The 47312-nt window shown below is 71.2% G+C and carries 43 protein-coding genes and 1 pseudogene; 18 read left to right on the top strand and 26 right to left on the bottom strand.

The genetic code is table 11. The features are described 5' to 3' along the window. The 5 genes and pseudogenes from AB1460_RS20165 to AB1460_RS20145 form a co-directional block, all read left to right on the top strand. Window positions 1-352 (top strand): annotated as a pseudogene (locus tag AB1460_RS20165) (hypothetical protein); the annotation flags it as partial. 10 nt (window positions 353-362) lie between these two features. Then, window positions 363-1004 (top strand): methyltransferase family protein, encoded by a 642-nt coding sequence (locus AB1460_RS20160; RefSeq protein WP_368963247.1) that lies wholly within the window; start codon window positions 363-365, stop codon window positions 1002-1004. A 5-nt stretch (window positions 1005-1009) separates the two neighbouring features. Next, on the top strand, window positions 1010-3757 hold the full coding sequence (locus AB1460_RS20155) for a PEP/pyruvate-binding domain-containing protein (protein ID WP_368963245.1): 2748 nt from the start codon (window positions 1010-1012) through the stop codon (window positions 3755-3757). Further along, window positions 3754-4791 carry a hypothetical protein gene (locus tag AB1460_RS20150; protein WP_368963243.1) on the top strand — a complete coding sequence of 346 codons (1038 nt, stop codon included), beginning with the start codon at window positions 3754-3756 and terminating at the stop codon, window positions 4789-4791. Before AB1460_RS20155 ends, AB1460_RS20150 begins: the two co-directional genes overlap by 4 nt. A 34-nt stretch (window positions 4792-4825) precedes the next feature. Then, a complete protein-coding gene (locus AB1460_RS20145; protein WP_368963242.1) occupies window positions 4826-5776 on the top strand; it encodes an NAD-dependent epimerase/dehydratase family protein in 951 nt (316 codons plus the stop codon). Between the two features lie 21 nt (window positions 5777-5797). On the opposite strand, the gene AB1460_RS20140 is transcribed toward AB1460_RS20145, so the two are convergent. The 5 genes from AB1460_RS20140 to AB1460_RS20120 all read right to left on the bottom strand — a co-directional run bounded on the left by AB1460_RS20140 (window position 5798) and on the right by AB1460_RS20120 (window position 10750). Next, a complete protein-coding gene (locus AB1460_RS20140) occupies window positions 5798-6208 on the bottom strand; it encodes a hypothetical protein (protein WP_368963240.1) in 411 nt (136 codons plus the stop codon). Between the two features lie 171 nt (window positions 6209-6379). Beyond that, a complete protein-coding gene (locus tag AB1460_RS20135) occupies window positions 6380-7606 on the bottom strand; it encodes a CaiB/BaiF CoA transferase family protein (protein WP_368963239.1) in 1227 nt (408 codons plus the stop codon). A gap of 185 nt (window positions 7607-7791) precedes the next feature. Next, on the bottom strand, window positions 7792-8583 hold the full coding sequence (locus tag AB1460_RS20130) for an enoyl-CoA hydratase (RefSeq protein ID WP_368963237.1): 792 nt from the start codon (window positions 8581-8583) through the stop codon (window positions 7792-7794). 9 nt (window positions 8584-8592) lie between these two features. Continuing rightward, on the bottom strand, window positions 8593-9768 hold the full coding sequence (locus AB1460_RS20125) for an acyl-CoA dehydrogenase family protein (protein WP_368963236.1): 1176 nt from the start codon (window positions 9766-9768) through the stop codon (window positions 8593-8595). Further along, entirely contained in the window at window positions 9752-10750 is a 999-nt protein-coding gene (locus AB1460_RS20120; protein ID WP_368963235.1) for an acyl-CoA dehydrogenase family protein, read from the bottom strand. The genes AB1460_RS20125 and AB1460_RS20120 overlap by 17 nt, the downstream gene beginning before the upstream one ends. A 312-nt stretch (window positions 10751-11062) precedes the next feature. Here AB1460_RS20120 and AB1460_RS20115 point away from each other — a divergent pair, with 312 nt between their 5' ends. After that, complete coding sequence (locus AB1460_RS20115) at window positions 11063-11794, top strand: TetR/AcrR family transcriptional regulator (protein ID WP_368963250.1); 732 nt, start codon at window positions 11063-11065, stop codon at window positions 11792-11794. On the opposite strand, the gene meaB is transcribed toward AB1460_RS20115, so the two are convergent. After that, a complete protein-coding gene (gene meaB / locus AB1460_RS20110) occupies window positions 11772-12644 on the bottom strand; it encodes a methylmalonyl Co-A mutase-associated GTPase MeaB (protein ID WP_368963234.1) in 873 nt (290 codons plus the stop codon). The two genes, AB1460_RS20115 and meaB, sit on opposite strands and share 23 nt — an antisense overlap. A gap of 203 nt (window positions 12645-12847) precedes the next feature. Here meaB and AB1460_RS20105 point away from each other — a divergent pair, with 203 nt between their 5' ends. Further along, a complete protein-coding gene (locus tag AB1460_RS20105; protein ID WP_368963233.1) occupies window positions 12848-13612 on the top strand; it encodes an SDR family NAD(P)-dependent oxidoreductase in 765 nt (254 codons plus the stop codon). 95 nt (window positions 13613-13707) lie between these two features. Here AB1460_RS20105 and AB1460_RS20100 read toward each other — a convergent pair whose 3' ends face one another. Genes AB1460_RS20100 through AB1460_RS20090 form a run of 3 tightly spaced genes read right to left on the bottom strand, consistent with a single transcriptional unit; the run spans window position 13708 to window position 17102 of the window. After that, on the bottom strand, window positions 13708-14796 hold the full coding sequence (locus tag AB1460_RS20100) for an acyl-CoA dehydrogenase family protein (protein WP_368963232.1): 1089 nt from the start codon (window positions 14794-14796) through the stop codon (window positions 13708-13710). After that, on the bottom strand, window positions 14783-15718 hold the full coding sequence (locus AB1460_RS20095; protein ID WP_368963231.1) for an acyl-CoA dehydrogenase family protein: 936 nt from the start codon (window positions 15716-15718) through the stop codon (window positions 14783-14785). Before AB1460_RS20095 ends, AB1460_RS20100 begins: the two co-directional genes overlap by 14 nt. Continuing rightward, entirely contained in the window at window positions 15696-17102 is a 1407-nt protein-coding gene (locus tag AB1460_RS20090; protein ID WP_368963230.1) for a class I adenylate-forming enzyme family protein, read from the bottom strand. The genes AB1460_RS20095 and AB1460_RS20090 overlap by 23 nt, the downstream gene beginning before the upstream one ends. Window positions 17103-17248: 146 nt before the next feature. Between AB1460_RS20090 and AB1460_RS20085 the strand changes: the two genes are divergently transcribed. Both AB1460_RS20085 and AB1460_RS20080 read left to right on the top strand, forming a co-directional pair. After that, window positions 17249-18280, top strand: a complete 1032-nt coding sequence (locus tag AB1460_RS20085) for a 2Fe-2S iron-sulfur cluster-binding protein (protein WP_368963228.1) — start codon at window positions 17249-17251, stop codon at window positions 18278-18280. A gap of 79 nt (window positions 18281-18359) precedes the next feature. Continuing rightward, a complete protein-coding gene (locus AB1460_RS20080; protein ID WP_368963227.1) occupies window positions 18360-18902 on the top strand; it encodes an AAA family ATPase in 543 nt (180 codons plus the stop codon). A gap of 36 nt (window positions 18903-18938) precedes the next feature. Here AB1460_RS20080 and AB1460_RS20075 read toward each other — a convergent pair whose 3' ends face one another. The 9 genes from AB1460_RS20075 to AB1460_RS20035 all read right to left on the bottom strand — a co-directional run bounded on the left by AB1460_RS20075 (window position 18939) and on the right by AB1460_RS20035 (window position 28135). Then, entirely contained in the window at window positions 18939-19274 is a 336-nt protein-coding gene (locus AB1460_RS20075; RefSeq protein WP_368963225.1) for a helix-turn-helix domain-containing protein, read from the bottom strand. After that, a complete protein-coding gene (locus AB1460_RS20070) occupies window positions 19271-19567 on the bottom strand; it encodes an addiction module toxin RelE (protein ID WP_368963224.1) in 297 nt (98 codons plus the stop codon). The genes AB1460_RS20075 and AB1460_RS20070 overlap by 4 nt, the downstream gene beginning before the upstream one ends. Before the next feature lie 171 nt (window positions 19568-19738). Next, window positions 19739-20791, bottom strand: coding sequence for a CaiB/BaiF CoA transferase family protein (locus tag AB1460_RS20065; protein WP_368963223.1), 1053 nt, complete (start codon window positions 20789-20791; stop codon window positions 19739-19741). Further along, window positions 20788-21744 (bottom strand): LLM class F420-dependent oxidoreductase, encoded by a 957-nt coding sequence (locus AB1460_RS20060; protein ID WP_368963221.1) that lies wholly within the window; start codon window positions 21742-21744, stop codon window positions 20788-20790. The genes AB1460_RS20065 and AB1460_RS20060 overlap by 4 nt, the downstream gene beginning before the upstream one ends. Before the next feature lie 67 nt (window positions 21745-21811). Further along, window positions 21812-22213: a cobalamin B12-binding domain-containing protein gene (locus AB1460_RS20055; RefSeq protein ID WP_368963220.1), complete on the bottom strand. Its 402-nt coding sequence runs from the start codon at window positions 22211-22213 to the stop codon at window positions 21812-21814. Then, on the bottom strand, window positions 22213-23790 hold the full coding sequence (locus AB1460_RS20050; RefSeq protein WP_368963218.1) for a methylmalonyl-CoA mutase family protein: 1578 nt from the start codon (window positions 23788-23790) through the stop codon (window positions 22213-22215). The genes AB1460_RS20055 and AB1460_RS20050 overlap by 1 nt, the downstream gene beginning before the upstream one ends. Before the next feature lie 108 nt (window positions 23791-23898). Beyond that, window positions 23899-25332 carry a FadD3 family acyl-CoA ligase gene (locus tag AB1460_RS20045; protein WP_368963217.1) on the bottom strand — a complete coding sequence of 478 codons (1434 nt, stop codon included), beginning with the start codon at window positions 25330-25332 and terminating at the stop codon, window positions 23899-23901. Continuing rightward, window positions 25329-26507 (bottom strand): amidohydrolase family protein, encoded by a 1179-nt coding sequence (locus AB1460_RS20040; protein ID WP_368963215.1) that lies wholly within the window; start codon window positions 26505-26507, stop codon window positions 25329-25331. The genes AB1460_RS20045 and AB1460_RS20040 overlap by 4 nt, the downstream gene beginning before the upstream one ends. A gap of 95 nt (window positions 26508-26602) precedes the next feature. Then, complete coding sequence (locus AB1460_RS20035; protein ID WP_368963214.1) at window positions 26603-28135, bottom strand: AMP-binding protein; 1533 nt, start codon at window positions 28133-28135, stop codon at window positions 26603-26605. 268 nt (window positions 28136-28403) lie between these two features. Between AB1460_RS20035 and AB1460_RS20030 the strand changes: the two genes are divergently transcribed. Further along, a complete protein-coding gene (locus AB1460_RS20030) occupies window positions 28404-29135 on the top strand; it encodes an enoyl-CoA hydratase/isomerase family protein (protein ID WP_368963213.1) in 732 nt (243 codons plus the stop codon). Between the two features lie 63 nt (window positions 29136-29198). Here the strand turns inward: AB1460_RS20030 and AB1460_RS20025 are convergent, their stop codons facing one another. Both AB1460_RS20025 and AB1460_RS20020 read right to left on the bottom strand, forming a co-directional pair. Continuing rightward, the gene (locus AB1460_RS20025; protein ID WP_368963211.1) at window positions 29199-30407 is read right to left on the bottom strand and encodes a CaiB/BaiF CoA transferase family protein; all 1209 of its coding nucleotides are present in this window, start codon (window positions 30405-30407) and stop codon (window positions 29199-29201) included. Between the two features lie 302 nt (window positions 30408-30709). Continuing rightward, window positions 30710-31753: a dihydrodipicolinate reductase gene (locus tag AB1460_RS20020; protein ID WP_368963209.1), complete on the bottom strand. Its 1044-nt coding sequence runs from the start codon at window positions 31751-31753 to the stop codon at window positions 30710-30712. Window positions 31754-32251: 498 nt separating this feature from the next. Between AB1460_RS20020 and AB1460_RS20015 the strand changes: the two genes are divergently transcribed. The 6 genes from AB1460_RS20015 to AB1460_RS19990 all read left to right on the top strand — a co-directional run bounded on the left by AB1460_RS20015 (window position 32252) and on the right by AB1460_RS19990 (window position 39236). After that, window positions 32252-33016, top strand: a complete 765-nt coding sequence (locus AB1460_RS20015; RefSeq protein WP_368963208.1) for an SDR family NAD(P)-dependent oxidoreductase — start codon at window positions 32252-32254, stop codon at window positions 33014-33016. Between the two features lie 328 nt (window positions 33017-33344). Further along, complete coding sequence (locus tag AB1460_RS20010; RefSeq protein WP_368963206.1) at window positions 33345-34562, top strand: CaiB/BaiF CoA transferase family protein; 1218 nt, start codon at window positions 33345-33347, stop codon at window positions 34560-34562. A gap of 32 nt (window positions 34563-34594) precedes the next feature. Further along, complete coding sequence (locus AB1460_RS20005) at window positions 34595-35422, top strand: SDR family oxidoreductase (RefSeq protein ID WP_368963205.1); 828 nt, start codon at window positions 34595-34597, stop codon at window positions 35420-35422. An 88-nt stretch (window positions 35423-35510) separates the two neighbouring features. Continuing rightward, window positions 35511-36302 carry a PaaI family thioesterase gene (locus AB1460_RS20000; protein ID WP_368963204.1) on the top strand — a complete coding sequence of 264 codons (792 nt, stop codon included), beginning with the start codon at window positions 35511-35513 and terminating at the stop codon, window positions 36300-36302. 98 nt (window positions 36303-36400) lie between these two features. Further along, complete coding sequence (locus AB1460_RS19995) at window positions 36401-38029, top strand: thiolase C-terminal domain-containing protein (protein ID WP_368963203.1); 1629 nt, start codon at window positions 36401-36403, stop codon at window positions 38027-38029. 19 nt (window positions 38030-38048) lie between these two features. After that, window positions 38049-39236, top strand: a complete 1188-nt coding sequence (locus tag AB1460_RS19990) for a cytochrome P450 (protein ID WP_368963201.1) — start codon at window positions 38049-38051, stop codon at window positions 39234-39236. Between the two features lie 25 nt (window positions 39237-39261). Here AB1460_RS19990 and AB1460_RS19985 read toward each other — a convergent pair whose 3' ends face one another. Both AB1460_RS19985 and AB1460_RS19980 read right to left on the bottom strand, forming a co-directional pair. Beyond that, complete coding sequence (locus tag AB1460_RS19985; protein WP_368963200.1) at window positions 39262-40155, bottom strand: SDR family NAD(P)-dependent oxidoreductase; 894 nt, start codon at window positions 40153-40155, stop codon at window positions 39262-39264. 73 nt (window positions 40156-40228) lie between these two features. After that, the gene (locus AB1460_RS19980) at window positions 40229-41134 is read right to left on the bottom strand and encodes an LLM class F420-dependent oxidoreductase (protein ID WP_368963199.1); all 906 of its coding nucleotides are present in this window, start codon (window positions 41132-41134) and stop codon (window positions 40229-40231) included. 296 nt (window positions 41135-41430) lie between these two features. Here AB1460_RS19980 and AB1460_RS19975 point away from each other — a divergent pair, with 296 nt between their 5' ends. Then, the gene (locus tag AB1460_RS19975; protein WP_368963198.1) at window positions 41431-42324 is read left to right on the top strand and encodes a hypothetical protein; all 894 of its coding nucleotides are present in this window, start codon (window positions 41431-41433) and stop codon (window positions 42322-42324) included. Between the two features lie 82 nt (window positions 42325-42406). On the opposite strand, the gene AB1460_RS19970 is transcribed toward AB1460_RS19975, so the two are convergent. The 3 genes from AB1460_RS19970 to AB1460_RS19960 all read right to left on the bottom strand — a co-directional run bounded on the left by AB1460_RS19970 (window position 42407) and on the right by AB1460_RS19960 (window position 44140). After that, a complete protein-coding gene (locus AB1460_RS19970; protein WP_368963196.1) occupies window positions 42407-42982 on the bottom strand; it encodes a sigma-70 family RNA polymerase sigma factor in 576 nt (191 codons plus the stop codon). 13 nt (window positions 42983-42995) lie between these two features. After that, complete coding sequence (locus AB1460_RS19965; RefSeq protein ID WP_368963195.1) at window positions 42996-43193, bottom strand: hypothetical protein; 198 nt, start codon at window positions 43191-43193, stop codon at window positions 42996-42998. A 236-nt stretch (window positions 43194-43429) separates the two neighbouring features. After that, entirely contained in the window at window positions 43430-44140 is a 711-nt protein-coding gene (locus AB1460_RS19960) for a response regulator (RefSeq protein ID WP_368963193.1), read from the bottom strand. A 154-nt stretch (window positions 44141-44294) separates the two neighbouring features. On the opposite strand from AB1460_RS19960, the gene AB1460_RS19955 reads away from it, so the two are divergent. Continuing rightward, window positions 44295-45605, top strand: a complete 1311-nt coding sequence (locus AB1460_RS19955; RefSeq protein ID WP_368963191.1) for a hypothetical protein — start codon at window positions 44295-44297, stop codon at window positions 45603-45605. Here AB1460_RS19955 and AB1460_RS19950 read toward each other — a convergent pair. Continuing rightward, window positions 45550-47016, bottom strand: coding sequence for an FAD-dependent monooxygenase (locus AB1460_RS19950; RefSeq protein ID WP_368963190.1), 1467 nt, complete (start codon window positions 47014-47016; stop codon window positions 45550-45552). The two genes, AB1460_RS19955 and AB1460_RS19950, sit on opposite strands and share 56 nt — an antisense overlap. Window positions 47017-47312 lie beyond the last annotated feature (296 nt).

Raw genomic sequence — 47312 nt, 5'->3', positions numbered from 1 at the left:
TTGTCAAGGGGAGGACGGCATACTAGTTCCGCTCTGGGTTCGTGGGCTCGGTGATGTGTATAAGAGCCAGGGGTACCAGTGGGTCGTGCACAGCTGCAACACCGAGTTCCGGGGATTTCTCTTTCCGTTGCCCGTGCTGCTCGAATGCGAGATCAGCCAGGCTGGCAGGCACCGGCCGACGCAGTCGCGCTTCCAGGCGACGGTCTCCCTCTACCAGGGCGGCCGGGTGACGGTGGTCAGCACCATGGAGTTCGCCGCCTACCGGGAGAGGACGCTCGAACGCGCGGAGCGTATGCAGGCGACACGAGCCGTCCAGGAGACCGTGGCGAATCTGTCCGCGCGGCCGAGCTGACGTGGTGCTGATGCTCGCGCGAAGGTTTCCGCTGCTGCTCATGATTCTCGCGGCGCCGGCGCTGGTCTACGCGATCGTGCGGGAGCTGCTGCAGTGGGACGAACCGGCGCACCGCCTGGCCGCGGCCCTCTACCTCATCCACCTGTGCTGGATTGTGCTGGAGAGCCGGACAACGGTGAGCAGTTCGCAGCAGGACGAGCGGCCGACGGACCGCGGGACACTCCAGTTCTACGGGACGGCTCGGGCCGTCACGGTCATCGGCGCCACCTTCGGCGCGAACGACCGGCACGACCTGCACCTCTGGATGCTGGCGACCACGCTGCTGTTCCTCGGTGGCATAACCCTGCGACTGGTGGCCATCCACAGCCTCGGGCGGTTCTACTCGCACAGCGTTCGAGCCCTCGGCGACCACGAGGTCGTGCAGGGCGGTGTGTACAGGTGGATACGCCATCCGGCGTACGCGGGCATGATCCTGGCGAACACCGGCTTCGTGCTCTTCTTCCTCAATCCGCTCAGCGTCGCCGCGCTGGTCGTCCTGCTCATCCCGTCGATCATCGTCCGCATCCTGATCGAGGAACGTCTCCTCTTCGCCATCGACGGGTACCCGGAGTACGCCTCGGGACGCCGTCGCCTGATCCCCCATGTGTGGTGACTGACATGCGCTCGATCCCGCGGACAAAGGGACCGACCAGATCCGGACCGGCCGGGTCGGGACCGGCCCGCTTCGTCCTGACCAGAGGGGAGCACCTGCTCCGGGAGGCGGACGTCGGGCCCAAGTTCGCCCGGCAGGCTCGGATGGCCCGTGCGGGTCTGCCCGTTCCCCCGTTCTTCTGTCTCTCGGCCGCCGCCTTCACGGCGGTGGTGGAACCACTGCGCCAGGAGATCGAGGGCGCCGTGCGCCACCTCGACGTCACCGACCGGGCGCGGCTGTCCGAACAGGCGGAGGTGCTGCGCCAGGCGGTCCTCGGCGCACCGCTGCCCGCGGGCCTGCCGGACGCCCTGCTGCGCGCCTTCGAGGACAGCTTCGGGCGGGACGGCACCGTGGCGGTACGCGCCTCGATGGTGGGCCGTGCCGGCGCCGGCACGGAGGACTCCGCCGACGACGCCTTCGCCGGCATCAGCGACAGCTTCCTCTACGTCCCGAGGGAGCATCTCCTGGACCGGGTCCGGCAGTGCTGGGCGTCCGGGTTCAACGCCGACGCGATGCTCTACCGGCACGCGCGCGGCGACAGCCCGACGGCGTTCGCGGTGAGCGTCGGGGTGCAGCGGATGGTCCTCGGTGAGCGTTCGTTCGTGCTCTTCACCTGCGATCCCCAGACCGGGCTGCGCAACCCCGTCCTCGCGGCGGGCCTCGGCATCGGCGAGGGCGTCGTGCAGGAGCGCGTGGCGGTCGACCACTTCTTCGTCGACGGCGCCAGCGGCGAGATCCGGTCGGAGGTGGTGCGCAAGGAGCGGCGGATGGGCCTCGGCCCGGACGGCCCCGGCGCGGGTCCGGTGCCGCTGCCCGTGCCGGAGGAGGAGCGGGATCTCCCCGCCCTCAGCGACGCCCGGATCCAGGAGGTTCTCCGCCTCGGATCCCAGGTCGAGGAGCTGTTCGGACGTCCGCAGGACATCGAGGGCACCGTCACCGGGGACGGGGTGGTGCACCTGCTCCAGGCCCGGCCGGTGGTGCTCGACTGGGAGCACCAGCGGATCTGGAGCAACGCCAACATCACCGAGAGCTTCTCCGGAACCACCACCGCGCTGACATACTCGTTCGCCCAGTACTTCTACCAGGCGATCTTCCGCGACGTGTACCGGCGGATGGGCGTCCCGGCCGCCTCCCTCGACCGGCACGGTGACGACCTCACGGGCATGATCGGCCTGTTCGACAACCGGGTCTACTACGCGCTGGACTCCTGGTACCGGCTGCATCGCCAGGCCCCGCACTTCGCGCTGTGGCGGCGGCCGTGGGAGCGCATGATGGGCCTGGAGACCTCCAGCCCGGACGCGCACCACGACCGGCTTGATCTGAGCGCCGCCCACCTGCCGGAGCTGGCCTCGTCGGCGGCCCGGGTCCTGGGTGCTGCCGTCCGGCACGCCCGGAGCATGGAACGGTTCGAGACGTGGTGGGCCGGCGCCCACACCCGCTACCGCGCCACGGCGCTCACGGATCCGCAGCCGCTGCAGCTGGTGCGACAGTTCCGCGCGCTGTGGCGGGAGGTCGGCGAGCAGTGGGGGGTGACGCTCCTCAACGACGTGATGCTCACCGTGACAGCCGGGGTGGCGGCGGGGCGCTTCCGCGGCTGGCTCCCGGCCGCGGAGCAGGGCCTGCTCAGTGACCTCCTCTGCGGCGGCGAGGAGAACCGCAGCGTCACTATCCTGATCTCCGCGGTCGCCTGCGCGGAGCGACTGCGCGCCACCCCCGACCTGCTCGAGGACCTGGAACACAAACCCGTCGACGAGGTGTGGGAGACCCTGACGGCCGGCGGGTACGGCGCGGACGGCGAGGACCTGCACCGCCGGATCAGCCGGCACCTCGACCGCTACGGCGACCGGGGCCTGGAGGAGCTCAAGCTGGAACAGCCCAACCCCCGGACCCGCCCGGCCGAGTTCCTGCGCCAGCTCGCCGACTACGCGCGGGCGGGCATGACGGTGGACGAGCTGCGCGGCCGGGAACGCCGCACCCGGGCCGAGGCCGAACGGACGCTGGCCGGGCACCTGGCCGGGCGGCCCGTCCAGCTCCGGGCCCTGCGGTACCTGCTCGCGCGGCAGCGGCAGTACATCTACTTCCGCGAGAACTCCCGGTACTGCCGCAGTGAGCTGTTCGGTCTCGCGAAGGAGACCTTCGTCGCGCTGGGCCGGGCGCTGGCCGACCGGGGCGTGCTGGACACGACCGACGACGTCTTCCACCTCACCCAGGACGAGGTCTTCGGCTTCTTCGACGGGACCGGGGTCACGCAGGACCTGCGCGGGCTGGTCGCCGTGCGCCGGGCCGAGAGCGACCGCGAGCAGGCCGAGCTGCCCATGCTGTTCGCGACGGTCGGCGCCGTCCGCGACATGCTGCCGTCGCCCGCCGCACGCGGACCGGACGACCGCGAGCTGCGCGGCCTGGGCTCGAGCGGCGGCAAGGTCCGGGGCGTCGTCAAGCTGGTCCTCGACCCGCACCAGGTGGGAGCCGCGGACGAGGGGAAGATCCTGGTCGCCCGGGAGACCGATCCCGGCTGGCTGTTCCTGATGCTGTCCGCCCGGGGGATCATCGTCGAGCGGGGCACGATGCTCTCGCACACGGCGATCACCGGCCGCACGTTCGGCATCCCCACCATCGTGTCGTTGCCGCACGCCACCACCCGCATCCCCGACGGGGCGCTCGTCGAGATGGACGGCGCCGCCGGGACCGTGGTCGTCCTGGAGGGGGCGGGGTGAGCGGCCCGGCCACCGGCCTCGCGCGCGACGGCCTGGCGCGCGACGGCCTCGCGCGCGACGGCCTCGCGGAGGACGGCCGCAGGGCCGACAGGCTCGCGGGCGACACCCGGACGAGCGCGGCCGGACGCCTCCTGGCGTTCGTCCACGAACGCTCTCCCCTGCGGGTGTACCTGACCTATGCGGTGCTGTGGGTGCTGGCGCTCTCCGGCGCGCTGCATCTCGCCACGCCCGACGCACCGGCCTGGCGGCTCGACCTGTCGCTGGCGGCCGAGGTCGCCACCGTCTGGCTGATGCTGCTGTTCGGCCGGATCGTGGACGAGCAGAAGGACCTCGAGTACGACCGGGTGCACAATCCGGGACGGCCACTGCCCCGCGGCGCCGTCAGCGTTCTGGAGCTGCGGATCGCCATGGCGGCCGTCGTGGTTCTGGTCCTCGCCCTCAACGCCTGGTCGCACCCGGCCGCGACAGTGCTTCTCGTCGTCGATCTGGGCTATATCTGCCTTCTGGTGCCGCTGGACCGCCTCTCGACCCGCGTACGCGACGGCCTTTTCCTGAACCTGTTGGTCAGCTATCCCGTCCAGCTCATGCTCAGCGTCCAGATCTGGCTCTTCTTCCTGGACGAGACGGGCACGGGACCGCACTGGTCGGCCCCGGCCCTGATCGCGATGGTCGCCGGCGTGTTCCTGCACGTCGAGTTCGCCCGGAAGACCAGCCGGGCGCCGGTGCCGGGCGCGCACCTCTACTCCAACGTCGTGGGTGCCCGGGGCGCCGCCGCCCTGACCGTCGGGATGGCCCTCGCGGCGGTGCTGATCGACCTGGTGGTCCTGCGGCCGTGGGAGGTCTCCGGACCGGCACTGCCGACGGCCTGGCTGCCGCTCACCGCCCTCGGTTTCGTGTGGATGGGTGCGCGCCGCTTTCGGGCCGCCGGCACGACGGTCTGGCCGGCGGCACTGGGGATGGGGTTCCTGGCCTGGTTCTACCTGGGCCTGACCGTCCAGAGCCTGGCCGTCGGGACGATCGACATCGCCTGGTGACCACGAGCTGGTGACCACGAGGGGAGAAAGACGCGTGGAGAAGAGAATCCTGCTCACCGGCGCCGGCGGGTTCATCGGCGGTGCCGTGGCCCGCGAACTGGTCCGGCGAGGATGGGCCGGGCAGGTGCGGGCCGTCACCCACCGCCGGCCACCCGCCACCCCCGGTACGCGCCTCACGTGCGTCCAGGCCGACCTGGCGGATCCGGACAGCCTGCGGGGGCTGTGCGACGGGATCGACACGGTGGTGCACGCGGCCGTCCTGATCGGTGGCGACGAGGACGCCTGCGAGGCGGTGAACCACCGCGGCACGGCGGAACTGATGCGACAGGCGCGCGAGGCGGGAGTGCGCCGCGTCCTGCATGTCAGTACCGCGGCTGTGCACGGTGACGGCCCTCATCTCCGGGTCACGGAGGACCAGCGACCCGTGCCGGTATCACCGACCAGCCGGACGCGGCTGGCGGCGGAGGGCGAGGTGCTCGCCGCCGGTGGGACGGTGCTTCGCCCCATGTACATCATGGGCGCCGGTGACGTCTGGTTCCTGCCCAGTCTCTGGCAGCTGACCCGGTACCTGGATGCGTGGATCGACGGTGGTGAGGCGCTGCTGTCCTGCACGACGGTGGACCAGCTCGCCGCGGTGCTGGCCGACGTCGCCACCGGCGAGCGGGATCTCGAACCGGGCACGGTGTACCACGCCGACCACCCCGAACCGGCCCGGGTGCGAGATCTGATGATCGCGCTGGCCGAGAGCCTCGGGCAACCGCTTCCGCCGGCGGCCGCCCGGGTCAGCCGCGCCGAGGCCCTGGCCCTGCTCCCCGACGGCATCGGCGCGCAGGCGCTTCGCCTCTTCGGTGAGACCCGCTGGTTCGACACCACCCGCCTGTGGAGCGCGCTCGGCGCGAACCCGGGGCCGGGCCCGGCCCCGGCGAGCCTGGTCGCCTCCTACCGGGACTGGTACCTGCCCCAGCTGACCGGGGAGGCTGCCTAGGCGGGCAGGGGCTCACGGCCCCTACGGGGACGGCGAGCCCGAGACAGCGAGCGCTCCGGCCTCGTCTCCGGCCACCTCGCCCGCGCCCGCGGTCTCCCGCTGGCGACGCTCCCTGGCCGACCCGGCGGGCGCGCGCCTGGCGGCTGCCCGCTTCGGCGGAGGAGGAGAAGCCGACACGGCATCGTTCTTCTCCACCTCCGTCCAGGCGGTGTCAATCTTCGCCGCGCGGGAGATGGGAGTGGCCTCGCCGTATCCGGCGTACTCACCGAGAACGGACGCCATCTCGTCGCAGCACTCGTCACACAGGTCCAGCCGCACGAATCGCCCGTCGTAGGCGAGCGCAGCCGTCCTCGTCGCCGCTACCTGGTCCTTGTCGTGACGCCCCGCATTGTCGCACCAGACATTAACAAGCGAAATAACCTCACGCACCACGACCGCCACCTTCTCCCACGCCCTACACTCCCAAATGTTTCTTGAGATCAAGACTACTGGGATGGTCGGGGCAGCGCAAACGAGGTCTCGACCGTGCGATTCCGCGGGTGATGTCGACCGGGCCACTCGGAAATGGCGGCGGAGGGACTTCCACCGCCAATGGACGCGCCGTCAAACCACCTTGTCGGCACGGAGGGCGACGATCTCGTCCGCCGAGTATCCGAGCTCGGCCAGGACGGCGTCGGTGTGCTCCCCGAGCGCGGGCACCGCGCCCATCGGCGGGGACCACTCGGCCGCGATCGGCGGCGGGAGCAGTGCGCGCACGGTGCCGGTGGGGGTGGCCACGTCCTGCCAGCGGTCCCGGGCGACGAGGTGCGGGTGGTCGAGGACCTCCTGGACACTGTTGAGGCGGGCGTTGCCGAGCCCCGCCTCGTCGAGGATCTCCTGTGCCTGCGCCAGGGTGAGGCTCTTCGACCAGGCCGAGATCACGGTGTCCAGCTGGGTGCGCTCGCGGACCCGGTCGGCGTTGCCGGCGTAGGCCGGGTCGTCGGCCAGGTCAGGACGGCCGAGGACCTGCCGGGCCAGCCGCTGCCACTCGCCGTCGTTCGTGGTGCCGAGAACGACGGTCTGCCCGTCGGCCGTCGGGTACGCCCCGTAGGGTGCGACGGCGGGCGAGCCGACGCCGGCCGGCTCCTGCTCGATGCCGGTGCCCATGGTGAAGTTGAGCGGGTAGCCCATCCACTCGGTGACGACGTCGAAGAGGCTGACCGCGATCGCCGAGCCACGCCCGGTCTCCCGCCGGGCGTAGAGGGCGGCGAGGATTGAGGACAGGGCGTACATGCCGGTCGCGAGGTCGATGATCGGGATGCCGGCCTTCGCCGGCCGCCCGGGCTCGCCGGTGATCGCGCAGGAACCGCCCTCGGACTGCACCAGCAGGTCGTAGGCGCGCTTGTGGGAGAGCGGGCCGCCCTCGCCGTAGCCGGAGATGTCGACCGCGACGAGCCGCGGGTGGCGCGCGGTGACCTGCTCGGCGGCCAGGCCACGCCGGCTCGCCGCGCCGGGCGCCAGGTTCTGGATGAGGACGTCGGCGCGGCTGAGCAGGCGTTCCAGCGCCTCGGCGCCGCGGGGGTCCGTCCAGTTGAGGGCGAGCGACTCCTTGCCGCGGTTGCACCAGACGAAGTGGGCCGCCATGCCGTTCAGAGCCTCGTCGTAGTGGCGGGCGAAGTCACCCCCGCGGGGGTTCTCGACCTTCACCACCCGGGCGCCCATGTCGGCCAGGTGGCGGGTGGCGATCGGAGCGGCGACGGCCTGCTCCAGTCCGACGACCAGCAGTCCCTCCATCGGGCGCCGGCCGCCTCCCGTCGCCCCGTGACGTTCCCGCTCGTCTGTTGCGGTCATGGCGGCCTCCTACGGGCTGAGCCAGCAGCGTCCGGATGACGCCTGGCGGACGCACGGGCTGCCGGCCGGGACGGAGACCCTGCCCGGCAGCCCGTGCGATGGGACGCGTGGGGAAACCCTGGCGGCCAGCAACCCCCCTGCGGGGGACGGCCCGGGGCTGGAGCTGTGGACGCGGTCCCGGGCGGCTAGTCGGCCTTCTTGATCGCCGTCTTCATCTGGTCGAGGTTGACCAGCACCGGCCACCCGCCGACGCTCAGCGCGTTGCCGTGCCCGGTCTGGTGGATCTCGAACACGGACTGGATCGCCGCGTAGAAGCCCTGGACGTCCAGCGTCTGGTTGACCGCGCGCTTGGCCTGGCGCAGCCCGAAGCTCGGCATCGTGGCGATGTGCTCGGCGAGCGCGCGGACCTGCGTGTCCAGCTCCGCGCGGGGCACGACCCGGTTCACCATGCCGACCTGCTCGGCCTCGGTCGCGGTCACGGCCCGGCCGGTGAACAGGATCTCCTTGGCCTTGCGCGGCCCGAGCTCCCAGGTGTGGCCGTGGTACTCGACGCCGCCGATGCCCATGGCCACGACGGGGTCGGAGAACAGCGCGTCGTCCGCCGCGATGATGAGGTCACACGGCCAGGCGAGCAGCAGCCCGCCGGCGATGCACCGGCCCTGTACCGCGGCGATGGACGGCTTCGGGACGTTGCGCCACCGCAGCGAGAACTCGAGGTAGCGGCGCGCCTCGATCCGGTAGATGTCCTCCAGGGTGATCTTCTCGGGGACGGGCTCGTTCGACTTCAGGTCGTGGCCCGCCGAGAAGTGCTTCCCCTCGGCCCGCAGGATGATGACGGCGACGTCGTTGTCGGTGGCAGCACGCGTCCAGGCCTGGTCGAGCTCCTCGAGGAGCTCCGCGTTCTGGGCGTTCGCCGCTTCAGGACGGTTGAGAGTAATCGTCGCGATCCGGTCGGCGACGTCGTAGTCGATGTACACACCAGCTCCTCAGCTCCGGGGCAGTCCGAGCACCCGCTCGGCGATGATCGTGCGCTGGATCTCCGAGGTGCCTCCCGCGATGGTCCCGGAGAAGGAGCGCAGGTAGCGCTCGAACCACCCGGACGAGAAGGCCTCGAGGCTCAGGTGAGCGTACGGCGCGGCCACCACCGGATGGACCAGTGCGTCCGCCCCGGCGGATTCCATCGCCTGCTCCGAGGCCTTCTGCACCGCCTCCGAGCCGAGCAGCTTCAGCACCGACAGCGCGGCGACGTCCTGCTCGCCGCGCGCGGCGCGGGCCAGCGCCGCCGAGCCGAGCAGGCGCAGCGCCTGCAGGTCCATGACGAGGCGGGCGTAGGCGTCGGCGCCGAGGACGTCGCTCGGGTGGAAGTCGCGGGCGAGGTCCTCGAGCCGTTCGGCGAAGCTCAGCCACAGCAGGGTGCGCTCGTGCCCGAGCGAGCCGTTGGCGACGTGCCAGCCGTTGTTGAGCGCGCCGACGAGGTTCTCGGCGGGCACCCGGACGTCGTCGAAGAAGACCTCGTTGAAGTCGACGTCATCACGGTCGACCACCGAGCCGAACGGCCGGCGGGTCACCCCGGGGGTGTCGGTCGGGATCAGCAGCACGCTGATCCCCTTGTGCTTCGGCGCGTCCGGGTCGGTCCGCACGAAGGTCAGCAGGACGTCGGCGTCGTGCGCGCCGGACGTCCAGATCTTCTGGCCGTTGACGACGAAGTGGTCCCCGTCGAGGACGGCGCGGGTGCGCAGCGAGGCGAGGTCGGACCCGGCGCCGGGCTCACTCATCCCGAGCGCCGCGGTGATCTCGGCGCGCAGGATCGGCACCGCCCAGCGGCGCTTCTGCTCCTCGGAGCCGAAGGAGAGCAGCGAGGCGGCGATGATGCCGAGGCCCTGCGGGTTGAAGCTGTGGTAGATCCGCCGCCGGCTGAGCTCCTCCAGGTGCACGTACTGCTCGACGATGGAGGCGCCCCGCCCGCCGAACTCGGGGGTGTTGCCGGGGAGCAGCCAGCCGGAGTCGAACAGCAGCCGCTGCCAGCGCCGGGCCCAGTCGGGCACGTGGGCGCTGGAGTAGGCACGCTCGGTGGTCTCGGCCTCGGTGGGCAGGTTCGCGTCGAGGAAGGCCGCGAACTCGGCGCGGAAGCTCTCGACGTCGGCGTCAAATGTGAGCTGCACGGTACTCCTCGGCGATCAGTGCCCGGTGTTCGGCGGCCCCGCCGAGCAGCAGCTCGCCCGCCACCGCCCGCTTGAGCGCGAACTGCAGGTCGTTCTCCCAGGTGAAGCCCATGCCGCCGAACAGCTGCAGACCGTTGCGGACGACGACGGACTGGCATTCACCGGCCGCCGCCTTCGCCATCGACGCGGCGCGGCGGCGCCGCGGGTCGTCGGCCGCGATCGTCAGCGCACCGAAGTAGGCCAGGGCGCGGGCCCGCTCGAGCGCGACGTGCATGTCGACGGCCTTGTGCTTGACGGCCTGGAAGGAGCCGATCGGCGCGCCGAACTGCTCGCGGGCGCGGATGTGGTCGAGCGTGAGGTCCAGGATGCGGCGGCAGGCGCCGACGATGGTGAGCGCGAGCCCGGTGAGGGCCAGGTCCCGCGCCGGGCGCGGGTCGACGGCCAGCCGCGCGTCGGCGGCGACCCGGACGCCGGGCAGCGTGACACTGGCGACGTGCAGGGTGGGGTCGAAGACCGGCAGCCTGGTCACGACGGCCTCGGAGCCGGGGATGGCGAAGACGCCGGCCTCGGTGACCACCGCCAGCCAGTCGGCGCGGTCGCCGTCCAGGACGTGACGCGCCGAGCCGTGCAGGACCCAGCCGTCGCGGTCGCGGTGGGCGGTGACGCCGTCCAGCACGGCGGAGCCGGTCTGCCCGGGCTCGGCGACACCGGGCGCGAGCGGCGCGAACCAGGTGGTCGTCGCGAGGAAGGGGGTGGGGTCGACGGCGCGGCCGAGCTCCTCGAGGAGGATGGCCAGCTCGACGGCCTCACTGGGCTCCACCAGCTCCGTCCAGCCGAGGCCGGTGTAGGTGCGCCACAGCGGGGCGGGGTCGGCACCGTCGTCGGCGACCGCGCGGACCAGCTCCGGCGGGCACTCCCGGGTCAGGACCTCCCGGGCGGTCTTCTGCCACAGCCGCTGGTCGGAGTCGAACTCAAAGAGCATGCCCGGCTCCTCGGAAGAACGTCACATCGGCTCCTCGCGGTAGATGCACCCCGTCGTGTACCGCACCTGGACGTGCGCCCACCCGCGGCGGGTCGGGCGCGGCCCGGGACCGACGGCCCCCGCCGACGTTCCCAACATCCCAGAGTCGGTTTGCAGGTTCCAGGTAAGGTCCGACCCGCCTGTAGCCGTTCGGGGCGAACTGGTGCGAGAATACCATTCTCGCCGACCGAAACCACGGTCTCGTAGCCAGTATGTGTGGCCTACCACCACGGTTGGCGGGATGTACCGGCAGCAGTGCAGTACGTTCTGAACATGGCCCAGAAGACGGAGCTGCCCGTGACCATGCCTAAGGAAGAGCCGGCCTGGAAGCAGCGCGCCGTCGAGCGCTCCACGCGGGCCGCCAAGCTCCGCGCCGAGCAGCGCGTCGTCCAGTTCCTGGACGCGGCCCAGGCGATCATCGCGGAGAAGGGCTCGCTCGACCTGACAGTACAGGAGGTCGTGGACCGGTCGCGCCAGTCGCTGCGTAGCTTCTACCAGCACTTCAGCGGCAAGCACGAGCTGCTGCTCGCATTGTTCGAGAACGCGCTCAGCGAGTCGGCCGAGGAGATCAGCGAGGCCGCCGCCGACGAGCCCGACCCACTGATCCAGCTGCGCATCGCCGTCCGCCTCCTGTTCGAGCAGAGCCATTCCGATCAGGCCCGGCAGCGCCGGCCGCTGTTCACCGACTTCGCGCCGCAGCTGCTGATCTCGCATCCGGCCGAGGTGAAGGTGGCACACGCCCCGCTGCTCGCCGTGATCACCGAAATGATGACCCGGGCGGCGGCGAGCGGTCAGCTCCGTCCTGATCTCCGGCCGCGCCGCGCGGCGGCAATGGTGATGCAGACCGCGATGTTCCTTTCGCAGTCAAACGGTGTCGCCGCGGGTGAGCATGCCCACCCGATCACCGCCGACGAGGTCTGGGCATTCTGCCTGACCGGCTTCAACGGAACGGCGAACAACTCCGCCAACGGCTCCGCGACGTCTAACGGCTCCGCGACGTCCTGACCAGAAGCTCGGCCGCCGAGTAGGGGTCGCGCCGGCCGGCGGCCACCTCGTCGGCGAGGCCGGCCAGATCGGGGTGCTCGCGCAGGCGGGTCTGCGCCAGCGACAGGATCTGGGCGTGCGCCCGGGCCGTGCGCCTGGCCGGCGTGTCGGCGCGGTGGTGGGCGTCGATCGCCTCGGCCAGGGCGGCGATCCCCTCCCCCTTCGACGCGACGAGGGTCAGGACGGGGACGTCGATCTCCTGGTGCAGGTCGCGGACGGTCTGGTCGGCGCCCTCGCGGTCGGCCTTGTTCACGACGATGATGTCGGCGACCTCCAGCAGGCCCGCCTTGGCCGCCTGGACGGCGTCGCCGGCGCCGGGTGTCAGCACGACCAGCGTGGGGTCGGCGACCGCGGCGATCTCGATCTCGGACTGGCCGACCCCGACGGTCTCCAGCAGTACCAGGTCGTAGGACAGCGCGGCGAGGACCCGGACGGCGGCGGGCACCGCCGCGGACAGCCCGCCCAGGTGGCCGCGGGCCGCCAGCGAGCGGATCAGAACACCCGTGTCGGTGGTGTGCGCGGCCATCCGGATCCGGTCGCCGAGCAGCGCCCCGCCGGAGTAGGGCGAGGACGGGTCGACGGCGAGCACCGCCACCCGCAGCCCGCGCTCCCGGTAGGCCCCGACCAGGGCGCCGATCGTGGTCGACTTCCCGGCGCCAGGCGGGCCGGTCACCCCCAGTACCCGGATCGGCGCCGGTTCCAGCACCGCGAGAAGCTCGTCACGCCCGGAGCCCTCGACCATCGTGAGCAACCGGCCGACCGCGCGCAGTGAACCTGCGCGCGCGGCGGCCACAGTCTCCAGAATGGTCATCGGGCTGCGCCGACCCGGCCGGGGCACGAACCCGCCGCGCGCGGCCGGACCGTCGGCCGCATCAACGGCCCCGTCGCGACGCAGTCCCGCGAGAACCGGGAACGACAACTGCCGTAAGGCACCGCTCTATTGATCGGGATCGCATTCATGAGAATGTTAGTGTTCCAGATCGAGAGCATGACTAGCAAGAGAGGGAAACGTTAATGCAGATCAGCGGAAACTCCGCCCTCGTCGTCGGTGGTACCGGCGGCCTCGGTGAGGCCACCGTCCGTCGTCTCCACGCCGCGGGCGCGAAGGTCGTCGTCGCCGACGTCGCGGACGAGAAGGGCAAGGCGCTCGAGGCCGAGCTGGGCATCAGCTACGTCCACGTGGACGCCACCTCCGAGGAGGACATCCTCGCCGCGATCGCCGAGGCGAAGACCCTGGGCCCGCTGCGGATCTCGGTCGACACCCACGGTGGCCCGGCCGGCGGCGGCCGCCTCGTCGGCAAGGACGGCTCGCCGCACAGCCTGGACACCTTCCAGACGACCATCACGTACTACCTCACCTCGGTGTTCAACGTGACCCGGCTGGCCGCGGCCGCCATCGCCCAGGAGGAGCCCCTCGAGGACGGCACCCGGGGCGTCATCGTCAACACCGCGTCGATCGCCGGCTTCGAGGGCCAGATCGGCCAGATCGCCTACGCCGCCGCCAAGGGCGGCGTCATCTCCATGACGCTGGTCGCCGCGCGTGACCTGTCGCCGCTGGGCATCCGGGTCAACGCGATCGCTCCGGGCACCATCCTGACGCCTGCCTACGGCAAGGCCGGCGACAAGCTGGAGGCCTACTGGGGCCCGCAGATCCCCTTCCCGAAGCGCATGGGGCAGTCCCCCGAGTACGCGCTGCTCGCTGAGCAGCTCATCGTCAACGACTACCTCAACGGCGAGGTCATCCGCCTCGACGGCGCCCTGCGCTTCCCGCCGAAGTAGGTTCCGGCAGCAGCAGGTTCCGCCAGCCCACGGCCCGGCCGGGGTCCCGGTGTGACACCGGGGCCCCGGCCGGCGCGGTCAGCCTGTCAGGCCTGTCAGGCCTCCAGCCCGATGATCCGGGTAGCGATGATGTTCTTCTGGATCTGCGACGTCCCGCCCATGACGCTCTGGGACCGGCTGTACAGGTAGGTGCCCAGCAGCTCGGGGTCGCGGGTGCCCCCCGCGTCCAGCGAGGCGTGACCCACCGACTGCTCGACCCAGGTCATCAGCAGCTTGTCCAGCGAGCCGTCCGGGCCGTGGCTGAGCCCGTCGAGCTGCTCGGACAGCCGGCGCCGTACGTGCAGGCGGAGCATCTCGGTCTGCACGGAGGCCCACCGCAGCGACTCGGACGGTTCCCCGTCGAGGCGCGCGACCAGGTTGCGCACGGTCTTGCCGTACCGTGCGGTGAACCCCAGGGTGGAGGGCTCCCGCTCGTGGCTGACGACCGTCATGGCCAGCTTCCAGCCCTCGCCGGGCGCGCCGACCATCTGGTCGGCCGGCACCGTCGCCCCGTCGAACAGGACCTGGCCGAACTCCTTGGTCACCCCGCTGATCATCGGTAGCGGGCGCTGCTCGATGCCAGGCTGGTGCATGTTCACGATGAACCCGGAGATGCCCTTGTGCCGCGGCACGTCCGGGTTGGTGCGGGCGAGCACGAGGCACCAGTCGGCGTCGTCGGAGTAGCTCGTCCAGATCTTGTGGCCGTTCAGGACGTAGTGGTCACCCTCCAGGGTGGCCGTGGTGGTCAGCGAGGCCAGGTCGGAGCCGGCACCGGGCTCGCTGAACCCCTGGCACCAGCGCTCCGTCCCGTTGATCATTCCAGGCAGGAAACGCTGCCGCAGCTCCTCGCTGCCGTGCCGGCCCAGGCCGATCACCAGGTAGCCGAGGCTCGGGCGGGCCGGGGCGCCGGCACGGGCCAGCTCCTCGTCGACGATCACGTCGTAGACGGGGGGCAGCTCCTGCCCGCCGTACGCCTTCGGCCACGAGGTCCCGAAGAACCCGCCGGCGTGGAGCGCCTGGTGCCACTCGGCCGCCTTGGCCCAGTACTCGTCCCCCGAGGTCGGGAACTTCTTCGCGTTCTCGCCCAGCCAGTCCTGCAGCCGCGTGCGGAAGGCGGCCTCCTCCGGCGAATCACGAAAGTCCAAGATCGATCTCCTCCAGAGAGACGGGCAGCAGCGCGCCGGACGTCAGCACGCGACGCAGGAAGACGTGGGCGAGGCACTCCCAGGTGTTGCCGATACCGCCGTGCACCTGGATCGAGGTCTCGCAGATGGTCCGCGCGGCGCGCTCGGTGTAGACCTTCGCGACCTTGCCGGCCCGCAGCGCCTCGTCCGGGCTGAGCTCGTCGACGGCCCAGGCGGCGTACCGCAGGACGCTGACCGAGCCCTCGATCAGCGCCAGGCTCTCGGCGAGCAGGTGGGCCACGGCCTGGAACGAGCCGATGGTCTTGCCGTACTGGGACCGCACCTTGGCGTAGTCGCAGGCCAGCGCGTACGCACCGCGGGCGGCGCCGAGGATGTCCGCGGTCGTGACGACCAGGGCCAGCGCCTCCCAGCGCTGCACCTCCTCCGCCGGGATCTCGCCGACGGGCTCGAACGCCCCGGTGACCGCGGCGTTGGTCCGGGTGAGGTCGATCCCGAACACCGGCTCACCGACCCCGGCGGTGCCGATGCCGACGCTCCCGGCACCCGCGATGCCGGCGCTGGTCCCGAGCACGCCGAGGGCCGTGCCCAGACCGCGGGCGTCCACCGCCTCCTCGCCGACGGCGAGCGCGGTCGGCTCGCCCTCCGTGCCGAGCTTCGCCCGCAGGTCGTCGGCCAGCACCGGGCCGAGGAACGGGACGTCCACCAGGCCCCGCGCGAACTCCTCGACGACGAGGGCGACCTCGACCCCGGAGGCGCCGTCGGTGCGCAGCGACCGCCAGCCGGTGGCGGCGACCGCCTTCTCCAGGCGTTCGACCCGCTCGGTGTCGTCAAGGTCGAGGACGGATCCCGGCCCGAGGTCGTCGGCCAGCCGGGCGGCCGCGGTGCGCAGCTCGCGCTGCTCAGTGGTCAGACGTACGTCCATAACTCTCCTTGAGCAATCGCCTCAGTACCTTGCCCGAGGGCAGGCGGGGGATGTCGGCCACGAACATGACCTCTCGGGGCCGCTTGTAGGAGGCGAGCCGCTCGCCGACCCAGGCGACGAGCTCCGCCGCCTCGACCGGCCCGCTGGTCGTGACGGCGGCGACCAGGGCCTCGCCGTCGGCCGGGTCGGGAATGCCGAACACCGCGCAGTCGGTCACCAGGGGATGGGCGTGCAGCACTCCCTCGACCTCCGCGGGGGCGACCTGGAACCCGCGGACCTTGACCATCTCCCGGACCCGGTCGGTCAGCCGCAGCCAGCCGTCACCGTCCAGGCTGCCGACGTCACCGGTGCGGTACCAGCCGTCATCGAACGCCTCGGCCGTGGCCTCCGCGGGCAGGTAGCCGGCCATCAGCGAGTCGGCGCGGGCCTGGATCTCGCCGGTCTCCCCCGGCCCGAGCACCGCCCCGGTCTCCAGCGACACCGCGCGCAGCCGGACGCCGGGCACCGCCTTCCCGACGCTGTCGAGCCGTGCGCTGCCGTCGAGCGGGCTGCAGGTGATGACCGGCAGCTCGCTGGCCCCGTAGGCGGGTACCCAGCCGACGCCGGCACGCCGGGTGACCGTCTCGGCGACGCTCGCGGTGACCGGGGTGGCGCCCCACATGATGTACCGCAGGGACGACAGGTCGTACGACTCGAGCGTGGGATGCGAGGCGAGCGCCAGCGCGATCGGCGCGACCGCCATCTCCACGGTGATCCGGTCGCGCTCGATCGCGCGCAGCATCAGTTCCAGGTCGAACCGGCGGTGCAGGCGCAGCCAGGCGCCGGTCTCCAGCGCGGTCACGATGTTGAGCAGGCCGAGGATGTGCGACGGCGGGGTGGTGATCTGGATCCGGTCCGCGGCGGTCAGGCCGAGCGCGCCGCGCCAGTGGCCGACGGCGGCGGCGAAGGACCGGGCCGTGTGCCGGACGGCCTTCGGCAGGCCGGTCGTGCCCGAGCTGAAGACCAGCAGCGCGTCGGCGTCCGGGTCGGTGGCGGGGAACGGGCCGCCGGCGTCGGGGAAGGGCTCGTCCAGGTGCCACATCGGCAGCAGGGCGCCGAGTGCCTCCTGGTCACCGATCGCGCGCTCGGCTCCGGTGACGGCCAGCGCGTGCTCGATCTCGGCCTTCTTCCAGGACGGGCTGAGCAGTACGATGGCCGCTCCCAGCCGCCAGGCGGCCCGGACCGCGACAACGAACTCCGGCCGGTTCGAGGCCATGAGCGCGACCCGCTCACCGGCCCGCACCCCGTGCTTCGCCAGCGCCGTGGCCATCCCGTCCGTCAGCGCCTCGATCCGTGCCAGGCTGTACTCCCGATCGTCGAAGACGAGCGCAGTCCGGTCACTCACTGGCGCTCCTCTCGAACGGTCACCACGCGGGTCGGAAGGTCACCACGCGAAGCAGCTGCGCACGGGGGCACTGCTGCGGCCCCCACTCGCGTTCGGAAATTATATTCTCACCCAAGTAGAATCTTCATACCAGAAGGAGGCCGTTGATGCCGAGACCCCCTCTGTTCCAGAGGGCGACCGTCACCCGGGTCATCCGCGAGACCGCCGACACCCGCACCTTCGTCATCGCTCCCAGCAGCGGGCCGTTCACCTACCGGGCCGGGCAGTTCGTCACCTTCCGGCTCCAGATCGACGGTGAGGAGCTGCTGCGCTCGTACTCGATGTCGAGCGCCCCGGAGACCGACACCGAGATGATGACGACCGTCAAGCGGGTGCCCGGCGGCCGGGTCTCCAACTGGCTGATCGACAACGTCTCCCCCGGTGACGAGGTCGAGATCACCGAGCCGCACGGCGTCTTCTGCCTGCGGGACACCGACGTCCCGCTGCTGGGCTTCTGCGGCGGCAGCGGCATCACCCCCGTGCTGTCGCTCGCGAAGAGCGCGCTGGCCGGCACGAAGCGCAGCGTCCGCCTGCTGTGCGCCGACCGCGACCAGCCGTCGATGATCTTCGAGAGCGCCCTGGCCGACCTGGTCGCGCAGTACCCGGACCGGCTCACCGTCGTGCGCCACCTCGACACCGACAGCGGCTACGTCGACGCCGCCGGGGTCGCCGCGTTCGTCGGTGCGGACACCGACGCCGACGTCTACGTCTGCGGGCCCGAGCCCTTCATGGATCTCGTCGAGAACTCCTTCCCCGGGCCGGGGAAGGTCTTCACCGAGCGTTTCGGCGCGGCCGCGGTCACCGCGCCCGCCACCGAGGCCGCGGTCGAGGCCGGTGGCACGACGGCCACAGCCACGGCGGAGCTCGAGGGCACGGTGACGATCCACCTGCGCCGCAAGAAGATCGTGGTGCCGCGCCGCCCCGGCGAGACCCTGCTGGAAAGCGCCCGGCGCGGCGGGCTGGCGCCGCCGTTCTCCTGCGAGTCCGGCACCTGCGCGACCTGCATCGCCAAACTCGAGGAGGGCAGCGCCACCATGCGCGTCAACGAGGCCCTGACCGAGGAGGAGGTCGAGGACGGCTACGTCCTCACCTGCCAGGGCGTGCCGGACTCGGCGTCCGTGGTCGTCCGCTACGAGTAGTGACCCGACCGCCGCCGACCGGGCCGTCCGAGGCCCGGTCCGGCAGCGGGCAGGCGCGCAGAGTTGTAGCCTCGTCACGGTGAATGGCGCAGCTCTTCTCCCGGACCTTGACGGGACGGAGCGCGGCCTGGTGGTGATGATGTGCGGCCTGTCCGGCTCGGGCAAGAGCACCTGTGCGCGGGCCCTTGAGCGTCGCGGTTATGCCCGGCTCTCGATCGACGAGCTGGTGTGGAAATGGATCGGCCGGGATGCGGCCGAGCTCGACCCCGCGGAGTACGAGCATCTCAGGTCGACCGCCGAGCGGCAGCTGTGGGGCGATCTGATTCGTCTGATGAAGGCGAAGGCTCCCGTGGTCATCGACTACAGCTTCTGGAACCGGAGCACCCGCGATCGCTACAAGGCTCTGATCGAGAGCCACGGATGTCGATGGCTGCTTGTCTTCCTGCCGGCCGAGCTGGAGACGCTGCGGCGTCGACTGGCGATTCGCAACCGGCGTGACGACGCCAACAGCGTCACCGTCTCCGACGACCTTCTGGAACGCTACTTCGCCCACTTCCAGCAACCCGTCGGCGAGGGGGAACGCATTGTCTTCCAGACCAGCATCCCCGCAGATCAAGGATGATCTGATCAAGGTGATGCCGGGTGCAGTTCGTGACTGTCACGCGGCAGGTGTGTCGGCGCCCCGCAGGATATAGAGGTCGTCACCGAAGACGGCGGTGATCTGGATCTGTCCGCCGAGAGCCTGGACGTAGCGGGCGATGACGTCGACGGTGGAGACCTCGCCGCGTTCGATCTGAGAGACCCGGCTCTTGCTGACACCCATGCGCTCGGCGACGTCGGTCTGGGTCAGGCCGAGAAGTCTGCGGCGTTCGGCGAGCCGGTGGCCGTCGATGTAGGCCTGGTTACGTCGGTGAGCCTCGGACAGGGCCTGGTCGCCGCCGGCGTCGGCGACCAGGCCGGCACGGACATCGTCCCACCGGGGAAACCTGGTCATGAGCTGCCCTCCTCGGCTTCCCGTTCTTTCACGTACTCGACGTACAGCGTCTCCGCCTGTGGGATCGCCGTGCGGTACCACCCGGACCAGTTGCCCGACTTGTCGCCGCCGACCAGCAGAATCGCGGAGCGCCAGGGGTCGAAGACAAAACGGTCGACCAGCGGTCGGCCCAGGCTTGGCCCAGCATCGGCCAGCCGGTCAATCGCGTCGACGACGAGGGCCTTCGACCTCGGGTCGAGCCCGCCGGCCCAGGTCAGAAACTCGTCGGTGACGCGGACCTCCCACTCGTCCACGACCGGAGTTTAGCAAATCCTCGACATCCTGACGTCCGGCCGCGCATCGCAACCAGACCATTTGCGCACGTAGCGTGGCCGCGCGACACATGCGCCCTTCTGCAAGTTCTGCGACGGCTTCTCCTGCCCGGTCCCGGAAACCAGGTCGGCCGCCCGGGTGCCCTCTACGTCCTACGCCGTGCCTGTGAAGTCGCCGTGTTCACCGAGGTGGGGTGGGGGGCCGTACTCCGGCTCATAGCCGGCGACGCGAATCGGGCTGGCGACCAGGCGGAACTCGCCGGCCTGCACGACCATGTCCGGGGTGCGTTCGAGTGCCTCGGGCAGCGAGCGGACCTTGGCCGCCGGGACACCGAGGCGCTTCAGGCGCGCCTCCCAGTTCTCGGCCGTGTCGGCGGCGAGGGCCTTGGTGACGACGTCGAGCACCTCCTCGCGCTGCGACGCCCGCTCCGCCATCGTCGCGAAGCCCGTCACACCGGCCTCGGTGGAGAACTTCTTCCAGAAGCCGTCGTGGGTGACGAACAGCGCCAGGTGGCCGTCGGCGGTGGGGAACAGCTGCGCGGGCACGTAATAGGAGTGCGCGCCGTTCGGCAGCCGGCGCGGTTCGACGCCGTCGTTGAGGTAGGCGGACGCCCGGTAGTTGAGCTGGGAGAGCATCACGTCGCGCAACGAGACGTCCAGCTGGCCGCCGCGGCCGGAGACGATCTGGGCGAGCAGGGCGAGCGCCGCCGTCATGCCGGTCGAGTTGTCCGCCGCGGAGTAGCCGGGCAGGGTCGGCGGGCCGTCGGGGTCACCGGTCAGCGCGGCGACGCCGGTGGCCGCCTGGATGACGTAGTCGAACGCCGGGTCGTCGCCGGCGTTCAGCCCGAAACCGGTCAGCGCCACACAGACGATCTTCTCGTTGTACCGGCGCAGCGCCTCGTAGGTGAGGCCGAAGGCGTGGATCGCCGACGGCTTGAGGTTGACCAGCAGCGCGTGCGCGTCGGCGGCCAGCTCCCCGAGCCGGGCCCGGCCCGCCTCGCTGGTCAGGTCGAGGCGAATGCTGCGCTTGCCGCGGTTGAGGCTGGCGAAGTAGGCGTCGCTGACCTGCCGGGAGAGGTCACCGCCCGGCGGCTCCAGCTTCGTGACCTCCGCCCCGAGGTCGGCGAGCAGCATCGTCGCGTACGGGCCCGCGAGGATGTGGCCGACCTCCAGGATGCGGATGCCGGCGAGCGGTCCCGCGCTCAACGCACTTCCGCCGCGAGGGCGGCGATCACTTCCCGTGTCCGGCGCTTGGAGGCGACGAGCTCGTCGCGGTTCTCCCCGATCGGCAGCAGGCGCACGGACAGGTCGGTGACGCCCGCGTCGGCGAAGCTGCGGAACCGGGCCAGGATGGCCTTCTCGTCGCCGACGGCGGCGATGTCCCCGACGTTCGCCGCGTCGCCCTGGTCGAGCAGGCGCTGGTAGTTCGGGGAGACCTCGGCCTCGCCGAGGATGCGGTTGGCCCGTTCCCGGGCCCGGTCGACGTCCTGCGGCGCGCACAGGCAGACCGGGATGCCGGCGACGATGCGGGGCGCCGGGCGGCCCGCCTCCTCGGCCGCCTTGGTGATGCGGGGCGCGACATGGTCGGCGACCGCGCGCTCGTCGGCCAGCCACAGCACGGTGCCGTCGCCCTGCTCACCGGCGATGCGCAGCATGACCGGGCCGAGCGCGGCGAGGAACACCGGCAGCGGGGCGACCGGGCCGATCTCCATCGGGTTGTGGACGGTGAAGGTGTCGTTCTCGACGTCCACCGGCCCCGGCCCACTCAGAGCGGCCTTGAGGACCTGCAGGTAGTCGCGGGTGAACGCGGCCGGCTTGTCGTAGGGCAGGCCGAGCATGTCCCGCACGATCCAGTGGTGCGACGGGCCGACGCCGAGCGCGAGCCGCCCCCCGGTGGCCGCCTGGGCGGACAGCGTCTGGCGCGCCAGCGCCACCGGGTGCTGCGGCTGCAGCGGCACGACCGCCGTGCCGAGCTCGATCCGCTCGGTGCGCGCACCCATCAGCGCCACCGCGATCAGGGCGTCGAAGTCGGACGGGACCTGGGGGATCCAGGCCGTGTCCATTCCCGCGCCCTCGGCCCACAGGACGTCGTCGATCATCCGCCCGACCTTGCGCGCGGAGTCACCCCGCTCCGGTCCGATCATCACGCCGACCCGCACTGGACCCTCCCGATCTGGTTACTTCGATGGCACGTGCACCGGGCCGCCCGGCGGCCCGGGATGCGCGTCAGGGCGACGTGGATGCCGCGGTGAGTTCCCGGACCCGGCTGACGACCTCGTCGAGCGGGGTTCCGGTGGGGAAGACGGCGGCGGCGCCGGCCTCGAGCAGACGCGGGACGTCCGCCGGCGGGATGGTGCCGCCGACGACGACGGCGATGTCGCCGGCGTCGGCGGCCCGCAGTGCCTCGACGGTGCGGGTCGTCAGCGCGACGTGCGCCCCGGAGAGGATGCTCAGGCCGACCAGCGCCACGTCCTCCTGCAGCGCGATCGTGACGATGTCCTCGATCCGCTGGCGGATGCCGGTGAAGACGACCTCGAAGCCGGCGTCCCGCAGCGTCCGCGCGATGATCTTCGCGCCGCGGTCGTGCCCGTCCAGGCCGGGCTTGGCGACCAGTACCCGGGCCGGCATCAGAACACCACCGGCTGCTGGAACTCGCCCCAGACCGCCTTGAGGGTGGCGACCATCTCGCCGACCGTGCAGTAGGCGTTGGCGCAGTCGATCAGGTTGTGCATCAGGTTCCCGGTCCCCTCCGCGGCACGGGCCAGCGCGTCGAGGCTGGCCTGTACGGCCGCGCCGTCGCGTTCGTCCTTGACCTTGGCCAGCCGCTTGAGCTGCCGCTCGCGGCCTTCCGCGTCGAGCTCGTAGGTGGCCAGGTCGGGTGCCGGCTCGTCGGCGACGAACCGGTTCACGCCGACGACCGGCACCGTTCCGCTCTCGATGTCCTTGTGCAGCTGGTAGGCCTCGTCGGCGATGAGGCCCTGCAGGTAGCCGTCCTCGATGGCGCGCACCATGCCGCCGTGCTGCTCGAGGTCGTCCATGATCTCGATGATGCGGGCCTCGGTGGCGTCGGTGAGCGCCTCGACGAAGTACGAGCCGCCGAGCGGGTCGACGGTGCGGGTCACGCCGGTCTCCAGCGCCAGGATCTGCTGGGTGCGCAGCGCCAGCGTCGCCGACTCCTCGCTGGGCAGCGCGAACGGCTCGTCCCAGGCGGCGGTGAACATCGACTGGACGCCGCCGAGCACCGAGGCCATCGCCTCGTAGGCGACCCGGACGATGTTGTTCTGCGCCTGCGGCGCGTACAGCGACGCCCCGCCGGCCACGCATCCGAACCGGAACATCGACGCCTTGTCCGCGGTCGCGCCGTAGCGCTCGCGCACGATCGTCGCCCACCGCCGCCGGCCGGCCCGGTACTTGGCGATCTCCTCGAAGAAGTCACCGTGGGTGTAGAAGAAGAAGGAGACCTGCGGGGCGAACTGCTCGATCGTGAGCCGGCCCCGCTCGATCACGGTGTCGCAGTAGGTCACGCCGTCGGCGAGGGTGAACGCCATCTCCTGCACCGCGTTGGCGCCGGCGTCACGGAAGTGCGCGCCGGCGACCGAGATCGCGTTGAAGCGCGGCACCTCGGCGGCGCAGAACTCGATCGTGTCGGCGATGAGGCGCAGCGACGGCTCCGGCGGCCAGATCCACGTCCCCCGGGAGGCGTACTCCTTGAGGATGTCGTTCTGGATCGTGCCGGTCAGCTTCGCCCGGGGCACCCCCGCCTTCTCCGCGGCGGCCACGTAGAACGCCAGCAGGATCGCGGCGGTGCCGTTGATGGTGAAGCTGGTGCTGATCCTGTCCAGCGGGATGCCGTCGAAGAGCACCTCGGCGTCGGCGAGGGTGTCGACGGCGACGCCGACCCGGCCGACCTCCTCGGTGACCTCCGGGTCGTCGGAGTCGTACCCGCACTGGGTCGGCAGGTCGAGCGCGACGGACAGACCGGTGCCGCCCTGGTCGAGCAGGTAGCGGTAGCGGCTGTTGGACTCCTCGGCGGTGCCGAACCCGGAGTACTGGCGGAAGGTCCAGGTGCGCCCCCGGTACCCGGACGCGTAGTTGCCGCGGGTGAACGGGAACCTGCCTGGCTCCGGCGGTTCGGTCCCGCGGTCGGCGGGCCCGTACAGGGCGCTGACCGGCAGGCCGGAGTTGGTCTGGAAAGAATCGCTCATCGTCGTGTCGTTACCTTCTGGAGACGGAACGTCAACACCGACCCCGGGCCCGGCGGGCGGCTTCCACCGCTCCCCCCGGGCCCGCGCCTGGACCTCGGGCAGCTGCGGCTATCGCAGCTGGTCCTTCATCACTTTCCCTGACGCGTTCAGCGGCAGGCTCTCCAGGAACTCGACGGACCTGGGCACCTTGAAGCCGGCCATCTTCCCCCGGCTCCAGGTGATCAGCTCCTCCTCCGTGACCGGCCCGCGCCGGACCACGAAGGCCCTGCCGACCTCGCCGAGGCGCTCGTCGGGCACGCCGATCACAGCCGCCTGCGCGACCGAGGGGTGCTCCAGCAGGAAGCCCTCGATCTCCGCCGGGTAGGCGTTGAAACCGCCGACGATGAACATGTCCTTCTTGCGGCCGACGATCCGCAGGTAGCCCCGCTCGTCGAGGGTGCCGAGGTCACCGGTGTGCAGCCAGCCGTCGGCGTCGATCGCCTCCGCGGTGGCGGCCGGGTCGTCGAGATAGCCCTGCATCACCGTGTAGCCGCGGATCAGCACCTCGCCGTCGGTCGCGATCGAGACCTCGACGCCGTCGCAGGCCTTCCCGACCGTGGTCGCGATGTCCTCGAAGGAGTCACCGGGCCGCGAGGCCGTCGCGGTCCCCGCCTCGGTGAGCCCGTAACCGGTCATGATCGACCGGAACGGCAGCTCCTCCTTCATCCGCCGGATCAGCTCGACCGGGATGTCGGCCGACCCGGTGACGGCGCACCGCAGCGAGGACAGGTCCGCGTCGCCCTGGGCCGCGAGCAGCGAGTGGTAGAGCGTCGGCGGCCCCGGGAGCATGGTGATCCGCTCCCGCTCGATCAGCGCCAGCAGCCGGTCCATCTCCAGGACCGCCATCGGCACGATCGTCGCACCCCGGATCAGGGCGGCGACGATCCCCGCCTTGTACCCGAAGTTGTGGAAGAACGGGTTGACGATCAGGTAGCGATCACCCTCCCGCAGATCCGCCTGGTTGCACCACTCCTCGTACAGCCGCAGCGTCTGCGCGTGGTTCATCATGACGCCCTTGGGCCGCCCGGTCGTCCCCGAGGTGAACAGGATGTCGGCGATCTCCTCGCCGTCCACCACCACCGGCTTCTCCATCGGCGTACCCGTGTCGAGGAAGCCCGACTTGATATCGACCGCGGGAACGGCGGTGACGCCCTCGTAGGACTGACCGAGGAAACCCTCCTGCACCAGGACCATCTTCGCCCCGCTGCGGGTGAGGATGTCGTTGGCCTCCTCGGCCTTGTATCGGGTGTTCACCGGAACGAGGACGCCGCCGGCGGTCAGCAGCCCGAAGGCAGCGATGATCCACTCGGCGGAGTTCGGCGCCCAGATCGCCACCCGGTCACCCTTGCCGACGCCCGCCTGCGCGAACGCGCCCGCGGCCGTGCGGACACGGCCGACCAGCTCGGTGAAGGTGAGGCGCAGCTCACCGTCGACGACCGCCTCGGCAGCACCGAAGCGGTCGGCAGCGCTCAGCACCATCTCCGGGATGGTCGCCCAGGTCATGCGTCGATCAGCCTGGCGAGGTTGCCACCCATGATCTTCGCCTTGTCGTCGTCGCTGAGGTTCTCCAGCACGTCGACGTAGCTCACCGGGTCGCCCAGGCCCTCGGGGTGCGGGAAGTCGGAGCCGAAGAGCACCCGCTCGATGCCGAGCAGCTCGCCGAGCTTGGCCATGTCCTCCTCCCAGAAGGGGCTGACATGGATGTTGCGGCGGACGACCTCGATCGGGTTCTCGAGGAACTGCTGCGGGTACTTCTTGTAGACGTCCTTGAGCTCACCGAGCAGCGGGGCGACCCAGGAGGCGCCGTTCTCGACGACGGCGATCTTCAGGTCCGGGAACCGGGACAGCGCGCCGTGGCAGACCAGCGCCGCCACCGTGTCCTGGATCGGGCGCCACTGGCCGATCATCCGGAACGCGTCCGGCTGGAACGGCAGGTACTCGCGGGTCTGGCCTTCCCAGTCCTGGGTGTAGCGGTTGTAGCCGCTGTCGGACGAGTGCAGGCCGACCAGGATCTTGTGGTGCACCACCCGCTCCCAGAACGGGTCGAACTCGGGCAGGCCGAACGACCGCGAGCCGCCGTACCCGGGCACCGGCGCCGGGCGGATCAGAATGGCGCGGGCACCGCGCTCGACGACCCACTCCAGCTCCTCGATCGCCTTCTCGACGATCGGCAGCGTGATGACCGGGGTGGTGAAGATCCGGTCCTCGTAGTTGAACTTCCACGTCTCGTACAGCCACTCGTTGAGCGCGTGGATGACGACGTGCGTCAGCTCCGGGTCGTCCCGCATGCGCTCCTCGATGAGGCTCGCCAGCGTCGGGAACATCAGCGTCCGCTCGATGCCCTGCTCGTTCATCAGCTCGAGGCGGGACTTCGGCTCGCGGAACGCCGAGATCGAGCGCATCGGCTTGCCGATGATCTCACGGTAGGACTTGCCCTCGGGGTTGCCGAGGCGGAAGAAGTCCTCCTGCGCACCCGGGCGGGCGACGACCTCGAAGGTCGGGTTGGGGATGTACTCGCTGATCTGACCCCGGATCGCGATCTTCGTACGCCCGTCGATCTGGACGTACCGGATCGCGCCCTTGAACTCCTCCGGGAGGTGCTTGGTGAACGCCTCCTCGGTCTCGTACAGGTGGTTGTCCGCGTCAAAGATGGGGTACGGCGGTACTCGCGTAGGCATGAGATCCTCCCTTACTGATAAGGAGAACCCTATTCTCTTCCCCGCCCGGCCGCAATGTCTACCGCCGGCGCCAGGGTCCTCCGCGGCTACCGGGTCTATCGCTGGGCGAGGCCGCGGCGCAGGACGACCTTCTGGATCTTACCGCTGGGGGTGCGCGGGAAGTCCGCCGTCGCGAGAACCTCCTCCGGCCACTTCTGCCGAGCCAGGCCGGCCCGCTCGAAGTGGGCACGCACCTCGTCCAGCGTGGGCAGGACGGCGCCGGCCTGCAGCCGCAGCACCGCCGCCGCGTGCTCCCCGAGCCGGGCGTCGGGTGCGGCGACCACAGCGGCCTCCGCGATATCGGGCATGGTCAGCAGCACCTCCTCGACCTCCAGCGCGCTGATGTTCTCCCCACCGCGGATGATGAAATCCGCCTTGCGGTCGACGATCGTGAGGTAGCCGTCCTCGTCGAGCACGCCGACGTCGCCCGTGCGGTACCAGCCCTCGGCGTCGAAGACCTGCGCGGTCAGCTCCTCGTCGAGATAGCCCAGGCACAGGTCGGGCCCGCGGCTGAGGATCTCGCCGTCCGGGTCGAGGCGGATCTCCACCCCCGGCAGCGGGTCGCCGTCGGTGAACAGGCGCTTGTCCTCCGGGGCGGTGTGCCGTGACCCGGTGATCGAGGGATGCTCGGTGCTGCCGTAGGAGCGGAACACCGTCATCCCCAGCCCGGCCAGCCGGGTGGTGACCGCGGCCGGAACCGAGGAGCCACCGAGGCCCGCGTACCTCATCCCGGCCAGGTGCTCCGGGGTGAAGTCGGGGTGGTCAAGCAGACTCGTGACGAAGTAGGTGGCGCCACCGCCGACGGTCAGGCCGTCGGTGCGCATCAGCTCCAGCGCCTTTCCCGGGTCCCAGACGTCCGCCAGGTTGATCGGGCGGCCGTCCAGCACCGGGATCAGGAACGCGTTGAGCATGCCGATGAAGTGCCCGACCGGAGCGGCGGTGAGCTGACGGCCGCGGTCGGGCGGGTAGAGCCCGGCGAGCTGGCGGGTCTCGAAGCCCAGGGTCTGGTGACTGTGGATGACCCCCTTGGGGTCGCGGGTCGTTCCGGAGGTGAACGCGATCACCGCGGGGGACGCCGGATCCGTCGCGATGACGCCGGCCAGCGGCTCGTCGGCGAGCAGGTCATCGAAGTCGCGGCCGACCACGCCCACCACGGGGACGCCGGCACACAGGTCGGGCTGGAGCTCCATCCGCCCGAAGCCCTCCGCCGTGACGAAGACCTTCGGCGCGGTGCGCTCCAGGATGTAGCCGAGCTCCTTGCGGCCGTAGAAGTGCACGACGGGGACCACAACCGCCCCCAGCAGCGTCGAGGCCCAGAAGACCGCGGCCGCCTCCATCCAGTTCGGCAGCTGGAACACCACGACGTCGCCGGGGCCGACGCCCCGCGCGCGCAGGCCCGCCGCCAGCCGGCGGGCGACCTGCTCGACGTCGGCGAAGGTGCCGCTCCACGGCCGGACCGCCGAGTGGATGCGGAACTGGGCGCCGGGCGCGGCCGCCAGCCCCGCGGCGAGAATGTCGCCGAGCGTCTCCTGTGTCCACCAGCCTTCGGACTCGTACCGCTTGACCAGGTCAGGGGGGACCGTGCGCATGCCACGAGCTCCGATCTGTGCCGCGATCACCAGACTCTCCCAGGACAGCCGGACAGTTTCCACCTCTCGTCAGCGCACTACCGACGCGCTGACGCGCTACCGACCGCACTACCGACACACCGCCGGCCGCCGCCTGGTCCGACCGGGCGCTGCCCACCACCCGGCTACCGGCCCCGCGAACAATCGTGCATGCGGGACGATAATGCTACTCTCAATTACAAAGAATTATATTCTCTGAAGACTATATTCTCACAGTGGAGTTGGGTCCATGATTGATCTTGAGCTCGAGGACGGGCTCGCCGTCATCACGATCGACCGACCCGAGGCCCGTAACGCCATCTCGCTGGCCACCATGGGTGAGCTGGAGAAGGCCCTCGACGCCGCCGAAGGCGCCGGCGCGCTGGTCATCCGGGGCTCGGGCGACCGGGCGTTCGTCTCCGGCGGCGATCTCAAGGAACTCGCGGCCCTGCGGACCGAGGACGATGCGACCGCGATGGCACTGCGGATGCGCGCCATCTGCGACCGACTCGCCGACTTCCCCGCTCCCGTGATCGCCGCCGTCAACGGGCACGCCCTCGGCGGCGGAGCCGAGGTCGCGGTGGCGGCGGACATCCGCGTCGCCGCCGACGACATCAGGATCGGCTTCACCCAGTCGACCCTGGCGATCATGCCCGCGTGGGGCGGCGCCGAACGGCTCGCCGCGCTGGTCGGCCCGGGCCGGGCCCTGCTTCTCGCCGGCACCGGCCAGACCCTGACCGCGCCCGAGGCCGAGCGCCTCGGCCTGCTCGACCAGGTCCTGCCCCGCGCCGACTTCGACGCCGGCTGGCGGGCTCTCGCCCACTCCCTCACCGCTGCCCCCGCCCGAGCGATCAAGCATGTCATCGGGCGCCCCGGCGCTCCGGTGTCGGCCGAGGAGGCAGCCCGGACGTTCGCGCGGCTGTGGGTGGACGACGCGCACTGGGCCGCCGTCGAGCGTGCGACCGCCAAGCGCTCCCGCTGACACCGCCGAACAGCGTCGCGGCCGCGGGGGGACGGGGTCCGTCCTCCCACGGCCGCGTGCCGGTCAGGTGACCGCGCCGGCGGTCTTCAGCTCGATGATCCGCTCCCAGTCGAGACCGAGCTCCATGAGGATCTCCTCGGTCTGCGCCGCGAACTCCGGCGCCGGGCCGAGCTGGGGCGCGCCGATGTCGAACTGCACCGGGCTGGAGACCACCTCCACCTCGCCGCCGGCGGAGAGCAGGTACTCGTTCGCCCGGATCTGCGGGTCGCTGCCGACCTGCAACGAGTCCTGCACCGGCGCCCACGGGCCGGACAGCGTGCCGAGGCGCTCGGTCCACTCCGCCAGCGTGCGGGTCGCGAAGACCTCGCGGAGGATCTCGACGGCCTCCGCGGTGTGCTTCGCGATCTCCTCGGCCGAGGAGAAACGCGGGTCGTCGATCAGCTCCGGCCGGTCGATGTGCCGGCAGACGTCCGCCCAGTACCGCCCCGGCTGCAGCATCACCAGGGACAGGAAGCGGTCGTCCGAGGTGCGGTAGAGGCCGGACAGCGGGTTGCTCGGCGACCCGTGCCCGCCCGGCTCCGGTGCCTGCAGTGCCTCGTCGAGCAGCAGCGACAACGCGATCGTCTGGCCCATGGCCCACAGGCCGCTGCCCAGCAGGGAGACGTCGACGACCGACGGCTCGCCGGTGCGCTCGCGCTTGAACAGCGCCGCCGCGATGCCGCCGGCGAGGTTCGTGCCGGAGATCGTGTCGCCGTAGGCCGGCCCGGGCGGCGGCGTCATGCCCTTGTGGCTGCGCGGCGTGATGCTGGCCGCGGACGACGCCCGCGCCCAGAAGGCCGTCATGTCGAAGCCGCCCTTGTCGGACTCCGGCCCGCGCGGGCCGAGGGCGCTGCCCCGGGCGTAGATGATCTTCGGGTTGAGGGCGCGGATGTCCTCGACGTCGATGCCGAGCTTCTGGCGCGAGCGCGGCAGGAAGCTGGTGAGGAAGACGTCGGCGCGCCGGACCAGCTCGTCGAGGACCTCCTTGCCCTCGACGCTGGCCATGTCGAGGCCCAGGCTGCGCTTGCCGCGGTTGGCGTGCCAGATGTTCGGGTTCGGGCCGTCGCCGACCTTGAGGTTGCCGGTCTGCTTGAGGCCGCGCTGCGGGTCACCGGTCACGGCATGCTCGACCTTGATGACCTCGGCGCCCCAGTCGGCGAGGACCCCGCCCGCCGAGGGCACGAACCCGTACATCGCGACCTCGAGAACGCGGATCCCCTCAAGTGGCTTCATGTGCCATCCTCCCCGATCGCCATGCTCAGCACGAACTCCTCCAGACCACCACTGCGGGCTCCCGGGCACCCGCCGGCCGGCGCCCACGGTGCGGCCCCGGCCACCGCTGATCAACGGTGGCCGGCCCCGTGGGACGGGGCCTTGGCGGCACCCGGAAAGGATGCCCGAAAGTTACATTCTCAGAACACGGGAATCAACCAACAGCACTACGAGAACTACCGGCTCAGCCCGGGTACCGGTGCCGTCCTGGGCGCCCGCACCCGGGTCCGCCGGGCGGCCGCGCCGGCCGCGCCGCGGGTGTCTCAGCCCAGCGCGGTCGCGAAGATCTGCGGCAGCTCGATCGAGGTACGGATGCCCGGCGCGGCGGCCACGACGACCGGCACCGCGTTGACCGCCCGGTTGGCGGTGTAGGCCGGGGAGACCTCGGCCATCCGCTCCAGCGGGGTCGGGAACCGCAGGTCGACCTCAAGCGGCGCGTCACCCTCGACGGAGATGTGCCACCCGGTGTCCCGCAGGTCCCATGCCGGTTCCAGGTCGGTGGTGCAGTACCAGTTGGCCCGGAAGCTCATGACCTCGCGGCCGCCCCGCATGCCGGAGACCGTGAGCCGCTGGGCCGCGACCGTGCCCGGCTCGATCGTTCCCGCGGCGATGTGCACCGGCCGTGGTGAGACACCGACCTCGCCGGAGCCCTCCACCGAGTCCAGCGGCATCCCCAGCGTCTCGGCGACGAGCTCCAGCGACGGCCCGAAACTGATCACACCGTGCGCCAGCCGGGCCTCGTCGACGCTCGCCGGCGGCTGGCCGAAGCCCATGACGTCGAACAGCAGCCCGGGCGAGTTCCGCTTGGACAGGTCCGCGAACTCCTGGATGACGAGCCGGTCCAGCCGGCGCTGGATCGACGACAGCGCCAGCGGGATCGCCTCGGAGATGAACCCCGGGCTGCTCCCGGTGCTGTGCACGGACGTCCCGCCCTGCTCGCAGGCGGCCTCCACCTTCTTCCGCACATCCGGGTCGATGTTCGCCAGCCGGTGGAACTCTCCACGGGTCGTGACGATGTTGGCCCCCGAGGCGAGGATCCGGCTCACCTCGTCGGCGTCGAAGTACCGGGGCATGTAGAGGACGCAGTCGGCGCCGAGCGCGAGGATCTCCTCGACATCCCGGGTGGCGGTCACGCCGGTCGCGTCGACCCCGCACAGGTCGCCCGCGTCGCGCCCCGCCTTCTCCTCCCCGTGCACCAGCACACCGGCTAACGCGAGCTCGGGGTGCTGGATCACCGCCCGCAACGCATAGGTGCCGATGTTGCCGGTGGCCCACTGAACAACCCGCAGCTGACCCACGTCTGCCATCCCCAATCGACTCGTCGATCTGTCGGGCACGGCACCGCGCCCGACGCCAGCGGAACATCCGGGCATCGCGCGGGAGTCGGCCGAGCGCTGGCTGGCGGGCAGCACGGACCTGCGGTCGCTGTGGTGACGCGCGACGTCCGCGGTGCGGCCGTCCTGGTGCGCTGGTGCGCTGGTGCGCTGTGAGCTGGCTGCCCCGTGCGCGGGCGCCTCACGCATCGGCGCCCCGCGCGGGCGCCCGGTGCGTCACGCCGGGCCGGCGCCCTGTGCTTTGCGCCACAGCCTAAGCTCGTTCTGACCTGGGCGTCAATATTGTCGAGGCGGCCGGCCACTGCCATGTGGCGGGCCCAGAACCGGTCAGATCAGGCGGGTACCGGCGCGGCGTGAACGCCTCGGCGCTCGGCAGCCGCAGCAGACAATCCACCGTGTTGCCGTGGCCACCGGCGTGTGCGCACCGGGGTGTGCGACCGCCCGCCCGCGCATCATCACGCTGGAGGATTCGTGCAGCTCAACGGACAGTCGACACTGGTGACGGGCGGAGCGTCGGGCCTCGGCCTGGGCACCACGCGGGTCCTGCTGGAGCGCGGCGCGTCGGTCACCATCGTCGACCTGCCCTCCTCCCCGGGCAAGGACGTCGCCGCGGAGCTGGGCGTGCGCTTCGTCGCTGCGGACATCACCGACACCGATCAGTTCGAGGCGGCGCTCGACGCGGCCGCGGCCGACGGCCCGCTGCGCGGGGTCGTCCACTGCGCCGGCCGCGGCGGTGACCGGCTGCGCATCCTCGACCGCGAGGGCAAGCCCGGCGCGATCGACAGTTACGCCGACATCATCCGGATCAACCTGGTCGGCACCTACAACGTGGTGCGGCTCGCCGCGGCGCGGATGGCCCGCAACTCCGAGCTCCTCGACGGCGACCGCGGCGCGGTCGTGCTGACGGCGTCGGTCGCCGCGTTCGAGGGCCAGATCGGCCAGACGGCCTACGCCAGCGCGAAGGCGGGCGTGCGCGGCATGACCATCGTCGCCGCCCGTGACCTGGCCAGCTGGGCGATCCGGGTGAACACCATCGCGCCCGGTGTCTTCGAGACGCCGATGCTCGGGCGGCTGCGGGACGACATCCGCGACGGCCTGGCCGCCGGTGTCCCGCACCCGAAGCGCCTCGGCACCCCGGCCGACTTCGGTCGCCTCGCCACCGACCTGCTGGAGAACGGCTACATCAACGGCGAGGTGATCCGTCTCGACGGCGCGCTGCGGATGGCCCCTCGCTGACCACGACGCTCGCTGAGCCCGGCGCCTCGCGTCGGCGGTGCCTGGCCTCCGCGGCGCGGGCGTGAGAGTGTCGTCACAGACGTGACGACGGTGCGACAAGCCGGTCCTGACCGCACTCCGCCAGGCCTGACCGCGGGCAAGTCCTCCGCCCGCACCGCTGGTGGCTGCGGTTCGAGATGACCAGATCAGCGGCTACGGCCCGGCCTCCCCCGGGCTGGGCGCAGCCCGCAGACCTGGACCGGCCCCTGCGAACCTGGTATCGACGTCAATGTTAAATATTCGTCGGCCGGCCGAACCCTCGACCGCGGGCGCGAGCAGGAGGATGGTCATGACACCGGTCATGCAGGGCGTCCGGATTCTCGAGGTCGCAGAGCACACGTTCGTCCCCGCCGCCTCGGCTCTCCTCGCCGACCTCGGTGCCGACGTGATCAAGATCGAGCACGTCGAGCGCGGTGACGCCATGCGCGCCCTGGCCTCCTCGGGCATCGCCGTCGTCCCGAAGGACGTCCACGTCCTGCTCGAGCACTCCAACCGGGGCAAGCGCAGCCTCGGCCTCGACCTCACCTCCGAGGCGGGGCGCGACATCCTGTACCGGATCGCGGCGACGGCCGACGTCTTCCTGACCAACAAGCTGCCGAGCGTCCGCACCAAGCTGCACGTCGATGTGGACGACATCCGCGCCGCCAACTCGAAGATCATCTATGTGCGAGGCACCGGCCAGGGCGAGCGGGGGCCGGATGCGGACCGCGGCTCCTACGACTCGTTGTCGTTCTGGGCCCGGTCCGGCGTCGCGGTCGGAATCATGCGGCCCGAGTACGGGCACGTGCCCGTGCCGCCCGGCCCCGGCTTCGGGGACTCCATCGGCGCCATGACGATCGCCGGTGGCATCATGGGCGCGCTGTTCCACCGGGAACGCACCGGCGAGGCCACCATCGTGGACGTCTCGCTGCTCTCCTCGGCGATGTGGTCGATGGGCCAGTCCATGGCACTCTCGCTGCTGCTCGGCGTGCCGTGGACCCCGCCGCCCGCGGACCAGCAGCGGATGAACCCCCTCAGCAGCAACTACCTCACCCAGGACGGCCGCTGGCTGTCCATCACCTGCCTGCAGGCGGGGAAGTACTGGGCGCCGCTCTGCGAGGTGATCGGGCGCCCGGACCTCGCCGTCGACCCGCGTTTCGCCGACCACGCGTCGCTGCTGGCCAACAGCGGCGCGGCGATCGCGATCCTGACCGAGGTCTTCGCCGCGCGCCCACTCGCCGAGTGGCGCGAGCGGCTGGCGGATTTCATCGGCCAGTGGACCGTCGTCCAGGACACCCTGGAGGCTGCGGCGGACCCGCAGTCGATCGCAAACAGCTATGTCCAGGAATGCACGACCGCGGACGGGATTCCCTTCCAGCTCAGCACCGTGCCGGTGCAGTACGACGAGCAGCCGGCGGCGCCGCGCCGCGCGCCGCAGTTCAACGAGCACGGTGACGAGATCCTCGCCGAGCTGGGCCTGGACCAGGAAGCCGTCCTGGATCTGAAGATCCGTGGCGTCGTCGCGTAGCACTTCCACCAGACACGATCAGGAGAACGAAGATGACGCTGTTTGACGCCTTCCGCTTCGACGGCAAGCGGGTCGTGGTCGTCGGGGGCGCGACGGGCATGGGTGCCGCGGCCGCCGAGCTGGCCGTCAGCGCCGGCGCCGAGGTCGTGGTGCTCGACTACGCCGACATCAAGCTCGACGGTGTCCAGGCGATCCACGTCAACCTCGCCGAGTCCGCCTCGATCGACGCCGCGGTCGCGCAGCTCGACGGGCCCGTGCACGCGCTGATCTCCGCCGCCGGCGTCGCCGACGGCACACCCGGCATCGAGAAGATCAACTTCATCGGGCACCGCTACCTCATCGACCGGCTGCTCGCCGCCGGCCAGCTGCCCAGCGGTTCCGCGATCGGTTTCATCTCCTCCGCCGCGGGCCTCGGCTGGGAGGCCAATCTCCCGCAGATCAAGGAGTTCCTGGCCATCACCGACTTCGACGAGGCCTCGAAGTGGGCCGTCGAGAACGGCAAGGCCGACTACATGAACAGCAAGCAGGCCGTCTGCGCCTACGTCGCCACCCAGGCGCTGCCGCTGCTCAAGCAGGGCATCCGGATCAACGCGATCTGCCCCGGCCCGACCGACACCCCGCTGGCCCAGGACAACAAGGAGACCTGGCTGGGCTTCGGTGCCGACTACCGGGCCGAGGTGGGCATCAAGGCCGCGACCTCGCTGGAGCAGGCCTACCCGCTGCTGTTCCTGGTCAGCGCCGCCGCCTCCGCGATCAACGGCATCACCCTGGTCACCGACGCCGGCTACTTCGCCTCCGGCCTCACCGAGACCTACCCGGCCGCGACCCCGATCGTCCGTTTCCTGTCCGGCCGCAGCTAGTCCAGCGGGCCGGTCTCCTCGGCCTGGCCTGACGCCCGGCCGAGGGACCCGGCCAGGGGCCCGGAAAGGGACCTCGGAAAAGGGACGGATGACGACAACGAGCAGTGACGACCGGCAGCGCGACGGGCATATCCTGCTGGAACTCGGATTTGATGCCAGGCGGGTCGGCGACGAGTTCCACGGAACGGCGGCCGTCGTCCCGGAAATGTTCGTGCCCGGTACCTCCAGCGTCCGGACGTCCATTCTCGCGACCTGGGCCGACGTGGTCGCGGGTCGCACGATGATGGGTTTCCTCGCCCCGCGGGTCCCGGTCACGCTCGACCTCGACATTCACGTCCACCGGCCGCTGCGGGAGACCGAGCGGATCGACGCCACCGGCCGGCTGGTGAAGAACGGCCGGTCGGTCGCCGTCATCGAGATCGACTTCGCCGGGGCGGACGGGGAGAGCCTCGCGCTCGGCGTGGCGTCCTTCATGGCCGCCCCGGATCCGTCCGTGCTGCTGACCCCGGAGATGAGCCGGGAGCCGGACGTCGCACTCCCCCGCCAGCGGCTGCGCGAGCCCTTCGCCCGGCGCGCCCGGTGCGAGATCCGCGAGCCCGGCGTCGCCGTGCTGCCGCGGACCGACGACGGGCTGAACGCCGCGCGCACCCTCAACGGCGGGCTGATCGCCCTCGCCGCCGAGGAGGCGGCACTCTCGCTCACCCCGGGTACCTCCCTGTCGCTGTTGGCGCTGCGCTACCTGCGCCCGGTGCGCACCGGCCCCGCCGTGGCGACGGCGACCGTACGATCCGGTCTCGGCCGGGTCGAGGTCCGGGACGCCGGTGACGACCGGCTCGCCGTCTACGCGACCACCAGGGCCTTTCCCGTCTCGGCGGACTGACCCCACGACCAGGACAGGCCACACGAGCGGGACTGATCGACACGAGCGGGACTGACCACACGGGCGGGACCGACCACATGAGAGGACGAAGAGCAGGCATGCGCCCACTTCCCGAGATCACCCCAGCGACCGAGTGGTTCTGGAAGTCCGGGGCTGACGGGAAGCTGCGGGTCCAGGGCTGCGACGACTGCGGCCAGCTCGTGCACCCGCCGGTGCCCATCTGCCCGCGGTGCCGCAGCCGCTCGCACGCGCCCACCGAGGTCTCCGGCCGGGCCACCGTCGTCGGGTTCACGATCAACGCCCAGCAGTGGTCACCCGCGTTCACGCCGCCGTACGTGATCGCGAACGTGGCCCTGGCGGAGGACGCCAGTGTCCGGCTGACCACGAACATCACCGGCTGCGAGCCGACGGACGTCCACATCGGGCAGGAGGTGGCCGTCCGCTTCGAGCAGCACGAGGACGTCTGGCTCGCCCTGTTCGAGCCGACCGGCGGCACCGACCCGACGGACCGGGTCGGCGAGCCCGACCTGCCCACCCCGCGCGCGCCCCTGAGCGCGGACCGCTTCGAGCACCGCGCGGTCCTGTCCGGGATCGGCCGGTCCCGGATCGGCCGACGGCTGATGGTCGATCCGCTGGAGCTCACTGTCGACGCCTGCCTGAAGGCCGTCGCGGATGCCGGCCTCACCCTCGAGGACATCGACGGCCTGTCCACCTACCCCGGCGCGGCCGGGATGGGGATGAGCGAGGGCGGCGTGACCGCCGTCGAGGAGGCCCTGCGGCTGCACCCCACCTGGACGAACGGTGGCGGTGACCTGCCCGGACCGGGTGGTTCGGTGATCGCCGCGATGCTGGCGGTCGCCTCCGGGCTGTGCCGGCACGTGCTGTGCTTCCGGACCGTGTGGGAGTCGACCCACCGGGCCCTCGGGCTGGGCGCCTCCGGCGGTGGGCGGGTCTCCAACGCGTCATCGCTGTGGCGCGCGCCGTTCGGGGCGATGTCCGCCGCGAACTGGATCGCGATGAACGCGAACCAGTACTTCCACCGCTACGGCGCCGACCGGGAGATGCTCGCCGCGATCGCGCTGAACGGCCGCGCGGGCGCCGCCCTCAACCCGAACGCGATCTACCGCGACCCGCTCACCCTCGACGACTACATGTCGGCCCGGCCGATCACCACGCCGTTCGGCCTGTACGACTGCGACGTGCCGTGCGACGCGTCCATCGCGGTCGTCGTCTCCGACGCCTCCGTCGCCGGCGACCTGCCGAAGCCGGCGATCCGGGTGGAGGCCGTCGGCACGCAGATCCTGGAGCGGGTCTCCTGGGAGCAGGGGATCATCACCCACGAGCCGCAGGTCCTCGGCCAGGCCGCCCACCTGTGGACCCGCACCGACCTGCGTCCGGCCGACGTCGACCTGGCCCTGGTCTACGACGGTTTCACCTTCAACGCGATCTCCTGGCTGGAGGGGCTCGGTTTCTGCGGCATCGGTGAGGCGCAGGACTGGCTGGACAAGGGCCGGCGCATCGCGCTGGACGGCGAGCTGCCGCTGAACCCGCACGGCGGCCAGCTGTCCGAAGGTCGCACCCACGGCTACGGCTTCTTCTACGAGGCGGTCACCCAGCTGCGGCACGAGGCCGGCGAACGCCAGGTCGCCGACGCCCGGACCGCGGTCGTCACCTCCGGCGGCGGCACCCCCTCCGGCGTCCTGCTGCTCCAGCGCGACGGCGTCTGACCCTGACATAGTGTGCGCCATGACGGAATTAACCTGGAATCCCTACGACAAAGTGCTTCACCACGCGCCCTACGATGTCTGGCGCGAGCTGCGCGACAAAGCACCGGTCTACCGGAACGATGAACTGAATTTCTACGCGTTGTCGCGGTACGACGACATCGAGGCCGCCCACCGCGACCCGCAGACCTATAGTTCCGCGTACGGCACCGTTCTTGAGATCATGTCTCCGGAGCCAATGCAGACCGGCCACATGATCTTTCTCGACCCGCCGACGCACACCGAGCTGCGTACCCTCGTCTCCCGGGCGTTCACTCCCCGGCGGATCTCCGCCCTCGAGGACAGCATCCGGGCCCTGTGCGCGGAGATGCTCGACCCGCAGATCGGCGGTGACGGTTTCGACTTCGTGCAGGACTTCGCCGCCGAGCTGCCGTCCAAGGTGATCTCCGAGCTGATCGGCGTCGACCCGGCGGACCGCGAGCAGATGCGCCGCCTCATCGATCTGACCTTCCACATCGAGGAGGGCGCCGGCATGGTCAACGACGTGTCGTTCGGCGCCCAGATCGAGATGCACGCCTATCTGACCGAGCAGCTCGAGCTGCGCCGCTCCCAGCCGCGCGACGACATGATGACCAGCCTGGTCCAGGCGGAGATCGTCACCGACAACGGGGTCCGCCGCCTTTCCAACCAGGAGGCCGCCGACTTCGCCAACCTGCTCATCAGCGCCGGCACCGAGACGGTCGCCCGCCTGCTCGGCTGGGCCTGCTCCGTGCTCGCCGAGCATCCCGACCAGCGCGCCGAGCTCGTCGCGGACCCGTCGCTGATCGGCAACACGGTCGAGGAGCTGCTGCGCTACGAGGCGCCCTCCCCCGTCCAGGGCCGCACGCTCACCACCGACGTGGAGCTGCACGGCACCCGGATGCCGGCGAAGTCCCGGGTCCTGCTGATCACCGGCTCGGGCGGCCGCGACGAGCGCAAGTACCCCGACGCGGACCGGTTCGACATCCACCGCCGGTTCGACAGCCATGTCTCACTTGGTCACGGGGTGCACTTCTGTCTCGGCGCCGCGCTCGCCCGGCTGGAGGCGCGGGTCGCCCTGCAGGAGACCCTGCGCCGCTTCCCCGAGTGGGGCGTCGACCACGAGCGCGCGGTGCGGCTGCACACCAGCACCGTGCGTGGCTACGAGAAGCTCCCCATCACCCTGGGCTGATCCCGGCGGCTGTCGGCCGGCGCCGTCACTCGTCGCCGAGAGCCACCGGCCTGCCGGTCGCGGGGTCGACCGCGGCGAGCACATGCGCCGGGGCGTGGTTCGACCAGCCGACCTTGGGCCAGTTCAGCCAGCCGGACGAGGCATAGGTGCCGCCGTCGGGGTGCAGCGTCGTCCCGGTGACGTAGGTGGACAGTGCGGAGGCGAGGAAGACCACGCAGCCGGACACGTCCGTGACGTCTCCGGGCCGGCCCATCGGGATCCCGACCCGGACACCGACGGGCGTCGAGTAGGCGTTGTCGCCGCCCCCGGACATCTTCTGCATGTTCGGGGTCGGGGTGTAGTCCGGGGCGACGTTGTTGACCCGGATGCCGCTCGGGGCGACCTCCACGGCCAGCGTGCGGCCGAACTGCTCGACGGCCGCCTTCGCCGCCGCGTAGACCGCGAAGCCGGGCGCGGCGCGGTGCGCCTCGACCGTCGTCAGGTTGACGATGCTGCCGCCGCGCCCGCCGGCCTGCATCCGCGGCACGGCCAGCGAGCAGGTGTGCAGGATGTGCGTCAGGTTCTGCCGGATCAGCGCGTCCCAGCCCTTCGGCCGGGTTTCGACGAACGGCGCCCGGAAGGTGCCGCCGACCACGTTGACCAGGGTGTCGAGCCGGCCCCAGGCCTCGTCGACCGCGGTGAACAGCCGCGCGAGCTCCTCGGGGTCACGCGCGTCGCCGTGGTGCACGATCGCGTCGGCGCCCTGCTCCTTCAGCGTGGCCCGCAGTGCCTCGACCGCGGGCCCGTCGATGTCGATGACCGCGAGCCGTACGCCGTTGGCCGCGAGATCCGTGGTGACTGCTCCCCCGATCCCGCCCGCTCCGCCGCTGATGACGGCAACAGTGCCCGCCAACCCACCGCGATCCTCGAACCAGCCCACGCCGGACCTCGCCTCCACTCCACGTCAGATGCACATCGGTCGCGCCTGCGCGGCGCGGTCAGGTCAGATCAGGTCAGGTCAGGTAGGTCTCGCCGAAGGCCTCGACGAAGGCGATGGTCTCGGCGGCGGAACGGGTGCGGGACGAGATCAGCGTCCAGGTCACACCGGCCTTCTCGATCTCGGCGAGGGCCTCGCGGTGGCGGTCCACGTCGGTGGTGACGGCATCCGGGGAGGTCACGCCCGAGTAGGAGTAGGACACGTCGATCAGGTCGGTGCGGCCGTTCGCCGCGGCCGCGTCCCGCATCTCGCGGATCATGGTGCCGAGATCCGCGAGGGACCCGATCGAGACCGTCCGGGCGGTGGTCGACAGCTGCGGGCCGCCGGACATCGCCATCCAGCCCTGCCCGCGCGCGGCCACCCGCCGACGGCTCAGCTTCGAGTTGCCGCCGATCCAGATCGGAATCGGGTCCTGGACGGGCCGAGGCTGCGCGATCACGTTGCGGGCGTCGAAGTGCAGGCCCTTGAAGCTGAACGGCTCGCCGGACCAGTGCAGCGGCAGGACGTCGAGGATCTCGTCGAAAAGAGCGTTGCGCTCCTCGAAGTCCACCCCCAGCGCGTAGAACTCGGACTTCTGGTAGCCGGTGCCGATACCCAGCGTGAACCGGCCACCGGAGACCTTGTCGACGGTCGCCGCCGACTTGGCGAGCAGGAACGGGTTGCGGTAGGGCGCGACCGACAGATGGGTGAGCAGCCGCAGCCGCTCGGTCACGGCGGCCACGTAGCCCAGACCGATGAACGGGTCGAGGCTCTGGTGCCCGCCGTTCTCCAGCCAGCGGGCGCCGGGAACCGGGTGCTCGGTGAGGGACAGCGCGTCGAACCCGGCCTTCTCGACAGCCCGGGCGACGTCCCCGAGCGGTCCGGGGTCGAGGAAGTCACCGCTGGTCCCTGACGTCTCCGGGTAATGAAAGATGAAGCGCATCGTGTCGTCGCCCTGTCCGTGCGTCGCGGCGTCCGTCTTTGCTCTGCCTCTCGTGTCTACCAGAAAGTAGACACCGACGTCAGAAATGCGCGCCCGACCGAGCGGCCAGCAGCCGGCCGAGGCAGGCCGAGGCAGGCCGGCGAGACACCGCGAGCCGGCAGCTCCAGAGTCGGCACGCAACAGGTCGGCACACCCCAGCCGCAGCTTCGCCGATCCAGCGTCGCGTCTCCGGTCCTGCCGGCCTCCAGCAGCGCCCGCCGACCTCAGAGATCCATCAGGACGGCGGACGGGTCGGCGTGTTCCGCGCCATCCCGGATCTCGAACACCCCGGGCTCGACCTCTCCCGATCGTTGTTCGATCTGCTCCCGCCATCCCGGCGGCCACTGCGTTCCCCGCGACCAGCGGATTCCCGTCAGGGACATATCGACCAGATCGACCTCGCGGAGATCCGTTTCCGTGAAGTCATTCAGGGCGAGCTCAAGGCTGCTGGCCGGATCCGCGAAGGGGTCAGCGTGGTCGCGGCGATGGTGAAGATCATCTTCGATCGCGAGGGCGAGGCCGCGGGTCTGCTTCAAAGCATGGGCGCGGACACGGGCACGAGCCAAGTCGAGGGCACGAGCGAGGGTGAGGTCAAGGGTTCGGACGAGGTCGGGACCGCAGACACGCTCGTGGGTGACGTCCTGGGCGTCGGCGAGGTCGAGGGCACGGGCGAGGGCCAGCGCGAATGCGAGAGCGAGGTCGAGAGCTTCGGAAAGCTCGAGGTCGAGGGCCTCCTCGCAGGTGTGGCCGCACGCCAGGTCGACACCGCGGGCGCGGGCGAGGTCAAGGGCACGAACGAGGGCGAGAACGCGGACACGGGCGAGGGCGAAATCGTGAGCGAGGGCGAAATCGAGCGCGAGGGCGAAATCGAGGGCTCCGGCGATCCGCAACACCGAGGCAAGACCGGTGATCGCCGGATCACCGCGGAGGGCAAGTCGATCAGCGGGCGGAAGCGACCTCAGCAGGCGCGCCGTCGCACCCACGCCGCCCTCCAGCTCACCTTGGCCAGCGGGAGCAGCAGGGGCCTGCGTTCGCCCAGCGATCAGCCCGGCACCCGGAACGATCGCGGCCAGGCCGGATCCCAGATCCAGAACAGTGCGGATGGCGTCCTCGACCGCGTCACGTCGAGCCGGCAGCAGCGCGTCACGTAGGCCTGCCTCGATGTCCAGGACGGCGTCCACGTCACCAATCAGATCCCGGCGAGCCGATGCCAGTTTCTGGTCCAGCTCTTCCTCAGTCATGGAGTTCGCCTCCTCTCCTTGGATCAACATGGCCAGCGAGTGCACGGCGGGCCTTGTACAGGCTGGCTCGGACCGCGTCCGGTTCCATCCTTAGCTCCTGCGCGATTTCTCCCGGCGTGTAGCCGTCCACCGCCCAGGCCATCACCTGTCGTTGGCGGGGCGGAAGCAGGTCGAGGAGACGGAGGACCTCATGTCGGCCGATCACCGCGTCCAGGTCCGCCGGGCTACCCAGCAACGGCGAGCGCGCCTCGGGAACCTCAGCCACCGACTCCTCGGCGAGGTCGGCGATCCGCCGGGCATAGGCGCGGGACGCGACCCGCCGAGCCCACGCCTCCGGGCGATCGATGCGGTCCCACGAGCGGAACGCGATGACCATCGTGTCCTGGGCGATCTCGACGGCATCGGCCTGCCGGACGCCCTGCCAGATCAGGAACCCCACGAGCGTGGGGACGAACCTGCGGTAGAAGGCGCTGAACTCCGCGACTGTGTTCGCCGACAGGCCGGACAAAGGGGCGGGCGCCGCTCTCGAGGTTGCGGAGGGCTCCGGCGGGTCAGGGCGGCTGTCCATGTGAGCACCGTTCTCAGTCGAGGGGCCGGTGTGCCACGACCATGGCCAACTGCGACCCATCGGGACGTCGTGCCAGCAGCGTGCTACCGGGCGGCACCGTCCGGGCCACCTCGACCATCAGCTGCCGGTTGATGTTCGCCTGCCGCAGCGAAGAACGTAGGCGTAGCCACAGGTTGGCTAACCCCAGGGTCTCCACAGCGATCACCGTCATGGCCGTTACGAAAATCGGATCCACTGGTCTGCACCCTTCCCGAGCCGCCCACGAACGCGAGCGTCGGGGGACAGTGGCCCGGGAATGCCTTGATCGTGAACTCGGTCCGGCAGTCCGTTCTGGCCGCCGCGTCATCGAGACCTTCTGCATCCCTGAATGCACGGCGCCCGGGCGAGGCGAGTTCCGGCCATACCGACCGACCCACCGGCCACTGGCCACCGGCCGGAAGGCGCGGGTCAGGGCTGGAAGCGGTAGCCCATGCCGGGCTCGGTGGTCAGGTGGCGCGGCCGGGTCGGGTCGGGCTCGAGTTTGCGGCGCAGCCGGTTGATGTAGAGCCGCAGCGACGAGGTGTCGTCCGGGTAGGTCGGGCCCCAGACCTCGCTGACCAGCGCGCGGCTGCTGACCAGCTTGCCCGGGTCGCGGGCCAGCGCGTCGAGCAGTCGCCATTCGGTCGGCGTCAGATGCACCGGCGGCGTGCCCTCCGCGCGGGCGGTCACCGACCGGGCGGCGAAGTCGACGCGGTAGCCGCCGACGTCCACCGCCGGCCCGGTCTCGGCCGCCGGGGACCGCCGGCTCACCGCGCGCATGCGGGCGAGGAGCTCCTCCACGGAGAACGGCTTGGTGACATAGTCGTCGGCACCGGCGTCCAGAGCGGCGATCTTCTCCGGCCCGGACGTCCGGCCCGACAGCACGATGATCGGCACCCGGGTCCACCCCCGCAGACCGCGGATGACGTCGATGCCGTCGATGTCGGGCAGGCCGAGGTCGAGCACCACGAGGTCGGGCGGGTGCCCGGCGGCCTCGGACAGCGCCTGCCCGCCGTCGACCGCCGTCCGCACCTCGTAGCCCCGGGCCCGCAGCGTGATCCGCATCGCCCGCAGCAGCTGGGGCTCGTCGTCGACGAACAGCACCCGCACGCCGGGCCGCGGCCCGGACCCGTCGCCCATCAGCCACAGCTCCCGTCACCCGCCTGTCGATCCAGCATGCCAGGCGGCCGGGGTCGCTCACCCGACAGCCCGGGGTGGCGGGGGTCCACACGGCTCCCCCCTAGCATCCGAGATCAATCACTCCAAGTAAGTAATTGACCTCAGGAGGTCATGGGTGGCACCTACCAGGAGGGCACGGGTCGGGACGTCCGCGATCGGTGTGCTGACGGCGTTCTGCATGGTCGGGGCGGTGGGAGCCGTGAGCGCGGTCGGCGTGCTGCCCGCGGCCGCGGCGCCCGGCCACAGCTACGTGGACGGCGGCTACGAGCTGATCGCCCTCACGCTGCCAGCCGGCCTGTCCGCGGGCAGCACGACCGCGCTGAACGACGAGGGCGTCATCATCGGCCAGGCCTGGTCCGACGGCTACGCGTCGACCGGTGTCGTCTGGCGGCGCGGCGTCCCGGCCGTCATCGAGGACAGCTCGCCGGTCGCGGTGAACGGTGCCGGGCAGGTCGCCGGGAACAGGTACCCGGCGACCGGGCCGCGCCACGGGTTCGTCTGGGCGGACGGGACCCTGACGACACTGGCGCCGACCAGTCCCGGCCCGAACCGGTTCAGCACGGTCAGCGACATTGCCGCCGACGGCACCGTGGTCGGCCTGAGCAGCTCCGACCTGCCCCTCGACGGCTCCGTCGGCCCGGAGGAGACGAGTACCCGCGCCACCGTCTGGCATGACGGGGTGCCGACGGATCTCGGCACCCTGGGCGGTGGCTGGAGCAGCGCGGATCTCGTCAACGACCGCGGCCAGGTCGCCGGCGTCAGCCAGACGGCCGCCGACGAGCAGCACGCCTTCCTCTCCGTCGCCGGAACGCTGCGTGACCTCGGCACGCTCGGCGGCACGTACAGCTGGCCGGTGGCGATGAACAACCGCGGTCAGGTCGTCGGTGCGAGCGCGACCGCGGACGAGCACACGCACGCCGTCCTCTGGGACGGCGGGCAGGCGATCGATCTCGGGGTCGCGCCCGGATTCACCGACAGCACCGCGGTCGGGATCAACGAGCACGGTCAGGTGCTGGTGCAGAGCTTCAACCAGGCTCCCGGCCCGATCGAACCGATCAGTCCGATCGACCCGGCGGCAGGGGAGCCGGGCGGCGATCTCCTCTACCCGTACCCGTCTCCCCTGGACTACTCCACGGCCGCGTTCGTCTGGACCGCCGGGCAGCGCCGGGCCCTCACCGGTATAGGGGGCACCACCATCTCCCCGTCCGCGATCAGCGACGACGGCACCGTGGTCGGGTCCGCGACCACCGCGGATGGCGTGGAACGTCCCTACCTGTGGTCCGACGGCGAGGCCCGCAGGCTCGACGGCCCGGCACCGCTGTCCACGGGCTACGCCAACGCGATCAACCGCCGAGGCCAGGTCGTCGGCTTCACGAACCCGCAGGGCGGGCGCCAGATCCCCCTGCTCTGGCAGGCTGCCGTCTGACATCGCCGGTCGCGCCCGGCCCGGTCCCCGCCGACGGCCCGACCGGAACCACGTGCTCGGGGCGGCCCGCGGTCTCGCGCTCCGCGGGCTCCCGCGCCGCAGACTCGGCCGGCATCCCGGACCCCGCCGGCGCAGCGGGCCGGCCCCCGCCGGCGGGCACCGGCCGGGCGGACAGCACCGGCTCGCCGCGCCGGCGGGCCAGATACCACCGGATGCCGGTGTCGAGCGCGCGCTGGGCCCGGCGCACCACCGGCAGCTGCATCGCCCGATGGGCCTGGTAGCGCCACGGGGGCTGGTCGCTCTGGCGGACCGCCATCGCGTACGCGAACTCGACCGGGTCGGGTCCGTCCGCGCCCGCCGGCATCCGGTCGAGCAGCGCGTCGACCCGTTCGAACCAGGCCATGCTCGTCCGTGCGCGGGCCTGCAGCGGAGCGAGGGCGGCGTGGCCGTCCCGGTCGAACTGGGCGAGCGCCCCGCGGACGTCGTCGTGCTCGTAGAGCATCTGGGCGAGCATGACTCCGTCCAGCATCGCCAGCGCGGTGCCGGAACCGAGGGTGAAGTGGGTGGTGTGGGCGGCGTCGCCGAGCAGCACCGTGTTGCCGGCATACCAGCTGCGGTTGGTGATCTGGGCGAACCGCTGCCACCGGGCGGGGCGCCCGGGGTGGTCGATGAGGCCCTGTCCGCCGAGCGGGCCGGCGAAGATCTCGCTGAGGCGCCGGCGCACCTCGCCGGCGTCCGCGGTGGCGAACCCGAGCCGCTCCCAGGTACCCGGCGCACATTCGACGATGCAGGTGCTGATGTCCGCGCTGGACGGATAGGCGTGGAACCACAGCCAGCCCGCCGGGGTGCGCTCGAAGGCGAAGGTGAAGTTGTCGAAGCGCCGCGGTGTCCCCAGCCAGATGTACTGGTTCGCGCCAAGGTCGGTCCGGGTGCCGAACTGGCCGTCGAGCATCGTGCGCAGCTGGCTGTTCGCGCCGTCGGCGGCGACGACGAGGTCGGCGTCCGGGCGGGAGGGCGTCCCGACCCCGCCGAGGGCACCCAGGTCGGCCAGGTCGGTCAGGTCCGCGATCTCGCGCCGGTGTTCGACGCGCACCCCGAGCTCGACCGCCCGCCGGGTGAGGATCTCCAGCAGGGCCGACCGCTGCACGCTGAACCCGTAGCCGGCGAAGTGCGCGACCCGGCCCGGGCCGAGGCTGATCCGCTGCTCCTGCCAGAGCGCGGACGCCGCCCGGATCTCCCGGGCACTGTCCGCATCGTTACGGAACAGGACGTCGAGCAGGTTGTCCCAGTAGACGACGCCCCAGCCGTACGTGGCGGCCGGGGAGTCCCGGTCGATCACCGTGATCTCGTGGCCGGCGTCCCGACGCATGGCGGAGATGGCGAAGTAGAGGCCGGCCGGCCCCCCACCCACGCAGACGATCCTCACGAGCCCCCCTGACCTGCGTAGAGAATGCTGCCGAAGAAGATGCCGCCGCACAGTGATGAAAAGAGACGGCAAAGGCCGTGCAGCCCGGTCGATGATCACCGACCTGCACGACCGTGGGCGGGCCACCGGGGAAACGGGGCCCGCCGCGGGGCTCACGCCCCTGACTCGCCTTCTCGGGAGAGTGCGGTCACGCTCGGGAGAGGGCGGTCACGGCGCTGGGCTCACCAGCCCCAGCCGCCGCCCCCCGCCTCCTATACAACGCTGACTTTTCCGACACCGGA

This window comes from Parafrankia sp. FMc2 (assembly GCF_041008525.1).
GTDB lineage: Bacteria > Actinomycetota > Actinomycetes > Frankiales > Frankiaceae > Parafrankia.
Note: the sequence above shows the minus strand (reverse complement) of the source record. Positions and strands in the feature narration are given on the sequence as shown.

Excerpts from the sequence above, each read along its gene's own strand:
- AB1460_RS20055 (WP_368963220.1), bottom strand. The coding sequence starts at position 22,213 with ATGCCGGCCCGGGTACTGGTCGCCAAGCCCGGCCTGGACGGGCACGAC.
- AB1460_RS20045 (WP_368963217.1), bottom strand. The coding sequence starts at position 25,332 with ATGACCTGGGCGACCATCCCGGAGATGGTGCTGAGCGCTGCCGACCGC.
- AB1460_RS20010 (WP_368963206.1), top strand. The coding sequence starts at position 33,345 with ATGACACCGGTCATGCAGGGCGTCCGGATTCTCGAGGTCGCAGAGCAC.
- AB1460_RS20035 (WP_368963214.1), bottom strand. The coding sequence starts at position 28,135 with ATGCGCACGGTCCCCCCTGACCTGGTCAAGCGGTACGAGTCCGAAGGC.
- meaB (WP_368963234.1), bottom strand. The coding sequence starts at position 12,644 with ATGACCATTCTGGAGACTGTGGCCGCCGCGCGCGCAGGTTCACTGCGC.
- AB1460_RS20030 (WP_368963213.1), top strand. The coding sequence starts at position 28,404 with ATGATTGATCTTGAGCTCGAGGACGGGCTCGCCGTCATCACGATCGAC.
- AB1460_RS20135 (WP_368963239.1), bottom strand. The coding sequence starts at position 7,606 with ATGACCGCAACAGACGAGCGGGAACGTCACGGGGCGACGGGAGGCGGC.
- AB1460_RS20075 (WP_368963225.1), bottom strand. The coding sequence starts at position 19,274 with ATGACCAGGTTTCCCCGGTGGGACGATGTCCGTGCCGGCCTGGTCGCC.
- AB1460_RS19980 (WP_368963199.1), bottom strand. The coding sequence starts at position 41,134 with ATGCGCTTCATCTTTCATTACCCGGAGACGTCAGGGACCAGCGGTGAC.
- AB1460_RS19990 (WP_368963201.1), top strand. The coding sequence starts at position 38,049 with ATGACGGAATTAACCTGGAATCCCTACGACAAAGTGCTTCACCACGCG.
- AB1460_RS20160 (WP_368963247.1), top strand. The coding sequence starts at position 363 with ATGCTCGCGCGAAGGTTTCCGCTGCTGCTCATGATTCTCGCGGCGCCG.
- AB1460_RS20025 (WP_368963211.1), bottom strand. The coding sequence starts at position 30,407 with ATGAAGCCACTTGAGGGGATCCGCGTTCTCGAGGTCGCGATGTACGGG.
- AB1460_RS19960 (WP_368963193.1), bottom strand. The coding sequence starts at position 44,140 with ATGGGCGACGGGTCCGGGCCGCGGCCCGGCGTGCGGGTGCTGTTCGTC.
- AB1460_RS20005 (WP_368963205.1), top strand. The coding sequence starts at position 34,595 with ATGACGCTGTTTGACGCCTTCCGCTTCGACGGCAAGCGGGTCGTGGTC.
- AB1460_RS19995 (WP_368963203.1), top strand. The coding sequence starts at position 36,401 with ATGCGCCCACTTCCCGAGATCACCCCAGCGACCGAGTGGTTCTGGAAG.
- AB1460_RS20020 (WP_368963209.1), bottom strand. The coding sequence starts at position 31,753 with ATGGCAGACGTGGGTCAGCTGCGGGTTGTTCAGTGGGCCACCGGCAAC.
- AB1460_RS20095 (WP_368963231.1), bottom strand. The coding sequence starts at position 15,718 with ATGGACGTACGTCTGACCACTGAGCAGCGCGAGCTGCGCACCGCGGCC.
- AB1460_RS20105 (WP_368963233.1), top strand. The coding sequence starts at position 12,848 with ATGCAGATCAGCGGAAACTCCGCCCTCGTCGTCGGTGGTACCGGCGGC.
- AB1460_RS20085 (WP_368963228.1), top strand. The coding sequence starts at position 17,249 with ATGCCGAGACCCCCTCTGTTCCAGAGGGCGACCGTCACCCGGGTCATC.
- AB1460_RS20120 (WP_368963235.1), bottom strand. The coding sequence starts at position 10,750 with ATGCTCTTTGAGTTCGACTCCGACCAGCGGCTGTGGCAGAAGACCGCC.
- AB1460_RS20050 (WP_368963218.1), bottom strand. The coding sequence starts at position 23,790 with ATGAGCGATTCTTTCCAGACCAACTCCGGCCTGCCGGTCAGCGCCCTG.
- AB1460_RS20115 (WP_368963250.1), top strand. The coding sequence starts at position 11,063 with ATGGCCCAGAAGACGGAGCTGCCCGTGACCATGCCTAAGGAAGAGCCG.
- AB1460_RS20000 (WP_368963204.1), top strand. The coding sequence starts at position 35,511 with ATGACGACAACGAGCAGTGACGACCGGCAGCGCGACGGGCATATCCTG.
- AB1460_RS20040 (WP_368963215.1), bottom strand. The coding sequence starts at position 26,507 with ATGCCTACGCGAGTACCGCCGTACCCCATCTTTGACGCGGACAACCAC.
- AB1460_RS19970 (WP_368963196.1), bottom strand. The coding sequence starts at position 42,982 with ATGGACAGCCGCCCTGACCCGCCGGAGCCCTCCGCAACCTCGAGAGCG.
- AB1460_RS19965 (WP_368963195.1), bottom strand. The coding sequence starts at position 43,193 with ATGACGGTGATCGCTGTGGAGACCCTGGGGTTAGCCAACCTGTGGCTA.
- AB1460_RS20155 (WP_368963245.1), top strand. The coding sequence starts at position 1,010 with ATGCGCTCGATCCCGCGGACAAAGGGACCGACCAGATCCGGACCGGCC.